49 protein-coding genes and 2 riboswitches (2 of these 51 only partly in view) are annotated in these 57,671 nt (G+C 62.5%); of the genes, 21 read left to right on the top strand and 28 right to left on the bottom strand.

The features are described 5' to 3' along the window. Positions 1 to 382, bottom strand: partial view of a CaiB/BaiF CoA transferase family protein gene (locus tag NN662_RS00975; RefSeq protein ID WP_261928449.1) — the 5' portion only. Its footprint begins 788 nt before the window's first position; 382 of the gene's 1,170 nt are visible here — the first part of the coding sequence; the start codon lies at positions 380 to 382; its stop codon lies off the left edge, out of view. Next, positions 382 to 1,590 (bottom strand): acyl-CoA dehydrogenase, encoded by a 1,209-nt coding sequence (locus tag NN662_RS00970; RefSeq protein ID WP_410010892.1) that lies wholly within the window; start codon positions 1,588 to 1,590, stop codon positions 382 to 384. The genes NN662_RS00975 and NN662_RS00970 overlap by 1 nt, the downstream gene beginning before the upstream one ends. A 273-nt stretch (positions 1,591 to 1,863) precedes the next feature. Here NN662_RS00970 and NN662_RS00965 point away from each other — a divergent pair, with 273 nt between their 5' ends. Then, positions 1,864 to 2,274, top strand: a complete 411-nt coding sequence (locus NN662_RS00965) for a DoxX family protein (RefSeq protein WP_261928447.1) — start codon at positions 1,864 to 1,866, stop codon at positions 2,272 to 2,274. Between the two features lie 69 nt (positions 2,275 to 2,343). Here the strand turns inward: NN662_RS00965 and NN662_RS00960 are convergent, their stop codons facing one another. The 5 genes from NN662_RS00960 to thiB form a co-directional block, all read right to left on the bottom strand. After that, the gene (locus tag NN662_RS00960) at positions 2,344 to 3,360 is read right to left on the bottom strand and encodes an NAD-dependent epimerase/dehydratase family protein (RefSeq protein WP_261928446.1); all 1,017 of its coding nucleotides are present in this window, start codon (positions 3,358 to 3,360) and stop codon (positions 2,344 to 2,346) included. Positions 3,361 to 3,486: 126 nt separating this feature from the next. Further along, positions 3,487 to 4,971: a M48 family metalloprotease gene (locus tag NN662_RS00955; RefSeq protein WP_261928445.1), complete on the bottom strand. Its 1,485-nt coding sequence runs from the start codon at positions 4,969 to 4,971 to the stop codon at positions 3,487 to 3,489. Between the two features lie 277 nt (positions 4,972 to 5,248). Then, on the bottom strand, positions 5,249 to 5,923 hold the full coding sequence (locus NN662_RS00950; protein WP_261928444.1) for an ATP-binding cassette domain-containing protein: 675 nt from the start codon (positions 5,921 to 5,923) through the stop codon (positions 5,249 to 5,251). Beyond that, complete coding sequence (gene thiP, locus NN662_RS00945) at positions 5,916 to 7,544, bottom strand: thiamine/thiamine pyrophosphate ABC transporter permease (protein ID WP_261928443.1); 1,629 nt, start codon at positions 7,542 to 7,544, stop codon at positions 5,916 to 5,918. Before thiP ends, NN662_RS00950 begins: the two co-directional genes overlap by 8 nt. Positions 7,545 to 7,551: 7 nt before the next feature. Continuing rightward, positions 7,552 to 8,562 carry a thiamine ABC transporter substrate binding subunit gene (gene thiB / locus NN662_RS00940; RefSeq protein ID WP_410010891.1) on the bottom strand — a complete coding sequence of 337 codons (1,011 nt, stop codon included), beginning with the start codon at positions 8,560 to 8,562 and terminating at the stop codon, positions 7,552 to 7,554. 38 nt (positions 8,563 to 8,600) lie between these two features. After that, positions 8,601 to 8,715: riboswitch (TPP riboswitch) on the bottom strand. Positions 8,716 to 8,820: 105 nt separating this feature from the next. On the opposite strand from thiB, the gene NN662_RS00935 reads away from it, so the two are divergent. From NN662_RS00935 to NN662_RS00885, 11 genes are all read left to right on the top strand, one after another. Beyond that, positions 8,821 to 9,465: a thiamine diphosphokinase gene (locus NN662_RS00935; protein ID WP_261928442.1), complete on the top strand. Its 645-nt coding sequence runs from the start codon at positions 8,821 to 8,823 to the stop codon at positions 9,463 to 9,465. Positions 9,466 to 9,468: 3 nt separating this feature from the next. Then, complete coding sequence (locus tag NN662_RS00930) at positions 9,469 to 11,292, top strand: ATP-binding cassette domain-containing protein (protein ID WP_261928441.1); 1,824 nt, start codon at positions 9,469 to 9,471, stop codon at positions 11,290 to 11,292. Beyond that, a complete protein-coding gene (locus NN662_RS00925; protein WP_261928440.1) occupies positions 11,250 to 11,879 on the top strand; it encodes a gamma-glutamylcyclotransferase family protein in 630 nt (209 codons plus the stop codon). The genes NN662_RS00930 and NN662_RS00925 overlap by 43 nt, the downstream gene beginning before the upstream one ends. A 61-nt stretch (positions 11,880 to 11,940) precedes the next feature. Beyond that, positions 11,941 to 13,158, top strand: coding sequence for a hypothetical protein (locus NN662_RS00920; RefSeq protein WP_261928439.1), 1,218 nt, complete (start codon positions 11,941 to 11,943; stop codon positions 13,156 to 13,158). A gap of 166 nt (positions 13,159 to 13,324) precedes the next feature. Then, on the top strand, positions 13,325 to 14,506 hold the full coding sequence (locus tag NN662_RS00915) for an NEW3 domain-containing protein (RefSeq protein WP_261928438.1): 1,182 nt from the start codon (positions 13,325 to 13,327) through the stop codon (positions 14,504 to 14,506). Continuing rightward, complete coding sequence (locus tag NN662_RS00910; protein ID WP_261928437.1) at positions 14,503 to 15,447, top strand: ABC transporter ATP-binding protein; 945 nt, start codon at positions 14,503 to 14,505, stop codon at positions 15,445 to 15,447. Before NN662_RS00915 ends, NN662_RS00910 begins: the two co-directional genes overlap by 4 nt. Next, positions 15,434 to 16,390, top strand: coding sequence for an ABC transporter permease (locus NN662_RS00905; protein ID WP_261928436.1), 957 nt, complete (start codon positions 15,434 to 15,436; stop codon positions 16,388 to 16,390). Before NN662_RS00910 ends, NN662_RS00905 begins: the two co-directional genes overlap by 14 nt. Positions 16,391 to 16,566: 176 nt before the next feature. Then, positions 16,567 to 17,406 carry an AAA family ATPase gene (locus tag NN662_RS00900; protein ID WP_261928435.1) on the top strand — a complete coding sequence of 280 codons (840 nt, stop codon included), beginning with the start codon at positions 16,567 to 16,569 and terminating at the stop codon, positions 17,404 to 17,406. A 250-nt stretch (positions 17,407 to 17,656) separates the two neighbouring features. Continuing rightward, positions 17,657 to 17,736: riboswitch (SAM riboswitch) on the top strand. A 79-nt stretch (positions 17,737 to 17,815) separates the two neighbouring features. Continuing rightward, positions 17,816 to 18,760, top strand: a complete 945-nt coding sequence (metA, locus tag NN662_RS00895) for a homoserine O-succinyltransferase (RefSeq protein WP_261928434.1) — start codon at positions 17,816 to 17,818, stop codon at positions 18,758 to 18,760. A 24-nt stretch (positions 18,761 to 18,784) separates the two neighbouring features. Beyond that, a complete protein-coding gene (locus NN662_RS00890; RefSeq protein ID WP_261928433.1) occupies positions 18,785 to 19,969 on the top strand; it encodes a vWA domain-containing protein in 1,185 nt (394 codons plus the stop codon). 86 nt (positions 19,970 to 20,055) lie between these two features. Further along, positions 20,056 to 21,081: an aldose epimerase family protein gene (locus NN662_RS00885; protein ID WP_261928432.1), complete on the top strand. Its 1,026-nt coding sequence runs from the start codon at positions 20,056 to 20,058 to the stop codon at positions 21,079 to 21,081. Positions 21,082 to 21,150: 69 nt separating this feature from the next. On the opposite strand, the gene NN662_RS00880 is transcribed toward NN662_RS00885, so the two are convergent. From NN662_RS00880 to NN662_RS00855, 6 genes are all read right to left on the bottom strand, one after another. Beyond that, on the bottom strand, positions 21,151 to 22,011 hold the full coding sequence (locus tag NN662_RS00880) for an RNA polymerase factor sigma-32 (protein WP_261928431.1): 861 nt from the start codon (positions 22,009 to 22,011) through the stop codon (positions 21,151 to 21,153). A 318-nt stretch (positions 22,012 to 22,329) separates the two neighbouring features. Continuing rightward, positions 22,330 to 22,905 (bottom strand): CarD family transcriptional regulator, encoded by a 576-nt coding sequence (locus NN662_RS00875; RefSeq protein WP_261928430.1) that lies wholly within the window; start codon positions 22,903 to 22,905, stop codon positions 22,330 to 22,332. A 379-nt stretch (positions 22,906 to 23,284) separates the two neighbouring features. Next, a complete protein-coding gene (gene fdxA / locus NN662_RS00870) occupies positions 23,285 to 23,623 on the bottom strand; it encodes a ferredoxin FdxA (protein WP_261928429.1) in 339 nt (112 codons plus the stop codon). 183 nt (positions 23,624 to 23,806) lie between these two features. Continuing rightward, a complete protein-coding gene (locus NN662_RS00865; RefSeq protein WP_261928428.1) occupies positions 23,807 to 24,211 on the bottom strand; it encodes an RNA-binding S4 domain-containing protein in 405 nt (134 codons plus the stop codon). A 3-nt stretch (positions 24,212 to 24,214) separates the two neighbouring features. After that, positions 24,215 to 27,229 (bottom strand): helicase-related protein, encoded by a 3,015-nt coding sequence (locus NN662_RS00860; protein WP_261928427.1) that lies wholly within the window; start codon positions 27,227 to 27,229, stop codon positions 24,215 to 24,217. A 574-nt stretch (positions 27,230 to 27,803) separates the two neighbouring features. Next, entirely contained in the window at positions 27,804 to 28,610 is an 807-nt protein-coding gene (locus NN662_RS00855; protein WP_261928426.1) for a LytTR family DNA-binding domain-containing protein, read from the bottom strand. A 101-nt stretch (positions 28,611 to 28,711) separates the two neighbouring features. Here NN662_RS00855 and NN662_RS00850 point away from each other — a divergent pair, with 101 nt between their 5' ends. Then, the gene (locus tag NN662_RS00850) at positions 28,712 to 29,212 is read left to right on the top strand and encodes a DUF6622 family protein (protein ID WP_261928425.1); all 501 of its coding nucleotides are present in this window, start codon (positions 28,712 to 28,714) and stop codon (positions 29,210 to 29,212) included. Between the two features lie 255 nt (positions 29,213 to 29,467). On the opposite strand, the gene NN662_RS00845 is transcribed toward NN662_RS00850, so the two are convergent. After that, complete coding sequence (locus tag NN662_RS00845) at positions 29,468 to 30,193, bottom strand: beta-ketoacyl-ACP reductase (protein WP_261928424.1); 726 nt, start codon at positions 30,191 to 30,193, stop codon at positions 29,468 to 29,470. A gap of 121 nt (positions 30,194 to 30,314) precedes the next feature. Beyond that, positions 30,315 to 31,496, bottom strand: a complete 1,182-nt coding sequence (locus tag NN662_RS00840) for an acetyl-CoA C-acetyltransferase (RefSeq protein ID WP_261928423.1) — start codon at positions 31,494 to 31,496, stop codon at positions 30,315 to 30,317. A 224-nt stretch (positions 31,497 to 31,720) separates the two neighbouring features. Here NN662_RS00840 and phaR point away from each other — a divergent pair, with 224 nt between their 5' ends. Then, entirely contained in the window at positions 31,721 to 32,296 is a 576-nt protein-coding gene (phaR, locus tag NN662_RS00835) for a polyhydroxyalkanoate synthesis repressor PhaR (RefSeq protein WP_261928422.1), read from the top strand. A 36-nt stretch (positions 32,297 to 32,332) separates the two neighbouring features. Here phaR and NN662_RS00830 read toward each other — a convergent pair whose 3' ends face one another. From NN662_RS00830 to mtgA, 4 genes are all read right to left on the bottom strand, one after another. Continuing rightward, complete coding sequence (locus NN662_RS00830) at positions 32,333 to 32,740, bottom strand: hypothetical protein (protein WP_261928421.1); 408 nt, start codon at positions 32,738 to 32,740, stop codon at positions 32,333 to 32,335. Between the two features lie 181 nt (positions 32,741 to 32,921). Next, positions 32,922 to 33,107: a 50S ribosomal protein L32 gene (rpmF, locus tag NN662_RS00825; protein ID WP_261928420.1), complete on the bottom strand. Its 186-nt coding sequence runs from the start codon at positions 33,105 to 33,107 to the stop codon at positions 32,922 to 32,924. A gap of 158 nt (positions 33,108 to 33,265) precedes the next feature. Further along, positions 33,266 to 33,913, bottom strand: a complete 648-nt coding sequence (locus NN662_RS00820; RefSeq protein WP_261928419.1) for a glutathione S-transferase family protein — start codon at positions 33,911 to 33,913, stop codon at positions 33,266 to 33,268. 75 nt (positions 33,914 to 33,988) lie between these two features. Beyond that, positions 33,989 to 34,675 carry a monofunctional biosynthetic peptidoglycan transglycosylase gene (gene mtgA / locus NN662_RS00815; RefSeq protein WP_261931828.1) on the bottom strand — a complete coding sequence of 229 codons (687 nt, stop codon included), beginning with the start codon at positions 34,673 to 34,675 and terminating at the stop codon, positions 33,989 to 33,991. 171 nt (positions 34,676 to 34,846) lie between these two features. Here mtgA and NN662_RS00810 point away from each other — a divergent pair, with 171 nt between their 5' ends. Then, the gene (locus tag NN662_RS00810; protein WP_261928418.1) at positions 34,847 to 35,761 is read left to right on the top strand and encodes a polyprenyl synthetase family protein; all 915 of its coding nucleotides are present in this window, start codon (positions 34,847 to 34,849) and stop codon (positions 35,759 to 35,761) included. A gap of 13 nt (positions 35,762 to 35,774) precedes the next feature. Further along, the gene (gene hisC / locus NN662_RS00805; RefSeq protein WP_261928417.1) at positions 35,775 to 36,830 is read left to right on the top strand and encodes a histidinol-phosphate transaminase; all 1,056 of its coding nucleotides are present in this window, start codon (positions 35,775 to 35,777) and stop codon (positions 36,828 to 36,830) included. Here the strand turns inward: hisC and NN662_RS00800 are convergent. After that, positions 36,827 to 37,480 carry a pyridoxamine 5'-phosphate oxidase family protein gene (locus NN662_RS00800; protein WP_261928416.1) on the bottom strand — a complete coding sequence of 218 codons (654 nt, stop codon included), beginning with the start codon at positions 37,478 to 37,480 and terminating at the stop codon, positions 36,827 to 36,829. The two genes, hisC and NN662_RS00800, sit on opposite strands and share 4 nt — an antisense overlap. 97 nt (positions 37,481 to 37,577) lie before the next feature. Between NN662_RS00800 and NN662_RS00795 the strand changes: the two genes are divergently transcribed. Next, positions 37,578 to 38,975, top strand: coding sequence for a PLP-dependent aminotransferase family protein (locus tag NN662_RS00795; protein ID WP_261928415.1), 1,398 nt, complete (start codon positions 37,578 to 37,580; stop codon positions 38,973 to 38,975). A 7-nt stretch (positions 38,976 to 38,982) separates the two neighbouring features. Here the strand turns inward: NN662_RS00795 and soxR are convergent, their stop codons facing one another. Continuing rightward, positions 38,983 to 39,438: a redox-sensitive transcriptional activator SoxR gene (gene soxR / locus NN662_RS00790; RefSeq protein ID WP_261928414.1), complete on the bottom strand. Its 456-nt coding sequence runs from the start codon at positions 39,436 to 39,438 to the stop codon at positions 38,983 to 38,985. Positions 39,439 to 39,516: 78 nt separating this feature from the next. Here soxR and NN662_RS00785 point away from each other — a divergent pair, with 78 nt between their 5' ends. The 3 genes from NN662_RS00785 to NN662_RS00775 all read left to right on the top strand — a co-directional run bounded on the left by NN662_RS00785 (position 39,517) and on the right by NN662_RS00775 (position 41,816). Further along, on the top strand, positions 39,517 to 40,095 hold the full coding sequence (locus NN662_RS00785; RefSeq protein WP_261928413.1) for an NADPH-dependent FMN reductase: 579 nt from the start codon (positions 39,517 to 39,519) through the stop codon (positions 40,093 to 40,095). A 216-nt stretch (positions 40,096 to 40,311) separates the two neighbouring features. Further along, complete coding sequence (locus NN662_RS00780) at positions 40,312 to 41,088, top strand: pyrroline-5-carboxylate reductase (RefSeq protein WP_261928412.1); 777 nt, start codon at positions 40,312 to 40,314, stop codon at positions 41,086 to 41,088. 89 nt (positions 41,089 to 41,177) lie between these two features. Beyond that, complete coding sequence (locus NN662_RS00775; RefSeq protein ID WP_261928411.1) at positions 41,178 to 41,816, top strand: LysE family translocator; 639 nt, start codon at positions 41,178 to 41,180, stop codon at positions 41,814 to 41,816. Here NN662_RS00775 and ispG read toward each other — a convergent pair whose 3' ends face one another. The 5 genes from ispG to NN662_RS00750 all read right to left on the bottom strand — a co-directional run bounded on the left by ispG (position 41,817) and on the right by NN662_RS00750 (position 49,610). After that, positions 41,817 to 43,070, bottom strand: a complete 1,254-nt coding sequence (gene ispG, locus NN662_RS00770; RefSeq protein WP_261928410.1) for a flavodoxin-dependent (E)-4-hydroxy-3-methylbut-2-enyl-diphosphate synthase — start codon at positions 43,068 to 43,070, stop codon at positions 41,817 to 41,819. Between the two features lie 73 nt (positions 43,071 to 43,143). Then, positions 43,144 to 44,319 (bottom strand): MFS transporter, encoded by a 1,176-nt coding sequence (locus NN662_RS00765; protein WP_261928409.1) that lies wholly within the window; start codon positions 44,317 to 44,319, stop codon positions 43,144 to 43,146. 3 nt (positions 44,320 to 44,322) lie between these two features. Beyond that, a complete protein-coding gene (locus tag NN662_RS00760; protein WP_261928408.1) occupies positions 44,323 to 45,117 on the bottom strand; it encodes a DeoR/GlpR family DNA-binding transcription regulator in 795 nt (264 codons plus the stop codon). A gap of 166 nt (positions 45,118 to 45,283) precedes the next feature. Then, a complete protein-coding gene (gene pyc / locus NN662_RS00755; RefSeq protein WP_261928407.1) occupies positions 45,284 to 48,745 on the bottom strand; it encodes a pyruvate carboxylase in 3,462 nt (1,153 codons plus the stop codon). Positions 48,746 to 48,869: 124 nt separating this feature from the next. Next, the gene (locus tag NN662_RS00750; protein WP_261928406.1) at positions 48,870 to 49,610 is read right to left on the bottom strand and encodes a helix-turn-helix transcriptional regulator; all 741 of its coding nucleotides are present in this window, start codon (positions 49,608 to 49,610) and stop codon (positions 48,870 to 48,872) included. Positions 49,611 to 49,906: 296 nt separating this feature from the next. On the opposite strand from NN662_RS00750, the gene NN662_RS00745 reads away from it, so the two are divergent. After that, entirely contained in the window at positions 49,907 to 51,679 is a 1,773-nt protein-coding gene (locus NN662_RS00745) for a glucan ABC transporter ATP-binding protein/ permease (RefSeq protein ID WP_261928405.1), read from the top strand. Between the two features lie 148 nt (positions 51,680 to 51,827). Here NN662_RS00745 and NN662_RS00740 read toward each other — a convergent pair whose 3' ends face one another. Together NN662_RS00740 and NN662_RS00735 are read right to left on the bottom strand one after the other, a co-directional pair. Next, complete coding sequence (locus NN662_RS00740) at positions 51,828 to 53,039, bottom strand: OpgC family protein (protein WP_261928404.1); 1,212 nt, start codon at positions 53,037 to 53,039, stop codon at positions 51,828 to 51,830. 79 nt (positions 53,040 to 53,118) lie between these two features. Further along, positions 53,119 to 57,671: the 3' portion of a GH36-type glycosyl hydrolase domain-containing protein gene (locus NN662_RS00735; RefSeq protein WP_261928403.1), read on the bottom strand. It continues 3,949 nt past the right edge of the window; only the last 4,553 of its 8,502 coding nucleotides appear in the window; the start codon falls outside the window, past its right edge — the gene reads right to left on this strand; the stop codon is at positions 53,119 to 53,121.

Here is a 57,671-nt window from a genome sequence, read left to right as displayed (position 1 = left end):
TGAGCTTCGACACGGCCTCGTAGTCCAGCCCGAACTTCTTCAAGCCGCCGACCTTGAAATTCTCAATCAGCACGTCGGCATCGGCGATCAGCGCCTTGACCCGGGCGAGATCGTCCGGATTGGCGAAATCGCAGGTGACGGAGGACTTGCCGCGATTGGCGGCATGGAAATAGGCGGCGACCTTTTCCGTGCCGCCCTTGCCGTCCGGCCGTTCGATGAAGGGCGGCCCCCAGGTGCGGGTGTCGTCGCCCTCGGGGCTTTCCACCTTAATGACCTCGGCACCGAGGTCGGCGAGCGTCTGGCCCGTCCAGGGACCGGCCAGAATGCGGGCAAGCTCGACGACCTTAAGGCCCGCAAGCGGCGCTGCACGCGTCTCCGTCATCAGAAGAATGCCTGGATGCCGGTCTGGGCGCGGCCGAGGATCAGCGCATGAACGTCGTGCGTACCCTCATAGGTGTTGACCGTCTCCAGGTTCTGCGCGTGGCGCATGACGTGGTACTCGATCTGGATGCCGTTGCCGCCATGCATGTCGCGGGCCTGGCGGGCGATATCGAGCGCCTTGCCGCAATTGTTGCGCTTGACGATCGAGATCATCTCCGGCGCGAAGCGGCCCTCGTCCATCAGCCGCCCGACCCGCAGCGATCCCTGAAGACCGAGCGCGATTTCCGTCTGCATGTCGGCGAGCTTCTTCTGGAAGAGCTGCGTGCCGGCCAGCGGCTTGCCGAACTGGTGCCGGTCGAGGCCGTACTGGCGGGCGCGCAGCCAGCAATCCTCGGCAGCGCCCATGACGCCCCAGGAAATGCCATAGCGGGCCCGGTTGAGGCAGCCGAACGGGCCACCCAGACCTTCGATATTCGGCAGCATCGCCTCCTCGCCCACCTCGACATTGTCGAGCACGATCTCGCCGGTGATCGAGGCGCGCAGCGACAGCTTGCCGCCGATCTTCGGGGCCGAAAGACCCTTCATGCCCTTTTCCAGCACGAAGCCGCGGATCTTGCCGCCATGCGCTTCCGACTTCGCCCAGACGACGAAGACGTCGGCGATCGGGGCATTGGAAATCCACATCTTCGAGCCGATCAGGCGGTAGCCGCCGTCGGTCTTGATGGCGCGGGTCTTCATGCCGCCCGGATCGGAGCCGGCGTTGGGTTCGGTCAGGCCGAAGCAGCCGATGAACTCGCCGGACGCGAGCTTCGGCAGGTACCTCTTGCGCTGTTCTTCCGAGCCGTAGGCATATATCGGATACATGACCAGCGAGGACTGCACGCTCATCATCGAGCGATAACCGCTATCGATCCGCTCGACCTCGCGCGCCACCAGGCCATAAGACACGTAGGAGGCGCCCGCCCCGCCATATTCATCCGGAACGGTGACGCCGAGCAGGCCGGCTTCGCCCATTTCGCGAAAGATCTCCGGATCTGTCGTCTCGTTGAGATAGGCGTCCTCGACACGCGGCAGAAGCCTGTCAGCGGCAAAGCCGGCGGCGGCATCGCGGATCATCCGCTCCTCGTCCGTCAGCTGGTCGTCGAGGAGAAAAGGATCCTCCCAGGCAAACGATTCACCTTTGTGAGAATGGGCGGAATGGGTGGCCATCGGCATTGTCCTTCCAATAATTGCGATCATCAGCTTAGCGGCTCGGATGATGATGTACATAGCCATCGGAGCGGCGAAGCAACAACGCTGATTTGTCGTTGGATGATGCATGCCATGCATAGGCTGGAGATCGCCGAGCCAACCGTGATCGCGAAGTTTCACATTGGCGTGAGGCGACCAAAAACACGATATTTCTGCTCATATTTTCTGCTATCGACCGCCGCAGGACACGGTTTCGTCCAACTAAGCCACAGTCACATTGATGAGGATTTCATGAGCAGTTCGAATTTTTCCGCCGCACTCACCGCAAGGTCGCCCCTCGTCCTGTCGATCCTGAGGATCGTCACGGGCCTGACCTTCATGGAGCACGGCACGCAAAAGCTTTTCAATTTCCCGGCATCGGAACGCGGCGCCGTGGAGCTTTTCTCCTTTTTCGGCTTTGCCGGCACGCTGGAACTGGTGTTCGGTGCCGCCATCATTCTCGGCCTTTTCACCCGCTTCTCCGCCTTCATCCTCTCCGGCATGATGGCGGTCGCCTATTTCATGGCCCATTTTCCAAACAGCTTCTTCCCCGCCAACAATGGCGGCGATGCGGCCATCCTGTTCTGCTTCATCTTCCTCTATTTCGTCTTTGCAGGCGGCGGTTCTCTGAGCCTCGACCGCAAGCTCTTCAATCGCAGTTGATGCAAAAGGAAACGCCGCAGCCAGGTTTTGGCTACGGCGTTCTCCGTTTTGGAAGGCTAGAACCGCTTTCTATTCCAGCGCCCGGCCCTGATCGAGATACCACTCCACGAAGGCCTTCACGCCCTCTTCGACCGTGGTCGACGGCGTGTAACCCGTCAGCGCCTGCAGAAGATCGGGCGCGGCGAACGTCCGCGGCACGTCGCCCTTCTGCATTGGCAGCATCTTGCGGATCGCCGGCTGTCCCATCGCCTTCTCGATCGTTTCCACGAATTCCATCAGCCCGACCGGCTGGCCGCCGCCGAGATTGACGACCCGGAACGGTGCCTGATGCGACAGCGTATCGCTCACGCCCGGCTTGGTAACGCGGTTCGCCTCGGCCGGCGCCACGGCGGAAAGCCGCACGATCGCCTCGACCAGATCTTCGATATAGGTGAAGTCGCGGCTCATCTTGCCTTCGCCGTAAATCTCGATCGGCTGGCCGTCGAGCATCGCCTTGGCAAACTTGAAGAGCGCCATGTCGGGCCGCCCCCAGGGGCCGTAGACCGTGAAGAAACGGAATGCCGTGATCGGGAACTTGTAGAGATGGGCGTAGCTGTGCGCCATCAGCTCCGTCGCCTTCTTGGTGGCGGCATAGAAGGTCAGGGGCTCGTCCGTCTTGTCGCTCTCGCGGAAGGGCACCTCCGGATTGGCGCCGTAGACGGAAGAGGTCGACGCCAGCATCAGATGGCCGATCTGCAGCTCCTTGGCGAGCTCCAGAATGTTCCAGGTGCCGACCAGGTTGGAATCGAGATAGGCCTTCGGATTTTCGAGGCTGTAGCGCACCCCGGCCTGGGCGGCGAGATGGATCATCACATCCGGCTTGGCCGCCATCACCGCTTCGCGCAGGAAGCCGTTGTCCTCGAGCATGCCAATCCGACCGGTGAAGGAGGGGAACTGGGCAAGCGCGGCGTTGCGCGCTTCCTTGAGCTTGAGATTGTAGTACTGCGTCATCCCGTCGATGCCGAACACCTCGTGGCCGTCCTCCAGCAGGCGCCGCGCGAGATGAAAGCCGATGAACCCGGCCGTACCGGTGATGAAATAACGCATGCCCGATTCCTCGTTCGCTCGAAAGCCCCTGTGCTGCAGGGCGTGAGCGCGGTCTAGCGCATTGCGGCACGGATGAAAACCCGCACGCACGGACGGCGGCGCGATGTCGCGCAGAAGGAGGCGGGATTATTCGGAGACGATCTTTACGCGTTCGCCCGGAGACAGGACCTTGCCGGACGGGAAGCCGTTGATCAGCTTGAAGAGTTCGAGCTTGCGCTCGGTACCCATCATGCGGGCAGCGAGACTGCCGATCGTATCGCCCGGTGCGACGGTCACGACGCGGATGCGCAGCGGCTTCAGGCTGTCGACTTCCGCAGGCGTCATGCGGCGGAAGCTCGACCGCACCGTGTCGGCAACCTGCTGCAGCCGGGTGTCGCCCTTCGGCACGGCAGTCAGGATGCGATAGATCTGCTTGCCGTCGCGGATGACGGTAACGTCGAAGTCCCACTTGTCGGCGGATGCCTTGGCGTTGGCCGCTTCCAGACCGTTGATCCTCAGCGTCGTGATGCTGGCGGGGTCGAGACCAGCGACCCAGCCGCTGGAAATGTAGTTCGACAGGCTCTGGCGGCGGTTGTCCGTCACGCCGTCGAAGCGGATTGCCACATCGCCGGGGCCGGTGGACAGCACCGCCTCGACCTTGTTGTCGATATGGAAACCTTCCGGCACGGTGAAGCGGATGCCGAGCTTTCCATGCATGAAGGTCTGGCCGCGGACATATCCCTCCTGCGGGCTGTCGCCGAACAGCAGTCCGTCGATACCGTCGAGATAATAGCCTTGGCCGACATCGCCGACGCTGCCCTCCGGGCCGAAGGCGCGGGCATGGCGGCGCGCGAGCTCGATGCGCTGCGGGGCGCTCGGATGGCTCGACAGGAAGTCGAGGCTCGGATCGGAATCCGGATCGCTCGACTGGAAGCGGGCATAGGCTTCCATCGCATTGAGGAAGCGGGCGGCGGCATAGGGATCGTATCCGGCTTCGCCGAGCGTGCGAACGCCGATGAGGTCGGCCTGCAGCTCCTGGTTTCGCGAGAAGGCGGCGAGACGCAGCTTGCCGCGGGCAAGCGCCTGCTTGCCGGCGAGATCGCTGGAGAGCACCTCGGCGACGACCTTGCTGGCGATCACCTCGGCCTCTTCGCGCTTCTGCCGCTCGATGCCGTGATTGGCGGTCACATGCGCCATTTCATGGGCGAGCACCGCGGCCACCTCCGACGCATCGTCGGCAAGCGCCAGCAGGCCGCGGGTGACATAAAGATACCCGCCAGGCAGCGCAAAGGCGTTGATCGCCGGCGAATCCAGAATGGTGATCCGGTAAGACTGCTGCGGGTTCTCGGAAACGGCGGTCAGCGATCCGGCGATGCGGGCGACCAGCCGTTCGGTCTTCTCGTCCTTGTATTCGCCGCCGTAGCTCGCGACGATGCGGGGATGTTCGCGCGCGCCCATCTGTGCACGCGGGTCATCCTTCTGGACTTCCTCGACGATCTGCGGGCTGGAAGACGGGGAGACGTTGGCTTCGTAGGTCTGGTCGAGAAGCGACTGGCAGCCCGACAGGGCAAGCGTCGCCACGAGCACGGACAACAGGCCCGCACGCTTGCTCTTCGCAAGCGCAGGTTCCATCGCCCGAGCAGCGAAGGTTTTCAACCTCGGCTGACGTTCCCTCGTAAGCAGTTCCGCAGTCTCCCTGTTCACGCCGCGCGACCACGCCTTGGCGAATATCTCAAAACCCGTCAGCCTTTACAGGTCCGATCGCCCTCCCTCTATCCGATTTCCCGGCGATTTGCCTAGGGGATCGCAATCATTCCGCTCAACCGTTGCAAAGCTGCAAGCGTCAGGGATCGGAAGGGCTTGCCATCGGGTGGCGTCCAAATTGTGGCAGCGCAGGTTTCAGCCGCAATTATACCGGTACGGCGGATTTCATGCGACCCAACCGGCCATCAACAATAGGAACGATTGCGTGTGCGATCAGTTCCACCTCCGCACGATCATGACTGATCATCAGCACGGTCTTGCCGGTTTCCGCCTGGAGGTCCTTCAGAAGGTCTGCCATGGCGCGACGCAGGTCCGGATCGAGCGCGGCAAAGGGTTCATCGAGCAGCAGATAGGGTCTGTCACGCACCAGCGCCCGGGCAAATGCCACACGCTGGCGTTCCCCGCCCGACAGCGACCCCGGCCGTCTTTTCTCGAAGCCGGAAAGCCCCACCCGCGCAAGGGCATCGCCGACCCGCGCCCTGTCGGCCGCCGTCAGCCGCATCGACGGGCTGATGCCGAGACCGACATTGGTGAAGAGATCGAGGTGGGCGAACAGGTTGTTGTCCTGGAAGATCAGCGAGACCGGTCGCTCGGCCGGCGCCAGATCGGTGACATCGCGACCACCGAGCCAGATGCGGCCCGCCTGCGGTGTCTCGAAACCGGAGATCAGGTTGAACAGGGTCGATTTGCCGGCACCCGAGGCGCCGGTGACCGCCGTGATCCTGCCGGCGGGAAACACGCCGTCGAACAGGAAGTCACGCTCTCCAAGCCTGAGCCGCACGTCCTCGAGGCGGATATCGTTGCCGTCCGGCCTATCCATCCCGTCTCTCCTTTTCACCACCCTGGCCGACAGTTCCGGCAATCGTCAATGCCAGGCAGACGACGCCGAGCAGCAGCGCCAGCCCATCGGCATCCGCAGTACGATAGCTGCCAAGCCGGCTGAACAGGAGCCAGGGCAGCGTCATGAAGCCATCCGAGCCGAACAGCGCCACCGCGCCGAGATCGCCGAGCGACAGCGCCATCGCGAAGGAAAGCGCCATCAGAAGCGCCCGGCGCAGGAGCGGCCAGTCGACGAGCCAGATTTTCGACAGGCCGGACATGCCGAGGCTGGTGCTGAGCCGCAGGGTGCGCTGGCGGTGAACCTCGACGGCCGGATGGAGAATGCGCACCACGAACGGCAAGGCCATCACCGTGTTGATGAGGAGCACGAGATAGGGCGCCGCCGACGTGGTGACGCCCACCGACCGCAGCACGAGGAACCAGCCGGTGCCGAGAACGACCGGCGGCACGAGGAGGACCAGCGACGAGGAAGATCCGATAGCCGTGGAGAATGCCCTGGCGGCAAGCGGTCCGCCGCCACCGGTCTCCAGCTGCGCGCGCACAAATGCCAGACCGAGGAGCACTGCGATGAGTCCGGAAAAGAAGGCGATCGTCAGGCTGGTCGCCGTTGCCTGCCAAAAGACGGGTTCGCTCAGGAGCCGTAAGAGATCGGCACGAATGCCGGCAGCGGCGACCATGGCCAGCGGCGACAATACGAAAGCGGTCGCGACAGCGATGATCGCACCGTCGACAGCTTTTGCAGCAAGCGGCCGGGCATCCGGCCGGCGGGCGGTTCGACCGGTCGTCGTTCCGTGATCCTCCGGCACCGGCAGGAACGCGATCAACGACAGGAGAATGGCGGTAATGACGATCTGGATGACGGCCAATGAGACGGCGCGGCCGGGATCGAAATCGAAACGCAGCGCCTGATAGATCGCCACCTCCACCGTTGTCGATGCGGGACCGCCGCCGAGCACAAGGACCAGCGTGAAGGAGGTGGCGCAGAGCATGAAGATCAGACCCGCGACACCGGGCAGGTGCCGGCGCATGACCGGCCATTCGACGAAGCGGAAAATATTGGTGGAGCGCATACCGAGCTGCGCCGACAGGAGCCAGTATTCGTTCGGCACGCGATCGAGACCGGCCACCAGATAGCGCACCGCAAGCGGCATGTTGAAGAAGACATGGGCGAGCAGGATACCGGACAGTCCGTAGATGTTCACGGGACTGTCGAGGCCAAGGCCGAGGAGAGCCTTGTTCAGCATCCCCTGCCGGCCCCAGAGACCGAGCAGTCCCAGCGCCCCGATCAGCACGGGCAGCCCCATCGGCACGGCCATCAGCCGCAGCACCCAGACCCGGCCGGGAAAGCGCCGCTGGCGGGCAAGCGCGCGCGCCACGGGAATGGCGAACAGGATGGAGAGAGCCGTCGAGAGGCCGGCCTGCCACAGCGTGAAGACCAGCACGCGCCGGATATACGGATCGCCGAGCGGCGAGATCGACAGGCCCGATCCGCCATAGCTCAGGAGCGATCCGATCGCCACGCCGACGAACAGGCAGAGGCAGGCGAGGCCAATGGCCCCGCCGACAATCGCGCCTCGTCTGTCCCGGCCGGCAATCTGCATCGAAGCGTCAGTTGACGGACATCGCCGTCAGCCACTCGTCGATCCAGGCCTTGCGGTTCTTCTCGACAGTGTCGGGGTCCATCAGGAAGGTTTTGTCCGGATGAACGAGTGTATCGAACGCAGCCGGAAGCGGCGTGGAGGTCGGGGCGGCCGGCATCATCCAGTTGGTTTCCGGAATGATATCCTGGAAGGCCGGGCTGACCATGAAGGTCAGGAACTGGCGGGCGAGGTCCTTGTCGGCTGCGGTCTTGGTCACACCCGCCACCTCGATCTGGATGTAATGGCCTTCGGAGAAGCTTGCCGCCTGGTAGCGGTTCTCGTTTTCGGCGATCATGTGATAGGCGGGAGAGGTCGTGTAGGATAGCACCATCGGCGCCTCGCCCTTGGTGAACAGGCTATAGGCCTCCGACCAGCCCGGCGTCACCGTCAGCACGCGGTCCTTGAGCTTGGCCCATGCCTCCGGCGCCTTGTCGCCATAGATCGACTTCACCCACAGCAAAAGGCCGAGACCCGGCGTCGACGTGCGCGGATCCTCGATGACGATCTTCTGCGACGGATCGCCCTCGACCAGCTCCTTCATGCTCTTCGGCGGCTCGGCCATCGACTTGGTGTCGTAGACGACGGCGAAATGCCCATAGTCATAGGGCACGAAGACGTCGTCGGAGAAGCCGCCCGGGACGGAAACCTTGGAGGTGTCGACCTCGGCGGGCACGAATAGCCCGGTCGATTTCGCCTCGGCGATCAGGTTCGTGTCGAGTCCCAGCACGACGTCGGCCTTGGTGCCCTCGCCCTCCAGCTTCAGACGCGTCAGCAGCGCCACACCGTCCTCGACACCGACGAAGTTGACCGTGCAGCCACAGGTTTTCTCGAAGGCTTCCTTCACCTTCGGTCCCGGTCCCCAGTCGGCGATGAAGCTTTCATAGGTGTAAACGGTCAGCACCTTGTCCGCGGCTGATGCCGGCAGAACAAATGACAGGGCCGCAACGGCCATGGTGAGTGAAAGTGTCAGTCTGCGCATCCCGCGCCTCCTCTGTTTAGCTGGTTGGGATAGCGCGCTGATGAGATGCGTCTAATCCCTCCGCCGGTGTTAGCCGGATCAGGTTCTGCGGGTTGGCTTCAGGCCTCTCAGCGTCGTCCCGCGATTGCGGAAGGTGCACCCCGTTAGATCTGCCGCGAGATTTACTTCGCCCTCGGCTATATGACAAGGACATTCGGCAATTGCCGCCTCTGGTTTCCCTTTCCCTCGCCCCCGGTTTTGCGCTATTGCGCTTGTCCCATGACGCTCTTCACAATTCTTCTCGGCGGCGACCTCGCCGTAACCCCGCGGCTTGAGGCGGCAACGGCCGGCGCGCGCTATATCGCTGCCGACGGCGGGATGCGGCATGCCCAGGCACTGGGCGTCACACCGGAGCTCTGGGTCGGTGACTTCGATTCGTCCACCGACAGCCTGAAAAACGATTGGCCGGACGTCGAACGTCTCGACTTTCCGCCGGCAAAGGCGGCAACCGATGGCGAACTCGCCGTCCAGGTGGCGCTTGAACGCGGTGCGACCTCGCTGATCCTCGCCGGAGCCCTGGGCGGCGAGCGGTCGGATCATGCGCTGATGCATCTTCTGCACGCCTGCCACCTGGCCGAGACCGGTCTCGACGTGCGGCTGACCTCCGGGACCGAGGAAGCCTATCCGCTGTTGCCCGGAGAACGCGATCTCGATCTGCCAGGCGGTAGCCTCTTCTCCGTGCTCGGCCTGTCGGCGCTCACCGGGCTGACGCTGGCCAATGTCCGCTACCCCTTGCAAACTTTCGACCTTGCGTTCGGTTCCACGCGAACCATATCCAACGTCGCGGAAGGCCCGATTCGCCTTTCGCTGCAATCGGGCCGCGGCATTCTCCTTGCCCGCCCCTATGACATGACAGGAGCCTGACCTTTGGCGCCCCCCATTCTCAAACTCGACGACATTCACTTGAGCTTCGGCGGCGCGCCGCTTCTCGACGGCGCCGGCCTGCAGGTCGAGCCCGGCGAGCGCATCTGCCTCGTCGGCCGCAACGGCTCGGGCAAGTCTACGCTCTTGAAGATCGCCGCCGGCCTTGCCGAGGCGCAGTCGGGCGAGGTCTTCCGCCACCCGTCCGCCACCATCCGCTATCTGGAGCAGTCGCCCGATTTCGGCGAGTTTTCCACCGTGCAGGCCTATGCCGAGGCCGGCCTCGGACCGGGCGACGATCCCTACCGGGTGACCTACCTGCTGTCGCATCTCGGATTGACCGGCGAGGAGCATCCCTCGACGCTATCGGGTGGCGAGGCCCGCCGTGCGGCGCTTGCCCGCGTCATGGCCCCGGAACCCGACATCCTGCTCCTGGACGAACCGACCAACCATCTCGACCTTACCACCATCGAATGGCTGGAAGGCGAGCTGAACGGCAGCCGCAGCGCGCTCGTCGTCATTTCCCACGACCGGCGCTTCCTGGAAAAGGTCTCCAACGCAACGGTCTGGCTCGACCGCGGCACCTCGCGCCGCCTCGACCGCGGCTTCGCCTTCTTCGAGGAATGGCGCGACAAGGTGCTGGAAGAAGAAGAGATCGAACAGCACAAGCTCGGCCGCGCCATCGAGCGCGAGGAACACTGGCTGCGCTATGGCGTGACCGCAAGGCGCAAGCGCAACGTCCGCCGCCTGGGCGAACTGCACGCCATGCGCGCCGAATATCGCTCGCATAAAGGCCCTCAGGGCACGGTGCAGGCCACGGCAGTCGACGCGCGCGAATCCGGCAAGCTGGTGGTCGAAGCCGAAAAGATCACCAAGAGCTTTGGCGAGCGGACCGTCGTCCAGCCGTTTTCGACCCGCATCCATCGCGGCGACCGCATCGGCCTCGTCGGTCCGAACGGCGCCGGCAAGACGACATTGCTGAAGATGCTGACCGGACAGCTCGCGCCCGACAGCGGCACCATCAAGCTCGGCACCAATCTGCAAATCGCCACCCTCGACCAGAAGCGCGAGGATCTGAACCTCGAGGATACGCTGGCGCATTATCTCACCGACGGCCGCGGCGAAAACCTGCTCGTCAACGGCGAGCAGAAGCACGTGACCGGCTACATGAAGGATTTCCTGTTCCAGCCGGAACAGGCGAGAACACCGATCCGCAACCTGTCGGGCGGCGAGCGCGCGCGACTGATGCTCGCCCGCATCCTGGCGCGGCCGTCCAACCTGCTGATCCTCGATGAGCCGACCAACGATCTCGACATCGAGACGCTCGATCTGTTGCAGGAGATCGTTTCCGGTTTTGCCGGCACCGTCATCCTCGTCAGCCACGACCGCGACTTCCTCGACCGGACCGTGACCTCGACCATCGTTCCCGCCAATATCGAGGCGCCGGACGGACGCTGGATCGAATATGCCGGCGGCTATTCCGACATGCTGGCGCAGCGCCGCGGCGCCGAACAGGAGCGGAAGAAGGCGGAAAAGGCAGCCGAAAAGCCGAAGAGCGAGCAACAGGCAAAGCCCGCCGCCGACAAGAGCAAGGGCAAGCTCTCCTACAAGCAGAAGTTCGCGCTGGAAAACCTGCCGAAACAGATGGAGGAGGCCGAAGCCAAGGCCGCCAAGATCGAGGAAAAGATGGCCGATCCCAATCTCTTCACGAAGGATCCCGCCGGCTTCAACAAGCTCGCCGCCGAACTCGAAGCGCTTCGGGGGAAGATCACGGCCATGGAGGAAGAGTGGCTGGAACTGGAAATGCTGCGCGAGGAGATGGAAGGCTGAGCACGAGCTTCCGCCTTTATCTCGCCTACGGGTCGAACATGCTGGCGGCGCGGCTTTCGGCGCGCTGCCCCAGCGCCCGGGTCGTCGGCATCGGCTCGATAGCCGGCTATGCGCTGGATTATTCCAAGCGTGGCCGGGACGGATCGGGCAAGGCGACGATCGTTCCAGCCAGCCCGGAGAAGCGCGTGCATGGCGTGCTGTACCGGCTTCTGGCCGACGAGATTGCGCTGCTGGACGAGTTCGAAGGATACCGCCGCGGCTATGACCGGCTGGACGATGTCCCGGTCGAGCAGGCCGGCGCCGACAGCACGTCTAAGGCCTGTACTTATATCGCCGAGGATGATGCCCGCGACGGCGAGTTGCAGCCCTTCGACTGGTACCGCGCACTCGTCGTCGCCGGCGCGATCGAAAACGGCCTGCCCTTTCCGTATGTCGAAGGCACACTGGCCGTCACAGCCGTCGCGGACCTCAACGAACGGAGACAGACACAGATCGAAGCGCTCCGCCTGTTGAAGGACGGCGGCCATTCCCGCTTTCTGGAACCGCTCTCGGCAACGCACTTCGCCGCAGCGCACCTGCGCGGTTAGATCGTCCCCGACCAAATTTGGCGGCTATCCATCGCCGGCCCGAGGGGCTAAGCATCGGATCATGTCGACCAATATCATCATGATCCTCACCGCGACGATCGCCGCGCTTGTCCTCTTCCGACCGGCACTGCTTGCCTCGCCCACATGGCGGGCCACGGTCACGCCGCTGGCGTCGATCATCGGATCGGGCTTCCTCGTGGCGGGCCCCGTTCTCGCCCATGTGGCCGGCAACTGGGCCTGGGCGGCCATGCTGTTCCTCTGCGTCGCCGCCTACATGTTCGGCGCGGCGATCCGCTACAACATCGCGCATGTGGAAGAGATGATCGAGCAGGGCGAAAAGGGGCCGCTCCTGTTCCTCGAGCGCGCCTCCGACCTCGCGCTCGCCTTCGCCTATTTCATTTCGGTCTGCTACTACATCAACCTCTTCGCGTCCTTCGCCCTGAAGGCCGACGGCATCGTCGATCAATGGACGGGCCGGATCATCGCGACCGTCGTCATCGCCGCACTCGGGCTGATCGGCACGCTGCGCGGTCTGCGGGCGCTCGAACATGTCGAGGTCGCCGCCGTCGCCACCAAGCTGGCGCTGATCGCCGGCCTGATCACCGCGCTTGCCTACGCTGCATTCCTTGCCTTCAACGGTGGCACGTTTCATCTGGCGGAGATCAACCACGACACCGGCGGCGAAGAGCTGAGCGTCCTTCTCGGCCTGATCATCCTCGTCCAAGGCTTCGAGACCTCCCGCTATCTCGGCAACACCTATGACCGCCGGACGCGCATCCGTACGATGATCTACGCCCAGGCGATCGCCACGGCGATCTATCTCGCCTTCATCCTGCTCGTCACGCCGCTCTTTCCACGGGACCTGCCGGCCGTCGGCGGCGAGACGCAGATCATCGACATGATTGCGTCGCTCGGCAGCGCGGCAGCGCCGCTGGTGATCCTGACGGCGCTCGCCTCGCAACTTTCAGCCGCCATGGCCGATTTGAACGGCGCCGCCGGGCTTGTCAGCGGTGCGACACGCGGACGCATTCCTGTCCGCGGCGGCTATTTCGCGACCGCGCTGGTGGCCATTGCCGTCACATGGTCGGCCGACATTTTCGAGATCATTGCCTATGCTTCGAAGGCCTTCGTCCTCTACTACGGAATCCAGTGCGTTCAGGCACTTTTGGCAACATTCGAAGTAAAGAAGCGCGATATATTGCCGCAGAGAATTGTGTTCATCGCGGGAATAGCACTTGCCGTCCTTGTGCTTGTTTTCGGCACGCCTGCCGCTGCTTAAGGCTTTTCTGACATTACAGGGTTGTAATTTTCCTGCCCGACTTTGGTCACATTTCGGGCAAAGCGTTTCCTTGTTCGCGCCACGGTCCGACCGGCCGGGGAGCGGACACGCCACCACAACGAAGTCAAAAACAAGCCTCTAAGAAATCAGATTCGGGAGTGACGCGATGAATCGCTTACGCCGCATTTCATCGGTGACCATGGTTACCGGTGCCGCCTTGCTGTGCTCAATTCCGGCCATGGCCCAGCAGGCCGACATGAAACCCTCGGGCCTCTGGCTCACCACCGATTATCCGGCCATTACGGAACGCATCGGGGAGGATGCGACCCTTTCCCTCAGTCTTGCCAATTCCAACGAACCGCCCGCCCGCGTCGAGTTCAACGTCAACGGCCTGCCGGACGGTTGGAAATGGGAGCTTGACGGCGGGGGCAAACCGGTCAAGGCCGCCATGGTCACCCCCGACGAGAACCGCAGCCTGCAGCTGAAGGTCAGCGCACCGAAGGACGTCAAGGCCGGCACCTACGACTTCACCGTCATCGGCCAGACCGCCGACGGCCAGTCGCTGAAACTGCCGATCACCATGACGCTCGCCGCCGCCGACCCGGACAAGGTGACGATCGAGCCGAAGCTTCCGGCGCTCCGCGGCACGCCGCGCTCCAATTTCGACTTCGACCTGACGATCAAGAACGACAGCGCCGAAGACCAGACCTTCAACCTGCTCGCCGACGCCCCGGCCGGCTTCCAGACCACCTTCAAGGAACAGTATGGCAGCCAGGAGCTGACCAGCCTGCCCTTCAAGCCCGGCGAGACGAAGACCGTGAAGCTTTCGGTCACCCCGCCGCGTGATATTTCCGCCGGTCAGTATCCCGTCGCCGCCGGCGCTTCCAACGACAAGGTCAAGGCCGCGACCACGCTGATGCTGGACATCACCGGCCAGCCGAAGGTCGCACTCGCCGCCCCCGAAGGCCGCCTGTCCGGACGCGCGGAGGCCGGCAAGGAAGAAACCTTCGACTTCACCGTCTCCAACTCCGGTTCCGCACCGGCCGCCAACGTCGCTTTGAATGCCAGCGCGCCGCAGGGCTGGAAGATGGAAGTCGACCCGAAGACCGTTCCCGAACTGGCACCCGGCAGCGACCAGAAGTTCGCCGTCCACATGACGCCCTCCGACAAGGCGATTGCCGGCGACTACATGGTCACCGTATCGGCCCGCGGCGACGGCGTGTCGGATAGCTCCGACTTCCGCGTCACCGTCACCACCTCCACCATGTGGGGCCTCGCCGGCCTCGGCGTCATCGGCTCCGCCGTGATCGTCCTCGCCTTCGCGGTTGCCCGGTATGGCCGCAGATGAGCACGCCGGTCATAGAGGCGAAAGGCCTCCGGAAAGCCTATGGCCACCACGTTGCGGTGGATGGCCTTGATCTGACAGTCGAGCGGGGCGAGGTCTTCGGCCTGCTCGGACCGAACGGAGCGGGCAAGACGACGACCATCCTGCTCCTGCTCGGCCTCACCGAACCCTCCGGCGGCGAGGTCCGCGTCCTCGGACACGACCCCTACCGCGATCCACTCGCCGTCAAGCGGCGGGTGGGCTACCTGCCCGATGCCGTCGGTTTCTACGATTCCATGACGGCGCGGGAAAATCTGGCCTACACCGCGCGGCTCGCCGGCATTCCCGGCGACGAGGCGGCAAGGCGCATTGTCGCCGCGATGGACCGGGTGCGTCTCGGCCATGTCATCGACCGCCGCGTCGCCACCTTCTCGCGCGGCATGCGCCAGAGGCTCGGCATCGCCGACCTGCTCGTAAAGGCCTGCGAAGTAGCGATCCTCGACGAGCCGACCTCGGGTCTCGATCCGCAGTCAACCCAGGAACTGCTCGACCTGATCGTCAAGCTCGCCGGCGAAGGCATGACCATCGTGCTCTCCTCGCACCTTCTCTCCATGGTGCAGTCGATCTGCTCGCGGGTCGCGCTGTTCAGGAAGGGCAAGGTCGGCCTGATCGGCAAGGTCAGCGATCTCGCAAGCCAGGTGCTCGGCGGCGCCTATGTCATCGAGATCGAGGCCGAGGACTGCGATGTCGCTACCGTCGGCGGCGCCATCGACGGCGTCAGCAACGTCACCACCATCGGCACCGGCCGCCACCGCATCGATGCGGCCCGCGATGTCCGCGACGAGCTGGCTGCGAAGATCGTGCAGTCCGGCGGCAGGCTGAAGAGCATGTCGATGGACCGTTCGAGCCTCGACGAGGTCTATGTCCGCTATTTCGAGGAGGGCGACCGCGATGAAGCAGCGTGAAGGATCACCTTTCAAGGGTCTCGCCACCGTCGCCATGAAGGAGGCGGCAGACCACATGGGCAGCCCGCGCATGCACCTCGTCATGCTGCTGGTCATCCTGACGGCGATCGGCTCCATCTACGGCGCCATCGGCCAGATCAAGAATACGGTCGGGGAGGATCCCTTCCTGTTCCTGCGCATCTTCACCACAGCGCAGGAGCCCTTGCCGTCGTTCATCGCCTTCCTCGGCTTCCTCCTGCCGCTGGTCGGCATCTCGCTCGGCTTCGATGCCATCAACGGCGAATATAACCGCCGCACCATGAGCCGCATCCTGTCGCAGCCCATCTACCGAGACGCCCTGCTTGCCGGCAAATTCCTCGGCGGGCTGATGGTGATCGGCATCTGCCTCATCACCCTCTGGCTGCTGGTCACCGGCATGGGCATCATCATGCTCGGCCTGCCGCCCTCCGGCGAGGAAATCTTGAGGGGCCTGACATTCCTCCTGATCTCGCTTGCCTATTCCGGCGTCTGGCTGGCGATCTCGCTCCTGTTCTCCACGCTCTTCCGCTCGCCCGCGACCTCGGCGCTGGCCGGCCTGACGCTGTGGCTGATCTTCACGATCTTCTGGGGCATGATCGCGCCGCTGATCGCCAGCGCCATCGCGCCGGCCGATCCCTTCAACCCGGTCACCATCGTCCACCAGGCGGAAATCGGCCAGGCGCTGTCGCGCATCTCGCCGAACACGCTCTTCGGTGAGGCGACGATGGCCATCCTCAATCCCGCTACCCGCTCGCTCGGCCTCGTCTTCATGAGCCAGCTGCAGGGAGCACTCATGGGCATGCCGCTGCCCTTCGATCAAAGCGCACTTCTGATCTGGCCCCAGCTTTCCGGCCTGATCGCAGCCATGGTCGTGGTCTACACGATCGCATATGTCTCCTTCCAGCGTCAGGAGATCAGAGCGTAGGGCGTGCCGCCCGAAAGGCGGAGGCTGGTTTTGGAGTAGCGGTGTTCTCCTTAGGCAGGCCGGTCTCCGCTTTCGCTCTGCAGAACCCGGCGGAACTCGTTTCCGCCGGGTTTTCTGTTGCCCGTGTCCCGCTCAGGCAATAGGTCTAGGGCATCAAACAGCAGGAATGATGGACGATGCGCTTTGAAGGAACCGAAGAATACGTCGCCGGCAAGGACCTGATGACCGCGGTCAATGCGGCGATCCGGCTGGAGCGGCCGCTGCTGGTCAAGGGCGAGCCCGGCACCGGCAAGACGGAGCTTGCCCGCCAGGTGGCGAGCGCACTCGGCCTCGATCTCCTCGAATGGAACGTCAAGTCGACCACCAAGGCGCAGCAGGGCCTCTACGAATACGATGCAGTCTCGCGCCTGCGCGACAGCCAGCTCGGCGACGAACGCGTCCACGACGTGAAGAATTACATCCGCAAGGGCAGGCTCTGGCAGGCCTTCGAGGCCGACCGCAAGGTCGTGCTGCTGATCGACGAGGTCGACAAGGCCGACATCGAATTCCCGAACGACCTGCTGCAGGAACTCGACCGCATGGAGTTCCACGTCTACGAGACGGGCGAGACCATAACGGCCGTCCATCGACCGATCGTCATCATCACCTCCAACAATGAGAAGGAGCTGCCGGACGCCTTCCTGCGTCGCTGCTTCTTCCACTATATCCGCTTCCCGGATGCCGAGACGCTGGAGCGGATCGTCGAGGTCCACTATCCCGGCATCAAGCAGTCGCTGGTGCGCGCAGCGCTCACGCAGTTCTACGAGATCCGCGAGACACCGGGGCTGAAGAAGCGTCCGTCCACCTCCGAGGCGCTCGACTGGATCCGGCTCCTCGTCGCCGACGACGTCGATCCGGCAAGCCTGCGCGGCGAGGCGAAGAACGCCCTTCCGAAGCTGCACGGTGCGCTGCTGAAGAACGAGCAGGACGTCCACCTGTTCGAACGCCTGGCTTTCATGGCGCGGCGAGACGGCTGAAGTTTTCGCTCAATAGCAGGAAGTCCCCTCCCCAACCCCTCCCCACAAGGGGGAGGGGCTATCACTGGCAATGCCCCTAATTCACCTCACGTCGCCTCATCGTGGCCAACTTATGGAAAGTAGAAGCTGCGGGTTCGGCGGCAATGCCCCTCCCCCTTGTGGGGAGGGGTTGGGGGGAGGGGCGTGGGGCATGCCCACATTCCCCTGAGTGCGCTTTTTCTTGATTCTCATTCAACTTGGCGCTATTTCATAGGCGTTCCGTGGTGATTTGGCCGGCCGGCTTGCAGCCACGTTAAAGAAGTCGCTAAAAAGGGCCGCGGACAAACGAATGTTCCAAGGACCGGTTGCGATTTCGCCGCCGGTTTTTTTGTCTTCGGGCTTGCGCCCGACCGCATGAAGGATGACTACGATGCCGATCAGAATTCCAGACGAACTCCCCGCCCGCGACATTCTCGTGCGTGAAGGCGTTAAGGTCATGGATGAGAAGACGGCGCTCCGGCAGGACATTCGCCCGCTGCAGATCGGTCTCCTCAACCTCATGCCCAACAAGATCAAGACGGAGACGCAGATTGCCCGCCTCGTCGGCGCCTCGCCGTTGCAGGTGGAGCTGACGCTGGTGCGCATCGGTGGCCACAAGGCCAAGAACACGCCCGAGGACCATCTGATCTCCTTCTACAACACCTGGGACGAGGTGAAGGATCGCAAGTTCGACGGCTTCATCATCACCGGCGCGCCGATCGAAACGCTGCCCTTCGAGGACGTCACCTATTGGGATGAATTGAAGCAGATCCTCGACTGGACCGAGACCAACGTCCATTCGAGCTTCTTCATCTGCTGGGGCGCGATGGCGGCGATCTGGCACTTCCACAAGGTTCCGAAATACACCCTGCCGGCAAAGGCCTTCGGCGTGTACCGGCACCAGAACCTGAAGCCCGCCTCGCCGTATCTCACCGGCTTCTCCGACGATTTCCAGATTTCCGTCTCCCGCTGGACCGAGGTGCGCAAGGAAGATCTGCGCGCCGGTTCGGGGCTGGAACTGCTGATGGAATCGAAGGACACCGGCGTCTGCCTGATCTCCGAGGAAAAGTGCAACCGGCTCTACATCTTCAACCACGTCGAATATGACTCGACGACGCTTGCGGAAGAGTATTTCCGCGATGTCGAGGCCGGCGCGCCGATCAAGCCGCCGCACAATTATTTCCCGGACGACGATCCGAAGAAGCAGCCGCTCAATCGCTGGCGCAGCCACGCCTTCCTCTTGTTCGGCAACTGGATCAACGAGGTTTACCAGACGACGCCCTACGATCTTGCCGAGATCGGCCTCGACCGGATGGATCAGCGGCTGACAGGCTGACCGCGCCGGCCTATAGTCGTTGGCATGTTCATCCCGTTCTTCCTGAGCCTGAAGCAAGCCGGCGTCCCCGTGACGCTGAAGGAGTTTCTGACGCTTCTTTCCGGCATGGAGGACGGACTGGCAGACTATGATGTCGAGGCCTTCTACTACCTCGCCCGCACCGCACTGGTGAAGGACGAGCGCTTCATCGACCGTTTCGACCGGACCTTTTCCGAATATTTCCGCGGCGTCGAAGCCATTTCGGGAGCGGAAGCCGACCCGGCGGAGGCCACCATACCCAAGGAATGGCTTCGCCGGCTCGCCGAAAGGCATCTGACCGAGGAAGAAAAGAAGCTTGTCGAAAGCCTCGGCGGCTTCGAGAAGCTGATGGAAACGCTGAAAGAGCGGCTCGCCGAGCAGAAGGAACGCCATCAGGGCGGCAGCAAGTGGATCGGCACCGCCGGCACCTCCCCCTTCGGCGCCTATGGCTACAACCCGGAAGGCGTGCGTATCGGCCAAGAGACTTCGCGCCACCGCCGGGCGGTTAAGGTCTGGGACCGGCGTGACTTCGCCAATCTCGACGACACGGTCGAGCTCGGCACCCGCAATATCAAGGTCGCGCTGAAGCGGCTGCGGCAATGGGTGCGCCAGGGCGCCCCGGACGAGCTGGACCTCAACGGCACCATCCGCGCTACCGCAGAACATGGCTATCTCGACGTCCGGACGCGGCCCGAACGGCGCAACGCGGTCAAGCTGCTGATGTTCTTCGATATCGGCGGCTCAATGGACGATCATGTTCGCGCCGTCGAGGAGCTGTTCTCCGCGGCCAAGGCGGAATTCCGCCAGATGGAGTACTTCTACTTCCACAACTGCATCTATGAGGACGTCTGGAAGGACAACAATCGCCGCTATGGCGAGCGGACGGCGACGATGGACCTCCTCCACACCTACGGACCCGACTATAAGGTTGTCTTCGTCGGCGACGCCTCCATGGCGCCCTATGAGATCACCCATCCCGGCGGTTCCGTCGAACACTGGAATGCCGAGGCCGGCGCGGTCTGGCTGAGACGGATCACCGACCATTTCCGGAAATCAGTCTGGCTCAATCCGGTGAAGGAATCCTATTGGCACTACACCAGATCCATCGGCCTGCTGAGCGGCCTTATGGACGGCCGCATGTTTCCGCTGACGCTTGGCGGACTGGAAAAGGCGACGCGGGAATTGTCTTGAAGTCTGCACCGCACCATGTAACGAATTGCCTGCCTCTGGCAGGCGGCACGGAATACAATCAACCGAAATGACGAGAGGAATGGGAGATGACGGTCAAACCGTTGGAGCGTGAAATTTTCGGCCACACGGACGCCGGCGAACCGGTCTATCGCGTGACGATCCGCGGCGGCGGCCTGACAGCCAACGTCATCACCTGGGGCTCCGTCATTCAGGATCTGCGTCTCGAAGGCCACCAGCCGCCGCTCGTGCTCGGCTTTGAAGATTTCGACAGCTACCCGAAATACTCCTCCAACTTCGGCGCCACGCCGGGACGCTGCGCCAATCGCATCGCCGGAGGCAAGTTCACGCTCGACGGCAAGGCCTACCAGCTGGATCTCAACGAGAGGGGCGTCAACCACCTGCATGGCGGCGCCACCAATATCGGCAAGCAGAACTGGGTGATCGCTGACCTGACGGAAAACAGCGTTCGCCTCGAGATCGTCGATCCGGACGGCCGCTGCGGCTATGCCGGCAACTGCTCGATTTCGGCGACCTATACCGTGCATGACGATGGCGTTCTCTCGGTCGCCTACGAGGCAACGACGGATCAGCCGACGCTCGCCAACCTTTGCCAGCACAGCTACTTCAATCTGGACGGCAAGGCCGATATCCTCGACCACGACATGCTGATAGCCGCCGATTACTATCTGCCGACGGACGCGAACCTGATCCCGACCGGCGAACTTCGGCCGGTCGGTGGCACCCCGTTCGACTTCCGCCAAATGCGGCCGATCCGCATGATGGAAGACGGCAAGCAGGTGGGCTACGACCACAATTTCTGCCTGTCAACGGAGCGTGGCGCCAAGCGCGCCGTGGCACTGGTCAAGAGCAGCAGTTCGGGCGTCTCCATGGAGGTGCGCACCACGGAGCCGGGCGTGCAGTTCTATGCCGCCGTCAAGCTCGCGACACCGGTTCCGGGCCTCGAAGGCCGCAACTATGGTGCATTTTCAGGACTTTGCATGGAAACGCAGGTCTGGCCGGACGCGATCAACCACGAGAATTTTCCAAGCCCCGTCCTACGTCCGGGCGAGGTTCTGCGCCAGGAAACCGACTACCTCTTCACCAAGGGTTGAACCCATACCCGAAACTGAAAACGGCCCCGAACGGGGCCGTTTTCACAGAATAGCTAAAAGGATCAGACCCTAAAGCATCGCAAGCATCGGGTCAGCCGACATAAGCGCTGCCTTCAGCTTTTCCAACGCCCGATTTTCGATCTGGCGGACACGCTCCTTGGAAATTCCGAGCTCCGAACCCAGCTCCTCGAGCGTAACGCCGTCTTCCGCCAGCCTGCGGGACCTGATGATCTTCATTTCCCGGTCGTTCAGGGAATCCAGCGCGTGGGTCAGCCATTTGCGACGGCGTTCGCTGTCGATCATGTCAGACACCTGCTCGTCCGGCAGCGGCTCATCGCTCGCCATCATGTCGAGCCGTTCGCTGCTGTCGTTGTCGCCGGCAATCGCCGGTGCCTGCAGGGAGGCATCCGGTCCGGAAAGGCGGGCATCCATGGTCTGCACGTCGGACAGGCTGACGCCGAGGGCCGAGGCAATTTCCTGATGGATCGCCTGTGCCGTAAGCTGGCTGTCGCCTTGGGCGAGCTTGGCGCGCAGGCGCCTGAGGTTGAAGAAGAGGGCCTTTTGCGCCGAACTGGTGCCGCCGCGGACGATCGACCAGTTGCGCAGGATGTAGTCCTGCATCGACGCACGGATCCACCAGCTTGCATAGGTGGAGAAACGCACCTCGCGTTCGGGATCGAACCGGGCGGCCGCCTCCAGGAGGCCCACATGGCCCTCCTGAATGAGGTCGCTTAACGGCAATCCGAAATTGCGGAACTTGTTGGCCATGGAGATGACAAGTCGCATGTGCGACATGGCGATGCGGTTGCGGGCTCCCTGGTCCTGACTTTCCTTCCAGCGCACGGCAAGATCGTGCTCCTCCTCGCGGGCGAGATATGGAGCGCTTCTGGCTACCCTGCTCAGCTGACGGTCAATGGCAATGCTATTCATCAGACTTCTCCTGGGGCAAATAAAGTCTTAAATCTATGAAAGGCGCCGGAACCCAAGGGATTCAGGTCGCTTCATCTGTATGCGTCCGCGCAACCTACGTTGGTACAACGATCCAACGGCGAAATTGTTCACTACCCGCCAGCGAGAAAACAATTAATAAGTCAGGCGAACGATTATTATGTGAACCCAGTTTCGCGGCAATGCAATGGCAGAGGAAAAAAATCACACGAATGTGAGAGTTTGGGTCGTCTCTTCAAAAAAAATGAAACCCGGCTCTGAGGCCGGGTTTCGAAAAGTCGCAATGAATGAAACCAGCACTTACGCGGCTTCTTCCTCTTCCTGGGCCGCATCGTCTTCGACAGACTTGCCACGCTTCGGACCCTTGGCGAGATTGACCTCGATCAGGCGTACGGCCTCGGTCTCGGACATCTTGTTGACGGCGGCGATTTCGCGCGCCATGCGGTCAAGGGCAGCTTCATAGAGCTGACGCTCCGAATAGGACTGCTCAGGCTGGTTCTCGGCGCGATAGAGGTCGCGGACGACTTCGGAAATCGAGATCAGATCGCCGGAATTGATCTTGGCATCATATTCCTGCGCACGGCGCGACCACATGGTGCGCTTGATGCGGGCCTTGCCCTGGACGACCTTGAGGGCGCGATCGACGAAGTCGGTCTCGGACAGCTTGCGCATGCCGATGCTCACGGCCTTCGCGACCGGAACCTTGAGGCGCATCTTGTCCTTTTCGAAATCAATCACGAAAAGTTCGAGCGTCATGCCCGCCACTTCCTGCTCTTCGATAGCGGAGATCATGCCGACGCCATGAGCCGGATACACAATGGATTCACCGGTCTTGAAGCCGTGGCGCGTGGAAGATTTTTTCTGCTGGGTCGTCATTCGATTCAAAAACTCCCTGTTACACTGCCGGCCCAACAAGGCCGGAGTCGGGTCAGTGAGGCCCGGATAAATGAAATGCACGGACGGGTACATTTCCTCTGCTCTGGTCGAATGCATGCAGAGAACAAAACGCTCCGAAGATCGAAATCAGTAGATGACATCAACGACGATGCCGATTTCGCGCGCGAATTGTTTTGTAGCTTTCGTGATTATTGAGGCACATAGCTGCCGCGTGGTGGACCAGATGGAGAATGTCTACCACAAAAATATGATAAAATCAATCAATACATGCCCACCGGGCATGCCCGACGGTTCACCGCCGGCATGCAACGGAATCCTTCAAACGAAACCTTCCGTAACGGAAGGATATGCACTCCGATCAATCGCCCGAACCGGGCTTTTCGGAGAAGAACTTTTCAAACTTGCCTTCGACGCCATCCATCTCGGTCGCTTCGGGAAGCGGATCACGTTTGGTCGTGATGTTTGGCCAGATTGAGGCATATTCCGTATTGATTTTCAGCCACTTGTCGAGGCCCGGCTCGGTATCCGGCTTGATCGCCTCGGCAGGACATTCCGGCTCGCAAACGCCGCAATCGATGCATTCGTCGGGATGGATGACCAGGAAATTCTCGCCTTCGTAGAAGCAATCCACGGGGCAGACTTCGACGCAGTCTGTGTATTTGCAGCGAATGCAGTTATCCGTCACGACATAAGTCACGAGACACTCCAGCTATGCTAATTTGGACGATCAGCCCTGACGTCCTGATATACCGGGCAGCGCGGCTTTCCGGGGTTCGTCCGGAGAATCCAATACGCTCATTTCATTTGTGAGGTAACGGCTTTGATCCCTGATGGCAAGGGCATTCCGTTTCCGATTTCGGCCGGCTTGAGGCAGAGTTTTCTAATCGTCTTCCGACTTCAGCCGATCGACCGCCCGACGCTCTTTCTTGGTTGGACGCCCTGTTCCCGGTGTGCGCACGGCCTGCTCGAGGGGGCTGAGGCGTTTTGTCTCACCCGGCAGCGGAGAGAAGTCATCATAGAGCCGTCGGGCCTCTTCGGCCGGCCCGCGACGCATGCCGCCATCCCGCATGACCACGACGATGTCGCGGCTGGAAAGCGTGCCCTCGATGCGGTCACCGATCTTGATCTGCACGCTTGAGGCGTTGACCCGCTCGCCGTTGACCCGGATCTGGCCCGAGCGGATGTAATCCTGCGCCAGCGTGCGCGATTTGACGAGGCGGGTGAAGAACAGCCACTTGTCGAGGCGCTGTCGCGCCGCTGCAACCGGATGCTCTTCCTCCGCCATCGCTTACTTCTTCATCTGTTCCTTCAGCGCAGCAAGCTTTGCGAAAGGTGAATCCGGATCGATCGGCTTTTCCTTGCGCACCGGCTTGGCCTGCTGGTGACGATCGTTGCGCTGCCCCTTCTCGGGCCGCGGACCGTCGTGCCGCTGATTGCGGCTGGGCTTGCCGCCCTTGCCGCGATTGTCGCGGTTCTCGCGATTTTCGCGCGGCTGATCCCTGCGGCCGTCCTCGCCGCGATTGGAGCGGGCCTGCTTCTGCTGGCCGTGCGGGCGGCGTTGCTGGTTGTCGCTGCGGCCACCCATGCGCCAGAGCAGAACCGGCTTCGGTTCTTCGGCCACGGCAGCGTCGGCCGCGGCGGCGTCCGTCTCGGCCTTTTCAGCGGCCGGCGCATCGGCCGTCTCGGTTGCGGCGGCGCTCACCTCTTGGGTTGCGGCGGTGCTTTCAGCCGGAGTCGTGCTTTCCTCAACGTCGGCATCGTCAGCGGCGTCATCCTGCTCGGTGCTTTCCGCCGCGGCATCGGCCTTGGCGGCGTCACCTTCAGCGGCAGGCGCCTCGCCGCCCTGGCTCGCCAGGAATGCTGCGGCTTCTTCCGCGGAAACCTGGTCGGCACGGTAGCCGAGACCCTTGAGGATTTCCTCGATGTCGTCCGGCGTCGCCCCCAGGATAGACAGCATGCCCGTCGTCGCCGTGAAGCGGCGGCCGTCATAGGCGCCGTCCGGACGTGCGCCGGAACCTGGCTTCCACTGCAGGAGCGGACGGATCAGGTCGGCCAGGCGCTCGAGAATGTCGATGCGCACCGCGCGCTTGCCGAGGAAGCGGAAGCCGGCGAGCTTGTAGAAGGCGCGTTCGAACGTGTTGTCGGTCACGATCGACGTGCGGCCGGCGGCCAGAACCGGGATCAGGTCGCCGTAGCCGGGCTTGTCCAGGCCGTCATTGGCCAGCGCCCAGAGAAGCGTGATCAGTTCCGCCGGAGCCGGCTTCAGGAGAAGCGGCATGAAGACGTGGTATGCGCCGAAACGTACGCCGTACTTGCGCATCGAGCTGCGCGCATCCTGATCGAGCGACTTCACGTCGTCGGCGACGTCGCGGCGGAACAGGACGCCGAGATTTTCGACCAGCTGGAAGGCCAGGCCCTTGGCGAGACCCTGCAGGTCTTCGGCGCGCGACAGATCGTCAAGCGGCTTCAGGACGGTCGCGATGTGATGATTGACGAAGCGCTCGACGCGCGCGGTCGCATGCTCGCGCGCATTGCTGCTCAGCGGGTCGTCGGCGAGCAGGATCACGCGCGGATGAAGAATGTGATCGCCGGACGAAAGCCGCGCGACGGGTTCGCCCCGCCAACGCACATACCCGTCCGAACCGATGACGAGATCGCTGTTGCCGGACGCGTAAAGCCGCGCGGCGCGCGCTTCGTATTCCAGCGACAACGCCTTCTGGGCCGCAGCCTCGACCGCCTTCTGGTCAGGTCCGCTGCCCCCGGAGACCGGCGAAAACCGGAAACCGGCCAACTGACCGACGTGATGTCCTTCCACGAAGACATCGCCATTCACACTGATTTCTGCTTCCAGCATCGCATTCTCTCTAAGCCGCTTCATGAGCACAGAAGTCCTGCGATCAACAAAGCGTTTCGTCAACCTCTCATGTAACGCGTCGGACAGCCGGTCCTCGATTTCACGCGTCTTTTCTTGCCAGTGTGTCGGATCGGTTAGCCACCCTGGGCGATTGGACACATAAGTCCAAGTTCGAATTTGCGCAATGCGCGCCGACAAAGTATCGATTTCCCCGTCCGTCCGGTCCGACCGCCTGACCTGTTCGGCCATGAAAGTCTCGTTGACGACGCCATGGCGAACGAGATCCGAATAGAGGGTCGAAATCAGGTCGGCGTGTTGTGCGTGGGTGATGCGGCGATAATCGGGCAGCGCACAGGCTTCCCAGAGCTTCTCGACGCGCTCGGGCGTGGTGGCGAGATCGATGATCTCCGGATAGCGAGCGAGCAGTTCCAAAGCCTCGTGATCGATCGCCGGCAGCGCCTTGGTCAGGCCCGGCACCTGCGGCGGTGTTTCGAGACTCCGGCGCAAGGCGTTCAGCGAGGAGAAATCGAGCGCCTTTGTGCGCCACTGCAGCACCTTCACCGGATCGAATTCATGATTTTGCAGACGCTCGACCAGTTCCTCGTCGAACGGCTCCGCCCGTCCGGTGACCCCGAACGTGCCATCGCGGACATGGCGTCCGGCGCGGCCGGCGATCTGGCCGAGTTCGCCCGGATTGAGATTGCGGTACTGGAACCCGTCGAACTTGCGGTCCTGCGCGAAGGCGACGTGATCGACATCGAGGTTCAGGCCCATGCCGATCGCATCGGTCGCGACCAGATATTCGACGTCGCCGGCCTGATAGAGGCCGACCTGGGCGTTGCGGGTCCGGGGCGACAGCGCGCCGAGCACGACCGCCGCGCCGCCGCGCTGGCGGCGGATGAGTTCGGCGATCGCATAGACCTCTTCGGCCGAGAAGGCGACGATCGCGCTTCGCTGCGGCAGTCGCGTGATCTTCTTCTGGCCCGCGTAGAAGAGCTGCGACATGCGCGGCCGCTCGACAAGGGTAATGCCGGGAAGCATCTGCCTCAGGATCGGCCGCATCGTGTCGGCGCCGAGCAGCAGCGTTTCCTCGCGGCCTCTCAGATGCAGGATGCGGTCGGTGAAGATGTGCCCGCGTTCCAGGTCGCCGGCAAGCTGCACCTCGTCGATCGCCACGAAAGCGGCGCTGGTTTCCCTCGGCATGGCCTCGACGGTGCAGACGGAATAGCGCGCTCTTGGCGGCGAGATCTTTTCCTCTCCCGTCACCAGCGCGACATTGGCGACGCCTGCCCGCTCCACCAGCCTGTTGTAGACCTCGCGCGCAAGCAGGCGCAGCGGCAGGCCGATGACGCCCGTCCCGTAGGCCAGCATCCGCTCGATGGCATAGTGGGTCTTGCCGGTATTGGTCGGACCGAGCATCGCGGTCACGCCGCGGCCGCTCAGGATCATGGGTTGGATCGTCACTATCACACCACGCAAAAACGAGAGGGTGACCGCCCCCGGCGAAGAAGGCTGGACCACCGCCAGACACATGGCGACTAAGGGCAGACAAGGCAAGCCCCAACTTCGGTGGTGGCCGAAATTCGAGAGTCAAACCAAACGGTTAAGATTCGGAACAGCAAAGGAACGAATCGGCGACGAATCGCTGACTCGCGCAGATTCAGGCTTTGTTCACCGCTACATCTTCCACCCGAATATCGCCGTCACACCAGATAGTGAATCAGGAAATCCTCATCGACGCAAGTTCGACTGTCCGGCGTTAAGACTTCCTGCCGAATTCCTGATATCAGGGCCCAACAGCGACCTGCCGCGAAGACGACCTTTGCACCGCCAAAACAACGCCTCGATTAACCTTCGGTCCAAAGCTGGAACGAATCGGCGACGAATCACTGACTTCCGTCATTTCCCGGTTTGTTCACCGCTAAATATTGTGGATTTACAATATTTTAACCATAAATTTGCGACCTATGGGCCGTTTCCGGACAGCAGTTTGGCGATCGTTGTTAACCTTTGCGAGGCCGGATCAGGCGTTCAGGCCCGCTGCCCGCGCATCGGCGAGATAGGACCGGCTGACCGGAAAGTGATCGCCGGCCACCGTCTCCACCATCACCTTGCCGCCGCTGCGATAGACGCCTTTCACACCCGCAAGAGCCACCCAGTGTGAGCGGTGAATCTGCAGACCCTTTTCCGGAGGACACTCCGCCACCGCATCGCGCAGGCGCATCAACAGCATTTCCCGCCCTTTCAGCGTCGTGACTTCGACGTAATGATCGCTGACGGAGATCGACACGAGCCGCCCGCGTTTCGGAAACGGCAGGCGGCGCAGGATGGCCGGCAGATCATCTTCCGCACCCGCATCAACGGCGACCGGCGCCTCGGCCGCCGACCTGCTGTAGAGCGCGAACAGTCCGGCAACCAAAACGCTGATGAAGATGCTGTAAGCGGCAAGCTCAACGATCTCTGCCAGCGCAAGCATCTGCCATCCGAAGGCGGTACCATTGATGGCTGTGACCGCTATGGCGGCCGGAACGCCGGCGCTGACCCCGACCGTCATGAATCGCCAGGGCTGTCGCCATTCGCGGGCGCGTATGGCGTAATTGCACCATGTACCTGCGAAATTGCCGGCGACGAATGTGGTGACGACCAGCGCGCACCAATACAGGCTGCGCTGTGGCAGCGACAGCGTGGTCATGGTCTGGAAAGGGCCGGAAACGATTAGCAGCGCGATGACGACGGCGAGTGCGACCCAGGTTCGCCAGCTAGAAAATTCCGCCTGCATTTCGCGTAGCGCCAAATGCAAGGACGAGCCGTCCACGTAGCCCTCACGCATTATACGAACCCGTCATTGCCCTCGTTCTCCGCTGGCGACATGCCAAGCGTCCCTTCGCCACATCTTTCATCCTGAGTACTGGAGCATAGGACATCATGCAAATGCCGATCGACATTCTCGCCCACACACCCGCCTGGGTATGGCTCATCCTGGCGCTGCTCATCTATCGCGGGCTGAAACGGACCCGGACACGTGAGGTCTCTCCGAACTCGCTCATCCTGCTGCCCTCGATCCTGACCCTGCTCGCTCTCCGCAGGCTGCTCATGGCTGGCCTGGATGCCGACGTTCTCGCCTCGACTTCCGCGGGCATCATCGCAGCCTTCTCCGCCCTTCTGACACTGAAGCCGGCCAGACAGACCCGACGTCTGGCAAACGGCAAGCTGCTCCTGCAGGGCGAATGGCTTTCCCTTGGACTGCTCATGGTCATCTTCACGGTCAACTACGTCGATGGCGTCCTGACGGTGATCAATCCCGCCGCCGCTGCAAGCGGGCCGATGCAGGCCACCTGGAGCTTCGTCAACGGCCTGTCGATCTGCTTCATGGTGGGACGCTCGATCATGCATCTCCGGGCTGGAAAAAACAGCCCGGCGATGTCCGCCTGAGCAGCGAGTATCCGGCCGCAAGACGCACCGCCATTAACCTTCAGGTCAAAGCCGGAACGAATCGGCGACGAATCGCTGACATGGAAGATTTCCCGGTTTGTTCATCACTAAATATTGTTGATTTACAATATTTTAACCATATTTTCAGTTGCCGATCGCGCAACTTGGGGCGCTTTTGATCCGGATTTTAACCTTTGCCGGAAACAGAAACGGCGCCCGCAGGCGCCATTTCGAAGAGCGTGAAATCCGATCTCATCAGACGAAGAACTGTCCGCCGTTGGCCGAAATCGTCGACCCGGTGATGAAGCCGGAATCGTCGGAGGCAAGGAACAGCACGCAGCGCGCGATCTCTTCCGGTTCGCCGAGGCGTCCGACCGGGATCAGCGGCAGGATGCGCTCATTGAGCACCTTTTCCGGAATGGCGCGCACCATCTCCGTGCCGATATAGCCAGGGCAGATCGCATTGACGGTGATCCCCTTCATCGCGCCTTCCTGGGCAAGCGCCTTGGTGAAGCCGAGATCGCCGGCCTTTGCCGCGGAATAATTGGCCTGTCCGGCCTGGCCCTTCTGGCCGTTGATCGAGGAAATGTTGATGACCCGGCCGAAGCCGCGGTCACGCATGCCGCTCCACACCGGATGGGTCATGTTGAACAGGCCCGTCAGGTTGGTGTTGATGACGGCGTTCCACTGGTCCGGCGTCATCTTGTGGAACATCGCGTCGCGCGTGATGCCGGCATTGTTGACCAGAATGTCGACCGGCCCGAGCTCGGCTTCCACCTTGGCGACACCCTCGACGCAGCTATCGTAGGACGAGACGTCCCACTTGAACACCGGAATGCCGGTTTCGTCCTTGAACTTCGCTGCCGCCTCGTCATTGCCGGCATAGTTTGCGGCAACCTTGTAGCCTGCATCCCTCAATGCGATCGAGATCGCCGCGCCGATACCACGCGACCCACCCGTAACGATGGCCACCCTGCTCATGATATAGTCCTCCCGAGATGCTTGTGACTGGAACTCTAAGCCGGCCTTCAGTCTGGTTTTGTGAGGCCCGCCGCCCGGCATGTCACGGCAGGCCAGTTCCCCTAATGAATGTCAGTCGTGATCACATCGCCTCGACGCACATGGCAACGCCCATGCCGCCGCCGATGCAAAGCGTCGCAAGACCCTTCTTGGCGCCGCGGCGCTTCATTTCGAAGAGCAGCGTGTTGAGAACGCGCGCACCGGATGCGCCGACCGGATGGCCGATGGCGATCGCGCCGCCATTGACGTTGACGATCGACGGATCCCAGCCGAGGTCCTTGTTGACGGCGCAGGCCTGCGCGGCGAATGCCTCGTTGGCTTCCACGAGATCGAGGTCGCCGATGCTCCAGCCGGCCTTCTGCAGAGCCTTGCGCGATGCCGGGATGGGACCGGTGCCCATGATGCTCGGATCGACGCCGGCGGTTGCCCAGGAGACGATGCGGGCCATCGGCTGAATGCCGCGCTTGGCGGCTTCGGCTTCGCTCATCAGCAGCGTTGCAGCCGCGCCGTCATTGATGCCCGACGCGTTGGCCGCGGTCACCGTGCCGTCCTTCTCGAACACCGGCTTCAGCTTGGCCATGCTCTCCAGCGTCGCGCCATAACGGATGTACTCGTCGGCATCGACGACGACATCGCCCTTGCGGGTCGAAATCACATGCGCGACGATCTCGTCCTTGAACTTGCCGGCCTTCTGGGCGGCTTCGGCCTTGTTCTGCGAGGCGACGGCGAATTCATCCTGCATTTCGCGCGACAGCTGCCACTGCTTGGCGACGTTTTCAGCCGTATTGCCCATGTGGTAACCATTGAAGGCGTCGGTGAGGCCGTCCTTGATCATCGTGTCGATCATCTTGTAGTCCCCCATCTTCACGCCGGCGCGCAGATGCTGGCAGTGCGGCGCCATCGACATGGATTCCATGCCGCCGGCGATCACGATGGAGGCATCTCCGGTTGCAATCTGCTGGGCGCCCAGCGCGACGGCACGAAGGCCCGAGCCGCAGAGCTGGTTGAGGCCGAAGGCGGTCGCTTCGATCGGGATGCCGGCATTGATCGCTGCCTGCCGGGCCGGGTTCTGGCCCTGGCCGGCCGTCAGGATCTGCCCGAGGATGACTTCGTTGACGTCGCTGGCGTCCACGCCGGCCCGCTCCAGCACGGCCTTGATGACCGTCACGCCGAGATCGTGCGCCGGAACATTGGCGAAGGCGCCGTTGAACGAGCCGACCGCTGTACGGGCCGCGCTGGCGATGACGATGCTTGGTTCACTCATGGGTGCCTCCTCATTGGCGCTATTGTCCATTTCCTCGAAACTGACAAAGCTTGGATGCGAAGTCAAATGACTTCAATGAGATGAAGGAGGACATTGCGGCGGTATCCCGCGCTGCCGGATCTTGAATTCCTGCAATGCACAAATCGATTGTAACGACCGGCAATTTGCGCTTACAGTTCCTATCTAAGAGGAAACGCTGGACGTTTTGGGAGCAGGAGTTAGCAATGGCCAAGAATGGCGACCAGATCATCATAAAAAAATATGCCAATCGTCGTCTCTATAATACCGGCACCAGCACCTATGTGACCCTCGAGGACTTGGCCGAGATGGTCAAGAAGGGGGAAGAGTTCACCGTCCAGGACGCCAAGTCGGGCGAAGACCTGACCCACTCCGTGCTCACCCAGATCATCTTCGAGCAGGAATCCAAGACCGGGAATACCCTCCTGCCGATTTCCTTCCTGCGCCAGCTGATCACCTATTACGGTGACCAGATGCAGATGGTCGTCCCGAGCTTTCTCGAGCATTCGATGAAGGCCTTTGGCCAGCAGCAGACGGAAATGCGCGAGCAGATCGGCAAGGCCTTTGGTGACGCCCCGCTCGCCAAGAACCTGCAGATGCCGATGCAACTGATGGAAGAGCAGGTCAAGCGGAACACCGAGATGTTCCACCAGGCCATGCAGATGTTCTCGCCCTTCATGACCCCGCCATCGGCGGCCGAGGAAAAGAAGACCGAGAGCAAGGACATTGACGAGCTCAAGGCCCAGCTGAAGGCTCTTCAGACCAAGCTCGACAGTCTCTGAAACACCGCAACGCGAAGGATGCCGGTCGTGGCTCGCTCAGAGCCCGATCGACACGTCGCGCCCGGCCGAGCGGATGGAGATGGTGAACCCTGCCACCACATCGATCAGCGACATCGCCATCAGGATGAAGAAGATCTGTGTTGCCGCGTCGCGCACGAGCAGGAACTCGACCAGAAACGCGATGAAGACCAGCATCGACAGCATGTGATTGAGCAGCGAGGCGGAATTGTGCAGCGTCGCCTTGAGGATCTCGAAGAACAGCGCCACCAGCGACACGACGATCAGGATGTCACCGAGGCTGAGCGTCCAGTCGGCGCCCGAGAGCATCTGCACCGAGGTGATGACGTTGCCAAGTGCATTGACGCCATCTGCACCGACAAGCCCCATCATCACGGCATTGTAGAGCAGGAACGGCACGATCATCAGTGGCAGTGCTGCAAGCATTGCGGAAACCTCATCCGGAGTGTCATGTCAGGCGGATCGGATGGAAAGGCTTTGCACATGCAGCCATTCGCGAATCTCGCCGCAACGCACAATACTTTATGCGGATGGCGAGACAAATACAAAAAGGCCGGCGCGAACGGCCAGCCTTTTCAAAATCGCAGTGAAGCGAAGGCGCTTTAAGTTATGCGCTTTCCTTCGGCGTCAGAACCTGGCGGCCGCGATACATACCGGTCTTCAGATCGATATGGTGCGGGCGGCGCAGTTCGCCGGAGTTCTTGTCTTCAACATATGCCGATGCCTTGATGGCGTCGGCCGAACGGCGCATGCCGCGCTTGGACGGGGTCGTTTTTCTTTTCGGTACAGCCATTTGACTTACTCCACTGGACTGACGGCATATGCCTTCAGCCGCCTTGTTGGCCGAAATGGACATGCCCCTATTTCGGAAATTGGGCCGGCTTATACATGCGCAAGCGACGTTTGGCCATACCCCACAGGGATTTTTTTAGCGTCGGGGGAGACTCTCGTTCAGACTTCGTCCTCCGGCACCACCCAGGTCTCCTTCGCCGCGTCGGCAGCCCACGCCTGGAAGGCGGCATGCCCGGCCACGGCGCTCATATACGCGGCCGAGACATCGTCGACCGGCAGCATGTAGCTCATGAACCGGCTGACGACCGGCGCATACATGGCATCGGCGGCCGAAAAGGCGCCGAACAGGAAGGGTCCGCCGGAATCCGCGAGGCATTCCTTCCAGATCGTCGTGATCCGGGCGAGGTTGGCCAGGACGTCGCTTCCGACCTCCAGCTGCTGCGGCGTATGGCGCAGGTTCATCGGGCAGGCATTGCGCAGCGCTTGGAAGCCGGTGGCCATCTCCATCGATACCGAGCGCGCCCGGGCACGCGCCTTGCGGTCGCCGGGCCAGATGCCGGCATCGGGATAAAGCTCCGCGGCGTATTCGATGATCGCCAGGGATTCCCAGACCTTGAAACCCCCGTGGACGAGAAGCGGCACCTTGCCGGTTTCGGAGACAGCCTTGATGGCCGTGTTTCCACCCGGAAAATCGAACGGGATGACTTCATCTCGGAAGGGAATGTCCGCTGCCTTCAGCGCTAACCAGGGTCGCATGGACCATGAGGAATAGTTCTTGTTGCCGACATAAAGAAGAAGTTCGCTCACGCCTGTCTCCAAAGATTACCATCGGGCTGACGTTAGCCTTGTCAGCGACTTGCAGACAAATGAATAGGTTTGCGATCAATCATAAATGCATTTGATGTATTCGCCTGAGGCCCGCGCCCGCCGCTCGACGATCGAGGCCAGACGCCTCATGCCGGAACTCGGCTTTGCGGCATTGCGCTCGATGGGATTTGGCAGCGAAACGGCCAGGTAGGCGGCCTCGCGGCGCGACAGCTTGGAGGCCGGTATGTTGAAGTAATGCTGGCTCGCCGCCTCGATGCCGTAAATTCCGGGGCCCCACTCGGCGATGTTGAGGTAAAGCTCCATGATCCGCCGCTTCGACCAGACGGCGTCCGCGGCGAGTGCCAGCGGCAGTTCCAACGCCTTGCGCAGGAAGGAGCGACCGTTCCAGAGAAACAGGTTCTTCACCGTCTGCATGGGGATGGTGCTGGCGCCGCGGGTGGCCTCGCCGTCCAGCGCATCATCGACGACGCCGCGCATCTGCTCCCAGTCGACACCGTCGTGAAAACAGAACTGGCCGTCTTCCGACATCATCACGGACTGAACCAGCACCGGCGCGACGTCATCGAGCTTCACCCATTGGCGGGAATAGCCCTGGAAGGTGGCGAGATCAGCGATCATCAGCGTCGAAACGGGATGCACCGGCAACAGGTATGCGAAGATCAGGATATAGGGCAGGATCAGAAGGAAGACGACGACACGTACAATCCGCCGAAGTGTGGAACGCGTGCGGGTCCCCGACAAAAAACGCCATCTGGCCGCCACTGATCTTTCCCCCTGCCGGTTTCTTGTGGTGGTCCCGGTCAACTTGCCTTGCGGACGTCACTTAAAACATGGCCCGTAGCCGATGACCAGCCCTGCCGGCGATGTTTGAAATCCATTGCCAGTTCGCCGCCGCCATGCCAAAGAGCGAGCATGACGACGAACGCCACCAACCTCGCAGACCGCCTTGCCGACAACGCCCGCAGTGTGGAGATGTTCCTTGCGGACCTGCTTGGCGATGGCCTTCTGGATGACGAGATTTCGCGGCCTGCGACCCTGCTCGCCGCCATGCGCCACGCCGTTCTGAACGGCGGCAAACGCCTGCGTCCGTTTCTGGTTCTCGAAGGTGCCCGCCTCTTCGGCGGCAATCCGCAGGCGGCGCTTAGGGTCGGGGCGGCGCTGGAGCTTGTTCACTGCTATTCCCTCGTCCATGACGATCTGCCGGCCATGGACGACGACGACCTGCGCCGCGGCAAGCCGACGGTTCATATCGCCTTTGACGAAGCGACCGCCATTCTCGCCGGCGACAGCCTGCTGACCTATGCCTTCGATGTCGTCGCCGCGGAAGAAACGCCGCTTTCCGCCTCTGCCCGGGTGGAGCTCCTGCGCATGCTGGCGCGCTCTTCCGGCATCGGCGGCATGGCCGGCGGCCAGGCCCTGGATCTCGCAGCCGAGAGAGAGGCGCCCGACGAAGATGGCATCGTCATGCTGCAGGCGATGAAGACCGGCGCGCTGATCCGCTTTGCCTGCGAGGCGGGGGCGGTCATTGCCGGTGCCTCATCCGAGGACCGGCAGCGCATGCGCCGATACGGCGAAACGCTCGGCCTCGCCTTCCAGCTTGCAGATGACCTTCTGGATCTGACATCGGATGCCGCAACGATGGGCAAGGCGACAGGTAAGGATGCAGCACGCGGCAAGGGCACGCTGGTGTCCCTGCACGGCGCCGACTGGGCGGAAGCACGGCTTTCCCATCTCGTCGCCCAAGCCGAAGACCTGATGGCACCTTATGGCGCTGCGGCCCGCATTCTCATCGAGACGGCGCATTTCGTCGCCAACCGCAAGAGCTAGAAAGGCAAGTATTGTGAGCAAGTTCTGGTCGCGGGTCGTCCATGATCTCCAGCCCTATGTGCCGGGCGAACAGCCGCGCATAGCCGATCTCGTCAAGCTCAACACCAACGAGAACCCCTTTGGTCCGTCGCCGAAGGTGCTGGCCGCCATTCGCGCCGCGGCCGAAGACGGATTACGCCTGTATCCGGACCCCTCGGCTCTGGACCTGCGCCAGACGATCGCCCGCCATTATGGCGTCTCGGCAGAGGAAGTTTTTGTCGGCAACGGGTCCGACGAGGTGCTGGCGCACACCTTTCAGGCCCTGCTGAAGCATGACCTGCCGCTCCTCTATCCGGATATCAGCTACAGTTTCTACCCGACCTATAGCCGACTATACGGGATCACCGCCGAGACCGTTCCGCTGGATGCGGACTACAGCATCTCCATAGCCGACTATGATCGTCCTTGCGGCGCGATCATCCTGCCCAATCCGAATGCGCCCACCGGCATGGCTTTGCCCTTGTCCGCCATCGAGACGCTGCTGCGCAATCACCCGGGCCAGCCGGTGGTCATCGACGAGGCCTATGTCGATTTCGGTGCCGAGAGCGCCGTTCCGCTGACGAAGACCTACCCCAATCTGCTCGTCGTACAGACCTTCTCCAAGTCCCGCTCGCTTGCCGGCCTGCGCGTCGGCTTCGCCATCGGCCAGCGTCCGCTGATCGATGCGCTGGAGCGCGTCAAGGACAGCTTCAATTCCTATCCGCTGGACCGTCTGGCCCAGCTCGGCGCCATTGCGGCGATCGAGGACGAGGACTGGTTCGAGACCTGCCGGACGCAGATCATCACCAACCGGCAAATGGTGACACAGGCGCTTGGCGAACGCGGCTTCGACGTGCTGCCATCGGCAGCCAACTTCGTCTTTGCCCGTCACGCCGCGAAATCCGGCGCCGAGATCGCCGCCGGCCTTCGCGAAAAGGCGGTGCTCGTCCGCCATTTCAACAAGCCGCGGATTTCCGACCACCTGCGCATCACCATCGGCACCGCAGAGGAATGCGAGCGCCTCATCGCGGCGCTCGATGCCATCCTCTAGCCGATCCTGAAATTCGTCGCATGGTCGGGTGTTTCGACACCCGGCAGGTTGAGCGGATCGGAAATCGGCGCGCCGACGGAAAACGAGATCGGAACGACGCCTGCCCAGATCGGCAGGGCATAATCCTCCTCGTCGTCCTTGGGACCGCCGGTGCGGACCTTTGCGGACGCTTCCTCGATTGGCAGCGACAACACCATGGTGGCCTTCGTCTCCTGCGCCGAAACCGGACGCAACAGGTCCCAGCGGCCCGGGAAATAAGCCTCGATCATGTTGCGGAACTTGGTGAGCTTGATCTCCGGATCGTCGATCTTGGTCGCCTTGCCGTAAATCATCACCGAACGAAAGTTGACCGAGTGATGCATAGCCGAGCGCGCCATCACCATGCCATCAAGCATCGAGACCGTCAGGCAGACATCCATCCCCGCCGAAAGCCGGCCCGCACGGCTGGCGCTCGAGGAATGCCAATAGACATGATTGCCCTCGCGCCACTGCAGCGTCGGCGTCACTGCCGGCCGGCCATCCAGTATGTAGCCGACGTGGCAGAGCGGCATCGCATCGAGGATCCCGTTGACCGTTTCCCGGTCGAAATGTCCCCGCTCATGCATCCGCCGCAGCCGCGTGCGTTCCGTCTTGTCCATCACATCGCTCATAAGCCAACTCCTTTGCCGGCCCGGAGATAGGACAATTTTGGTTTGTCAAAAATATCCAATAGTGTACCTTTTGATCATACCAATTTCGGAAATCCCGTTGCTCTCCCTCAGCCTCGACCGCCACGCGGCCCAGCCTCTCTTTCAGCAGATCTACGCCCAGCTGCGCGACCGCATCGCCGCCGGCGACCTGAAAGCCGAAGACCGGCTGCCGCCGAGCCGGGCTCTGGCGATCGAGCTTGGCGTCTCGCGCTCGACCACCGTCGCGGCCTACGAACAGTTGTCGGCCGAAGGCTACATCACCGGCCGGCAGGGCTCCGGCTACTATCCGAGCCGACTTGCAGAAGCCGACCTCCCGAAACGGCCGGCACCGGGAACAGTGCCGCGCCATCCCGGCAGGCCCGGCCGCGCCCTCCCCCTTTATCCCGGCCTGCCCGACATGCGGCTCTTCCCGTTCCGGCAATGGAACCGGGCGATCGCCCGCGTGGCCCGAACCGAGCCGGAGGCCATGGTGATCGGCGACGGTCTGTTTGGGGACCGACGCCTGAGACGGGCGATCGCCGCCCATATCCATGACTGGCGCGGCGTGTCGGCGACCGAGGAGCAGATCGTCGTGACCGCGGGCTCGGCCGACGCGCTTGAAATCTGCGTGAGAGCGTTCATGCGCAATGAGGATTGCATCGCCCTTGAAGATCCGGGCTTTGAGCGCCTGCGCCATTTCACCGACAGCCTGGGTCTGGAAACCGTCTGGCTGGACGTTGACGCTGACGGTGCCCGGCTTCCGAGCCCATCGCCAGCGCAGCCGCGTCTCGCCGTGCTGACGCCCTCTCACCAGTTCCCGATGGGAGGCGTCATGTCGGCCAACCGCCGCGTTGAATACCTTAACTGGGCGACCCGCAATGACAGCTACGTCATAGAGGACGATTACGACAGCGAGTTCCGTTATGCCGGACGGCCGATCCCGGCGCTGGCAAGCGTCGATACCTCAGGCCATGTCCTCTACGTCGGCAGTTTCTCCAAGGTGTTCACGGCGGGAGTGCGGCTTGGCTATCTCGTCGTGCCCGAAAACCTGATCGAAACCTTCGCAAGATGCGTCACCCATTTCGGCGCCCGCGCCTCCATCTCTGCCCAGCGACCGCTGGCGCATTTCATCGAGGACGGCGAGTTCCTGCGCCATATACGGCGCATGCGGCGCATCTACGCCGAGCGTCATCAGGTGTTGATCGAGGCACTGACGATGCAGCTGCCGCCATCCTGTTGTTTCGACAATCACCATGCCGGCATGCAGGTGACCGTGCTGTTGCCGGCGGATACGGACGACCGCGCGATCTGCGAACAGGCGCGCCGGCAGGGCCTGTCGCTCCTGCCGCTGTCGCCGCATTATGCCGGCAGCCGCCCCAAGTCGGGCCTCGTGCTCGGATTTGCCGCCTATTCGCCCGAGGAAATCACCACCGCCGTACACCATCTTGCCGGCTGCCTGCGCGACTTCCGCCTCTGACCAGCCTTCAGTCCTGCTCCAGAAGGCGCGGACCGGATCCGTTCCGGCCGAGCGCATCCCGGGGGTTATGAAGCGGGCAGCGATCGACGGAAAGGCAGCCGCAGCCGATGCAGCCGGACAACCGGTCGCGCAGTCGCGTCAAACGCGCGATGCGATCCTCGAGGTCCGCATGCCAGGCAGCGGACAGGCGCTCCCAGTCCTGCCGGTTCGGAGTTCTGCCTTCCGGCAGGGTCGAAAACGCGCCGGCAATCTCCTTCAGCGTGATTCCGGCGCGCTGCGCCACCTTGATGATCGCGATCCGGCGCAGCACATCGCGACTATAGCGCCGGTGATTTCCGGCATTCCGCCAGCTTCGGATCAGGCCTTCCGCCTCGTAGAAATGAACCGCGGAGACCGCCACGCCGCTGCGCGCCGCCACCTCTCCGACAGTCAATTCGCGGCGGATGTCGGTTGTTTCGCCCATGCGCAATTTTTCCTGTTGACCTCAAGTAATGTTGAGGTTGTAGCGTGCCGCAATGATCACAGCAATGGGAAAGAAAGCATGCAAGAGAAGAGACTGAGGATCGCGGTCATTTACGGCAGCACCCGCGAGGGGCGGCTCTGCGACCGCATCGTCCGCTGGGCCGTGGGCGAGATCGAACGCCAGGACCGCTATGCGATCGACATCATCGATCCGCTGGACCTGGCGCTTCCCGCACGCCACGGCGGCCATAGCGAGGGCCTGTTCGATCTCTGGCGCCGGCTCGACGCGGCCGACGCCTTCCTCATCGTCACGCCGGAATACAACCACTCCTTCACCGCGCCGCTGAAACAACTGATCGACAGCGGAAAGGATCAATGGCGCGCAAAGCCGGTCGCCTTTGTTTCCTATGGCGGTATTTCCGGAGGCCTGCGCGCGGTCGAACAGCTCCGCCTCGTCTTCGCCGAACTGCATGCGGTGACGATCCGCGACGTCGTCAGCTTTGCAAACCCCTCGGGGCGCTTCAACCCGACCGGACATCTGTCGGACGGTGCCGGCGAAGCGGCCAAGATGGCCCACCTTCTCGCGCATCTCGACTGGTGGGGATCGGTGCTGCGCGACGCCCGCGCCAGGGCGCCCTACGACGAGATCGCCGCCTGAGGCCGGTCTGACAGCCAGTTGCAGATTGCCGCCTGCCACCCGTGACCTTCTGGCGAGGTGCAGACCCGAGGCGGCAACACCGCTCCCGCCTTTCTCCCCTTGAGAGGCGGGAGCAATTTATTCGTCCGAGCGCTCAGGATCAGGGCAGAGGTGGCGTTTGCCCGTCATGTTTCCTATGGTCTTCAGGCACATGAATAGCAAACGGGCAGGCAGAATATGACCATTGGAGTTATCGGAACGGGCGCCATTGCGGCGGCCATCGTGGAAGGGCTGAGCACGGACGACAAAAGCGCGCCCGACATCCTCCTCTCCCCCCGCAATGCGGAGATCGCCGCCTCGCTTGCCGCCCGCTTTGCCAATGTCTCCGTTGCGGCCTCCAACCAGGCCGTGCTCGACGGTTCCGGGATGGTGCTGATTGCCGTCCGCCCTCAGGTCGCGGCAGATGTGCTCAAGGACCTGGCATTCCGAGCCGACCATCACGTCGTCAGCCTCATGGCGATCATCGGGCTCGATGAGGTGAAGGCCATGGCCTCGCCCGCAGAAAGGGTGACGCGCGTCATCCCCCTGCCATCGACGGCGCAGCGCATGGGACCGACGCCCGTCTTCCCGCCGGACAAGGAGGCCGCGGCCCTGTTCAACCGCCTCGGTGTGGCAATCGAGGTGGAGACCGCCGCCGAATTCGATGCGCTGTCGGCCGCGACCGCCAGCATGGCATCCGTCTTCACCTTCGCGGAGACGATCGCGCATTGGCTGGCCGGCCAGGGCATCGCCTACCCCGACGCCCGGCGCTTCGTCGCCACCATGATGCGCGGCCTGACCAACACGGCCATGCTGAATGCGGAGGCGAGTTTCGCAGAGCTGGCCGACGAACACACGACGGCGGGCGGCATCAACGAGCAGGTTGTCAAACACCTGCAGGACAAGGGCGCCTTCCATCAGCTATCGGAGGGACTGGACGCGGTGCTCAAACGCTTCAAGGATGCAGCCGGCTGATCGACCCAAATTGCAGCCGTGACAAGTGCGGGCTTGCCTGCGCGGCAAGGTCGCATCAACAATCGGCTATCCCTGCCGATGAGGACCCCATGGACCTGCCGACTATCCTGCCGCATCTCGCGGTCGCCTGGAGCGTTTACTTCCTTGCCGTCATCAGCCCCGGCCCGGCGACGCTAGCCATCGCCGGAACAGCCATGGCCAATGGCCGCAGCCGCGGCATGGCGCTGGCAACGGGCGTCATCACCGGTTCTTTCATCTGGGCGATACTGGCGGCACTCGGCCTGTCGGCCCTGCTCACCCAGTTCGCCTACGCGCTGACAGGATTGAAGATTGCCGGGGGATGCTACCTGTTGTGGCTCGGCTGGAAGAACCTTCGCTCGGCCGTCAAGGCGAACTACGGGTCCGTTGAAAGGATGAGCCATGAAGACCTGCCCCTGAAGGTCTTCTATCTGCGCGGCCTCGGTATCCACCTGACCAATCCGAAGGCGATCTTTGTCTGGATTTCCCTGGTATCGCTCGGCCTGCCGGCGCACGCGCCGCCTGAAGTCCTCTACATCTTCATCGGCGGCGCGATGATCATCGGCGTCACTTCCTTCAACATGCTCGCGGTGCTCTTTTCCACCGAACCCATGGTCCGGGGTTATGCGAAGGCGCGCCGCGTCATCGAAGGGGCCATGGGGCTGTTCTTCGGCCTGGCCGGATTGAAGCTGCTGACCAGCCGGATCTGACTATTCGGCCGCCTGCGACCCGGAACCGAAGCGCTTCTCGATATAGTCGATCACCATCGCCTCGAAGTCTTCGGCGATCTTCGGGCCGCGCAGCGTCATCGCCTTCTTGCCGTCGATGAACACCGGCGCTGCCGGGCTTTCACCCGTACCGGGAAGCGATATGCCGATGTCGGCGTGCTTGGATTCGCCCGGTCCGTTGACGATGCAGCCCATGACGGCAACGTTCAGCGCCTCGACGCCCGGATACTTCTCGCGCCAGACCGGCATGTTCTTGCGGATGTCGCTCTGGATGCGCTGCGCCAGTTCCTGGAAGACGGTCGAGGTCGTACGGCCGCAGCCGGGACAAGCCGCGACAACGGGCACGAACTGGCGAAAACCCATGACCTGCAGGATTTCCTGCGCCACCTGCACCTCGCGAGTGCGATCGCCGTTCGGCTCCGGCGTCAGCGACACGCGGATCGTATCGCCGATGCCCTGCTGCAGGACGTAACCCATGGCCGCCGACGAGGCGACGATGCCCTTCGATCCCATGCCGGCTTCGGTGAGACCGAGATGCAGGGCATGGTCGGAGCGCTCGGCGAGCATGGAATAGACGGCGATCAGGTCCTGAACCTGCGACACCTTGGCGGACAGAATGATGCGGTTGCGCGGCAGGCCGATCTCTTCGGCGAGTTCCGCCGACAGCAGCGCCGACTGGACGATGGATTCACGTGTGACATCGCGCGCCGACAACGGCGAACCGTTCTTCTGGTTCTCGTCCATCAGCCGGGTCAGGAGTTCCTGGTCGAGCGAACCCCAGTTGACGCCGATGCGCACCGGCTTGTCGTAGCGGATCGCCATCTCGACGATATCGGCGAACTGCTTGTCCTTCTTGTCCTTGAATCCGACATTGCCGGGATTGATGCGGTATTTCGCCAGCGCTTCGGCGCAGGCCGGGTGATCGGCGAGCAGCTTGTGGCCGATATAGTGGAAGTCGCCGACAAGCGGCACGTCGAGCCCCAGCCGCTCCAGCCGCTCGCGGATCTTTGGCACGGCAGCCGCACTTTCGTCGCGGTCGACGGTGATGCGGACGATTTCCGAGCCGGCCTTGAACAGCGCCGCGACCTGCGCAACGGTGCCATCCACGTCGGCGGTGTCGGTGTTCGTCATCGACTGAACGACCACCGGCGCTCCGCCGCCGACGATCACACCGCCGACATCGACGGCAACCGAGGCGCGGCGCGGTTTCGGATCAAAGTCGCGGATCGAGGACATGGTTCGGGCTTCCCGGAAAGCTGGAGACTATGCCATTCAGGTGGATCATGCCCCTGTCATTGTCAACACCCGTTCACGCGGCGTCAGCATGCCGCGCCAGCCTGGAGAGCCCCAGAACCACCATGATCAGGATGCTCAGCCCCGCATAGACCGGCGCGAAGCCGGTATGCTCGGCGATGAAACCGATAATCGACGGCGCGAACAACAGGCCGGAATAGCCGAGGAAGGTGGCGACCGAGATGCCGACGCCCGGCGGCAGGCCCGGCAGGTTGCCGGCCGCCGAAAAGGCGATCGGCACCATGTTGGATATGCCGATGCCGCAGATGGTGAATCCGAGGATCGCGACGGTCGCGTTCGGCGCAAATCCGGCAATCAACAGACCCGTCATCGCGGCGAGCGCGCAGATGCGCAAGGTCATCACAGCGCCGAAGCGGTCGCGCACGAGATCGCCGGCGAAACGCATGACCGCCATCGTCAACGAAAAGCCGGCAAAAGCGAAGCCGGAATGGGTGAGCGTCGTTCCAAGTTCGTTGCGCAGATAGAGCGCGCCCCAGTCGAGCACCGAACCTTCCGGGATCATCGAGAACAGCGCCATCATGCCGATCAGCCACGGAAGCGGCGTCAGCGGCAGGCTGACCTTCTGCTTTTCGTCTTCGGGATGCGGCGCATCGGTTTCGATTTCCGCCCACGCAACAAGGAGCAGGATTGCGGCCAGAGCGGTCAAGACGAGCGCATGTCCCACGACCCCGAGGTGAACGATGAGATAGCCGCCGGTCGCCGCGCCGATCAGGCCGCCAAGGCTCCAGAAGCCATGGCAGGAGGACATGATCGCCCGCCCCATGCTTTTCTCGACGACGACAGCATTGGCGTTCATCGCCACGTCCATCGCGCCAATCATGCCACCGAAATAGAAGAGCGCCGTCGCGGCGAGCCACCAGTTCGGGGCAAAGGTCAGCATCAGCATGCCAGGCAGCAGCAGAAGCGCCGTGACCCGCGAAACCACGCGCGAGCCGCGATGGGCGATCGCAGCGCCGGCAAATGGCATCAGCACGAGCGAACCGATGCCGAATGCCATGATCATCAGGCCCATCTCGCCGCTGGTCAGGCCCAGGCGATCGATGAATTCCGGGATCTTTGGCGCCCAGTTGCCCGTCATGTAACCGTTGATGAGAAACAGCAGGCTGACGGCGATACGCTGCTTGGGCATGAAGGGCGCGCGGACCGGCACGCCGGGGGACATCTGGTTCATGGGTCAGACCTTTTCAGGCAGAGAGGCGCGGGAGGGCTGCAGCACCTTGAGGCCTAGCCCGCGGCAATGTTTCAGGAAGTCCGGATCGGCATCGCTTTCGAAAGCCGCTAGGCCACATGCGGCGAGCGGAGCGACGGCAAAGGGCGCCGCCGTGCCAAGCTTCTCGGAGGTGACGGCGGCCATGACGGAGCGGCTTTGCTCGACGGCATGGCGCTTGAAGATCGAGTCCTCGTAACCGAAGCTCGTGACGCCTGCATCCCGGTCGATGCCGCAAGCACCGAGTATGCAGAGGTCCGGCCGCAGCCGCCGAAGCTCGCTGACAGCCTCCGCACCCACGGCAGCGCCGGTTTCACGGTCGATGGCGCCGCCGATCGCAATGAGATTGACGCCCTCATGCTCCATCAGAGCCGCGGCAATGATCGGTGCGTTGGTGGCGGCGGTGATCTTCAGCCCCGGTGGCAAGGCTTTGGCGATGGCGAGATTGGTGCTGCCGACATCGAAGAAGACGAACATGCCGTCCCGGATTTCGCGAACCGCGACCGCCGCGAGCGCCGCCTTCCGCTCCGGATCGAGCCGGGTGCGCACCGAAAGACCGCCGGGAAATGGCGCGGGCGGCAGCGCGCCGCCATAGACCCGCTCGCAAAGTCCGGCTGCCGCCATGTCCCTGAGATCGCGGCGGATAGTGTCTTCCGAAACGCCGAACTCTTCGGCAAGATCGGCGGCGATCACCTTGCCGGAAGCGGCGAGCCGCTCCTGGATCAGCGCGTGGCGTTGCTTGAGAAAGAGATCGGGTTTCATGAGCTTTCGACGGAAACGGGTATAAACAGGAAGAAACGTGCATAATCCAAGTCGGCATCGGTAGCAAGATGCGATTTCCGCAATCGACCTAGTCGAAGGAACTCCCTGGAACGAAACAGGGCGACCCCTGGGCCGCCCTGTTTCTCACTGTTGATGTCGCGCAGCCTCAGCTCGCATAGACGATCAGCAGATCCTTCGCATCGATCTGGTCGCCCGCCTTGACGAGCACTTCGGCAACGACGCCGTCCTTTTCCGCATGCAGCGCGGTTTCCATCTTCATCGCCTCGATGGAGAGAAGAACGTCGCCCTGCTTGACTTCCTGACCGGTCGCGACGGCAACCGTGGAAATCACGCCCGGCATCGGCGCGCCGACATGAGCGGCATTGCCGGCATCGACCTTCCGCCGCACGGCGCCACCCGCGGCACCATGGGCCCGGTCCGGAACCTTAATGCGTCGCGGCTGACCGTTCAGCTCGAAGAAGACGGTGACCATTCCCTTCTCGTCGGTATGGCCGATCGCCTGGTTGAGCACGACCAGCGTCTTGCCCTTTTCGATGTCGATCAGGACCTCGTCGCCGACCGGCAGGCCGTAGAAGTAATTCGGCGTCGGCAGCGTCGAGACAGGACCATAGGTCTCGTGTGCCATCGCATAATCGGTGAAGACCTTCGGGTACATGAGATAGGAGGCGAATTCGAAGTCGTTGACCTCGCGTTCGATCTTTTCCTCGATCGCCTTGCGCTCGGCGGCAAGGTCGGCGTCCGGCAACAGTGAGCCCGGCCGCACGACGTAGGGCTCATCGCCCTTCAGCACCTTCTTCTGTAGGGCTTCCGGCCAGCCGCCTGGCGGCTGACCGAGGTCGCCCTTGAGCATGGAGACCACCGATTCCGGGAAGGAAACGTCCTTCGCCGGATTCTCTACGTCGGCTACCGCCAGATCCTGGCTGACCATCATCAGCGCCATGTCGCCGACGACCTTGGAGGACGGCGTTACCTTGACGATGTCGCCGAACATGCGGTTGGCATCGGCATAGGCCTGCGCGACCTCGTGCCAGCGGGTCTCGAGACCGAGCGAGCGGGCCTGTTCCTTGAGGTTGGTGAACTGGCCGCCGGGCATCTCGTGCAGATAGACTTCCGATGCCGGTCCCTTGAGGTCGCTTTCGAAGGCCGCATACTGGTTGCGCACGGCTTCCCAATAGAAGGAGATGCGGCGGATCCATTCCGGATTGAGGCCCGGATCGCGCTCCGTGCCCTTCAGCGCTTCGACCACGGAACCGAGGCACGGCTGCGAGGTATTGCCGGAGAAGGCGTCCATGGCGCTGTCGACCGCGTCCACACCCGCATCGACGGCGGCGAGCACGGTCGCGGCAGAAATGCCGGACGTGTCATGCGTGTGGAAATGGATCGGCAGGCTCGTCGCTTCCCTCAGCGCCTTGAACAGGATCGTCGCGGCGGCAGGCTTCAGCAGGCCGGCCATGTCCTTGACCGCAATGATGTGCGCGCCGGCCTTTTCCAGTTCGGCGGCAAGCGCGGTGTAATATTTCAGGTCATACTTCGGGCGGGCCGAGTTCAGGAGATCGCCGGTGTAGCAGATCGCCGCCTCGCAGAGCTTGTTTTCCTCTGCGACCGCGTCCATCGACACGCGCATGTTCTCGACCCAGTTGAGGCAGTCGAAGACGCGGAAAAGGTCGATGCCGCCCTTCGCCGCCTGGCGGACGAAATATTTGACGACATTGTCGGGATAGTTCTTGTAGCCGACGCCGTTGGCGCCGCGCAGCAGCATTTGCAGGAGCAGGTTCGGCGCCGCTTCGCGGACCATGGAGAGCCGTTCCCACGGGTCTTCGGTCAGGAAGCGCATGGATACGTCGAACGTCGCGCCGCCCCAGCACTCCAGCGACAGAAGCTGCGGCAGGGCGCGGGCATAGGTGCCGGCAATCGTCGCGATGTCATGGGTGCGCATGCGGGTGGCGAGCAGCGACTGATGCCCGTCGCGCATCGTCGTATCCGTCATCAGAACGCGCTTTTCATTGCGCATCCAGTCCGCAAATCCCTTCGGCCCCAGCGTGTCGAGCAGCTGCTTGGTACCGTCCGGAATGGCGCCGTTGATATAGGGAACGACGGGCTTTGCGGCGTCCGGGTTCGGCTCGGCGCGGCCCTTCGTTTCCGGGTGACCGTTGACGGTCACGTCGGCAAGATATGTCAGGATCTTGGTGGCGCGGTCCTGACGCTTGACCTGCTGGAAGAGCTCCGGCGTCGTATCGATGAAGCGCGTCGTATACTTGTTGGCGCGGAAATCCGGATGGCTGATGATCGCTTCGAGGAAGGTCAGGTTCGTCGCCACACCGCGGATACGGAACTCGCGGAGCGCACGGTCCATGCGCTGGGTGGCTTCCAGCGGCGTCGGCGCCCATGCGGTCACCTTTTCCAGAAGCGGATCGTAGAAGCGGGTGATCACCGCACCCGAATAGGCCGTGCCGCCATCGAGACGGATGCCGAAGCCGGTCGCGCCGCGATAGGCGGTGATGCGGCCATAGTCCGGAATGAAGTTCTGCTCCGGATCTTCCGTGGTGATGCGGCACTGCAGGGCGTGACCGTTCAGCCAGATGTTTTCCTGCGCCGGCACGCCCGATTCCGGCGTGCCGATTTCCGCGCCGTCGAGAATGTGGATCTGCGCCTTGACGATGTCGATGCCGGTGACGACTTCGGTGACCGTGTGCTCGACCTGGATGCGCGGATTGACTTCGATGAAATAGAACTTGCCGGTATCGGCATCCATCAGGAACTCGACGGTGCCGGCGCCGATATAGTTCGTCGCCTCGCCGATGCGGATCGCATAGCTGGCCAGTTCCTGGCGCTGCTCTTCATTCAGATACGGCGCGGGCGCCCGCTCCACGACCTTCTGGTTGCGCCGCTGGATGGAGCAGTCGCGCTCGAACAGATGGACGACATTGCCGTGGGTGTCACCGAGGATCTGGCTTTCGACGTGACGCGCGCGCTCGACGAGCTTTTCAAGGTAGACTTCGTCCTTGCCGAATGCGGCCTTTGCCTCGCGCTTGGCTTCCATCACCTCGCGGGCGAGATCCTCTTTCTTGCGAATGGCGCGCATGCCGCGCCCGCCGCCGCCCCAGGAGGCTTTCAACATGACGGGGTAGCCGATTTCCTCGGCCATTCTCTCCACTTCGGCCATGTCGTCCGGCAGCGGATCGGTTGCCGGCACGACCGGAACACCGACGCTGATCGCCAGATTGCGCGCAGCCACCTTGTTACCGAGCTGGCGCATGGTCTCGGCCTTCGGGCCGATGAAGGTGATGCCGGCAGCATCGCAGGCGTCCACGAATTCGGGGCTTTCCGAGAGAAGGCCGTAGCCGGGATGGATGGCATCGGCGCCCGACAGTTTGGCGACGCGGATGACTTCTTCGATCGACAGATAGCTCTCGATCGGTCCGAGATCACGCTCGAGGTGCGGGCCGCGGCCAACCTGATAGCTTTCGTCGGCCTTGAAGCGGTGCAGGGCGAGCTTGTCCTCTTCCGCCCAGATGGCGACCGTTTTTATGTCCAGCTCATTGGCCGCGCGGAACACGCGAATGGCGATTTCTGATCGGTTGGCTACAAGAATCTTCTTAATGGACAAGTCGGTCTCCTCACTTCACCGCGTGCATTTATGCTGCACTGCGAAGAAGAGTCTTAGCGGCTTGTTGCAATAAGTTCAATTTCCTTGGGGGCGGTGAAAGAAAATTTCGCAGCGAGGGCTGGAATCAACCGATCAACCCCATGCGCAGCGCCGTGGCGACGACATGCTGGCGGTTCTTCGCCTTCAGCTTGTCCTGGATTCCGTTCATGTACCAGTCGACCGTATGGCTGGAAATCTCGAGGATCTGGCCCATTTCATTGGAAGTCAGGCCATCGGCGAGGTAGTTGAGGACCTCGAGCTCCCGCTTCGTCAGCTGCGTATCGACATTGGCCAGAAGCTCGAGTTCCCCGGACTTGTTGGTGATGTCCATCAGTCGCCAGAATGCCCGATCGGCGAACGCGGAAAAGAGCGACAGTTCCATCGGCCGCAGCTCGATCAGCAAGCCGCTGACCGACATGTTGCCAAGCAGCCCGGTCCGGCCATGGACGGGAAAGACGTAACCATCCTCAAGCTTGAACTTCTTGGCTTCCGCCATCATCCGCTCCATCCGCTTGCGATGCGGATCGGTGCGGAAAAGGGAAAGAGCATGGCGCCAGCGGAACGGCCGGTGCGCCACCTGCAGATAGCGGATGGTCGGATCGCTGAGGATGAATTTCTTGGCGGCATAGACCTCCGGCCAGCCCTCCGGCCAGCGCCCGCAAAGGACAAGGCTGCTCAGGTCCTCGACCGGCTTGGGTTGCCGCAGGACACCGTAATATTCGAATCCGAACAACGTGATGACGCGTTCCAGCTGCTGGACGACACGCTCATAGCTCTCATAGTCGTCAGCACGCTCGAGAAACTCAAGTAAGGCGTCAATCTTCACGTCGCCCCCAAGCAAAAGAGATCGTGTCGCGCTTGTACAGGGAAGGGGCAAAGATCATACGGAATCGGCATGATACGTTCGCTCGAGTGTGAAAAGTGATGTGCGGGCACTCCGCAGGCGTTATGACGGAACATTTATATGGTTTCTTGCTTTTTATCCGGATATTTCACGTCAGAACAAAAATTGCCTCTTTTCGGATGCAAACGGCCAACCGTTGTCTCATCATACCTCCATGGCCTTCGGCAAGGACTACGAATCCGTGAAGATGTGAACAAATTTAAACAAGAGATTGTATCGTGTCACTAGCCCACGTTTATTTTCAGGCGCTCCGCTACCTCGCCACATACCGCTGGCGTGTATGGATCATCGTCGTCGCCAACATCGTCCTGGCCGTCATCACCATCGCCGAACCCATCCTTTTCGGCAAGATCATCGATGCAATCTCGGACAAGACGGATGTAACTCCGATCCTGATCGCCTGGGCGGGCTTTGGCATTTTCAACACGATTGCCTACGTTCTCGTGGCGCGCGAGGCGGACAGGCTGGCGCACGAGCGCCGGGCACACCTGCTGACGGAAGCCTTCGAGCGCATCATTTCCATGCCGCTGTCCTGGCATCACCAGCGCGGCACCTCCAATGCCCTGCATACGCTGCTGCGCGCCTGCGAAACATTGTTCGGCCTCTGGCTGGAATTCATGCGCACGCATCTCGCCACGGCCGTTTCCCTCGCCTTGCTCGTGCCGACGGCGCTGGCGATGGACGTGCGCATGACGGCGGTCCTCATCGTGCTGAGTGTCCTGTATCTGCTGATCGGCAGTTCCGTCATGGCGCGCACGAAGGAAGGCCAGCAAGCGGTCGAAGGGCACTATCATTCCGTATTCGCGCATGTCAGCGACACCATTTCCAACGTTTCCGTCCTGCACTCCTACAACCGCATCGAGGCCGAGACGCGGGCGCTGAAGACCTTCACCCGCAATCTCCTCGATGCGCAGATTCCTGTGCTCGACTGGTGGGCGATCGCCAGCGCCCTCAACCGCATGGCCTCCACCATCTCGATGATGATCATCCTGATAATCGGCACTATCCTGGTCCAGCGCGGCGAACTGAAGGTCGGCGAGATCATTGCCTTCACCGGTTTCGCCAACCTGCTGATCGGCAAGCTCGACCAGATGCGTGGCTATGCCAACCAGATCTTCGAATCCCGCGCCAAGCTGGAGGACTTCTTCGAGCTGGAGAAGGAAGCCGCCATCCGCCAGAGCGATCCGCCGGATGCGATCGACCTCGGCAAGGTCAAGGGCAATGTCGAGTTCCGCAACGTCTCGTTTGATTTCGCCAACACGACACAGGGCGTGCGCAACATGTCTTTCGCCGTCAACGCCGGGCAGACGGTCGCCATTGTCGGCCCGACCGGCGCCGGCAAGACGACGCTGATGAACCTCCTGCAGCGGGTCTACGATCCGCAGGAAGGCAAGATCCTCATCGACGGCATGGACATCTCCACCGCCACCCGCAAGTCGCTGCGCGCCAACATCGCCGCCGTCTTCCAGGATGCCGGCCTGCTCAATCGCTCAATCCGCGACAACATCCAGATCGGGAAGGAAACCGCCACGCCGGAAGAGATTGCCGAGGCTGCGGAAGCGGCAGCGGCCGTCGAGTTCATCGAAGGTCGGCAGGATGGCTACGAGACCCATGCCGGCGAGCGCGGCAACCGCCTGTCCGGCGGCGAGCGGCAGCGCATCGCCATTGCCCGCGCCATCCTGAAGAATGCGCCGATCCTCGTGCTCGACGAGGCGACCAGCGCGCTCGACGTCGAGACGGAAGGTCGCGTCAAGGCAGCGATCGACCGGCTGAGGAAGGATCGCACCACCTTCATCATCGCTCACCGGCTGTCGACCGTCCGCGAGGCGGACCTCGTCCTCTTCATCGATCATGGTGAAATCGTCGAAATGGGTGGCTATCAGGAACTGGCCGAGAAGAGCGGTCGTTTCGCCGCCCTGCTGAAGGCGAGCGGCATCAAGGAACTGCCTGCGTCTGAAACGCGCGGCCCCGACGACAACGAGGCGGCCTGAGCCGCCTGAGCGACCCGGTCCGCTTCGGGGCTGCGCCAGACGCTCCGAGACATGAAAGAGGGGCTCATGCCGTCTGGCATGAGCCCCTCGATCTGTCTGGCCGACCGCATCCGCCGTCAATGAGAGGCGCATGCGTTTCCTTCGACGCCTATTCGGCTGCCTGTATCGGCGTTGCCGGCAGCATGGGCTTGGCACGCTGCGGCTTTGCCGTCACCTGCTTCCGCTTCTTCTGGTCACGGTCGTCGAGCCAGTAGGCAATGCCGAACTGGATGACGATGCCGAGCAGGATGAGCGAGATGCCCATGGCGGCGCTTTCGCCCATTCCCATCATCAGCACCTGAGCGATCATCGCCAGGATGGTGCCCGAAACGAAGATGCCGAGAGAGTGGCGACCGAGAACCGAAAGCGGGTTGTTGACCGGCCGGCGGGCGGCGGCCGACAGGAACGGAATTTTGACGACCAGATAGGCGAGCGCCAGGACGTGCAGAAGGCGCGGCAGCGACAGGTAGGTTTTCTCGAAGCCGGCCAGCACCTTCGGCAGCAGGCCAAAGGAGATGTCGATGTTCCACCACGACAGCGTCACCCAGAAGGCCGACAGGATCACGTAGCCCGCAGCGGCAACAAACAGGAACGGGTTCCAGTAGATCGTACCGCCGCGCTGCACGTGGCGCATGGAAACGATGCCGATGACGAAGAGCAGCTGCCAGGAGAGCGGATTGAAGAACCAGACCCCGTCCATGAGCATGTTGCCGGGCGCAATCTGATAAAGACCAACTAAGAACCACAGGGCGATGGACAGCATGACGAGCAGGCGCGGGCTCTGCGATTCCAGCCACAGGATACCCGGCACCATCAGCAGCAGGGCTGCGTAAAGCGGCAGGATGTTGTTGTAGCCGAACTGATGGCCAAGCGTGAGGATTGCCATGACGCCCTTCACCGGCTCGGCAAGCGCCGGGCCGATGGCGATCTTTTCCAGCATGTCCGGCTGATGAAACCACCAGGCGCCGAGCGCAAACACCGCGAGCGTCGTGAATGTGCAGGCGATATGGGCACCGTAGAGAACAAAGGCCCGCCGCACCGCCTTCATCGACATCGAGAGACGATTGCCGACCGTATACTTGCGGCCATAGGCGAGGCCGATGGCGATCCCTGAAATCAGCACGAATGCCTCGGATGCGTCGGAGAAGCCGAAATTCTTCGACGTCCAGTGCTCGAACATCTGTCCGGGGACGTGGTTGATGAAGATCGTGATCAGCGCCAGCGCCCTGATCACATCGAGCCGGGTATCGCGTTGGGCGGGCTTCGCCGCCGAGGCGCCTGCCCCGCCGGGCAGCCCTCGCGTGTTAGCGTATGACAGCATCAATACACCCTGCGGAGAGGCTTGGGGCCGCTCCGTTCCAATTGTTTTCGTTTCTATGACCTGACGGTCGGCAAGACGCTCAGGATGCCTTGCCGACCAAAATCGCATTCTGGGAAGACTGAATCGGCTTCCCGTTCACGCGTACACTATAACCTTCGTCGTCGGGCCCTTTTTGGACCTCAATACGGCAACTCTCGGACCCGCTGGAAAGTTCCGCCTCAAAACCGTCCCAGTGGGCCGGAAGCATCGGCGCCACCTGCACCTCACCGCCGCGGCGACTGATTCCGAGGACGGATTCCATGATCGCCCGGTGCAGCCAGCCGGCCGACCCGGTGTACCAGCTCCAGCCGCCACGACCGCTCTTTTCGCGCTCGCCATAGATGTCGGCTGCGACCACATAGGGCTCGCAGCGGTACGTTTCGGCATCCTCGGGCGTCAGCGAATGATTGACGGGATTGAGGATCGAAAGGCAGCGCCACACGTCCTGCGGACGTCCGAGCCTTGCAAGCGCCATGAGCACCCAGATGGCAGCATGGGTATACTGGCCGCCATTCTCGCGTACCCCGGGCGGATAGGCCTTGATATAGCCCGGATCAACCTTCGACGTTGCGAATGGCGGATCGAACAGACGGATCAGTCCGGCGTCTTCGTTGACGAGCTTGTCGACCACCGAATCCATGGCCATCCCCGCCCGCTTCGGATCCGCGAGGCCCGACAGCACGCTCCAGGACTGCGAAATGGAATCGATGCGGCATTCCTCGCTCTGAGCGGAGCCGAGAGGCCGGCCGTCATCGTAGAAGCCGCGACGGTAATATTCTCCGTCCCATCCGGCGCTTTCCAAAGCCTTCAGCAGGTCGTCGAGGCGGTTCTGCCAGCCGGCTGCCCGCGACTCGTCGCCCCGCCTTTCCGCATGCGGAATGAAGGCCTTGAGTGCATTGGCAAGGAACCAGCCGAGCCAGACGCTTTCGCCCTTGCCCTTCTCGCCGACACGGTTCATCGCGTCGTTCCAGTCGCCGCCAAGCATCAACGGCAGGCCCTGCGGTCCGGTGCGCGACAAAGCCAGGTCCAGGCCGATCGCCACATGTTCGTAGAGCGACGCCGTTTCCGCGGCCACATCCGGCTTGAAGAAGGCATCGTGCTGTCCGGGGAACAGCACCGGACCGTGAATGAAGGGCACCTCCTCGTCGAGCAGGGTCAGGTCGCCGGTCACGTCGCTGTAATGGGCGGCGGCATAGGCGAGCCAGACGACGTCGTCGGCGATATGGGTGCGCACACCGGCGCCGCTTTCCGGCAACCACCAATGCTGCACGTCGCCCTCCTGGAACTGCCGCGAGGCGGCGCGCAGGATCTGGTTGCGGGCAAGGGACGGATCATAGGCAAGCATCGCCAGACTGTCCTGCAGCTGATCGCGGAAGCCGAAGGCCCCGCTCGCCTGATAGAAGCCGGCCCGCGCGGTGATACGGCAGGACAAGGCCTGATAGGGCAGCCAGTAGTTGACCAGGTTGTTGATCGACGTATCGGGCGTCTTGATGCGCACCTTGCCGGTCAGTTCGGCCCAGTAATCCTGATTCTCCTTCAAGAGGGTTGCGAAGGAAATCTTGCGCATGCGGCGGATGATGTCGCGGGCGGCCTGTTCGCTATCGCCGTCGCCGATCAGGAAGCAGACCTCCCGAGTCTCGTAAGGCGCAATGGTGATCGTCGTGCAGAGCGCCGCGCACGGATCGCCGATCGTGCCGACATTGCCCGACAGATCCGCCATCGCCTCAACCGCTTCCGGCAGCAGCACGGAGCCGTGCCGCCCGAAGAACTCGGCCGAGGAAGCGGTAACGCTCGCGTCCTTTTCGCTCATGAGGAAGAAGGCCGTGCGCTGGGAATAATCGACGCTGTAGGGATTGCGCGCGAACAGCGCTCCCGTCTTTTCGTCCTGCGCCGTCAGGATATACGGAACCGTCTTTTCCCGACGGTTGCCGAGCACCCATTCCGCATAGCCATAGACCTTGACGTGGCGCGTCTCCATCCCGGTATTGCGGATGCGCACCCGCGTCACCTTCGCCGGCATGTCGCGGCTGAGCGTCTGCGTCATCTCGATGTCGAGACCGTCCTGCTGCGATTTGAACTGCGAGGAGCCGAGCCCGTGCCGCGCCTCGAAATGCACGTCAGGACGCAGCGACAGGGCGGGCACAGGCGCCAGCACCTGCCCGCTGTCGACGTCGGCGATGTAGAAGGCTTCGCCGCTGCGGTTGATCACCGGGTCGTTCGACCATGACGTCAGCTGATAGTCACGCGAATTGCAGCTCCAGGTGAAGCCGTTGCCCTCGGCGCTGACGTGAAAGCCGAAGCTTTCGTTGGCGATCACATTGATCCACGGATGCGGCGTCGACTGGCCGCTCGACAGCCGGACGACATATTCCTTTCCGTCCTTCGAGAAACCGCCGAAGCCGTTCCAGAAGTCGAGATCCGCCCCGCCGGCCGGATGCTCCGACGACGGCGCCGGCAGCGCCAGCGGCTTGGCCGGCAGCTTTGCGGCCGTGCCGGCATTGGCCGACTGGTGCAGGCTGATCGCGCGGACGATCTGATCGGTAAGCTTGCCGTTGCGGGCATGGAAGACGGCGCGCGCGGCAGACAGCAGCGCCCGCCAGGTTTCCTCGCTCATCAGGTCGCGGCGAACAGAGAACACGTGCGGACGGCCGCCTTCGGACTGGGTCCGGCGGCGCAGGTTCTCGCAGAGAATGTCGATTTCCTGCTGCATGTCCTGCGCATAGGAGGTGGCGCGCTCGTTGACGATGACGAGATCGGCAATGACGCCGCGCAGCCTCAGATAGCTCTGCGCGGTCAGCGCCTCGCGGACGATGTCGAGGTCGAGATCGTCATTGATACGCACCGCGTAGATCGGGAAATCGCCCGAGATCGACAGCGGCCAGAGGGCAGACTGCGCCTGCAGTCCGCTGCGCACCGTTCCGGCATCGGCCCGAAGGTCGGTGTCGGGATAGACGAGGCAACGGCCGAGCTGGCTGAAGGCCGAGGCCTGCGCCGAGGTGACCCCGATATGGCGCATCTGCACCTGCGCACGGGTCCAGGCATGCGCCATTTCATGGGCAAAGGATTCCGGATGACGGTAGCGTTCGATCGCCTTGTCGGCTTCTTCGCGAACGGGTGCCGCGATGGTCCAGAAGATGACCGCCACCTTCTTGCCTGCCGGTACGCGAACGACGCGCCTCAGCGACAGGATCGGATCGAGGGTGAAGCCGTCGGTGCTGGAAAGCGTCGCTCCTGGCAGGAACGCGGCGGCATCGGCCAGATTGCGGCCACGGCCGATGAAGCGGCGGCGGTCGGTTTCGAATTCGGTCGGCCGGGCAGAACCGGCATCGTCGCTGACGAGATGGGCGACGAACATGTCCGGCTCGTTCTCGTTTCGCTTGTTGCGCCAGGCACGAATGACGTCGCCCCTGCGGCCGATTTCCGTCTGCACGAACATCTTGGAAAACAGCGGATGCGCGGCATCGGAATCATCAGACGAAATCACCGGCTCCAGGTAGGAGGTGACTTCGATGAAGCGGTCCTGCATACCGTTGTTGGTGATGCTGACGCGCCGGCCCTCGGCATCATGTTCCGTCGCGACGATGCACTCGACCGAGGTGTAGATGCCGTTTGCGGTCTTCTGGAATTCCGCCTTGTCGTCGCCGAAAATGGCGACGGCCTTTTCGCCCTCCGCTGCACGCGGTGCCGGCGTGGCCGACCAGCACTGGCCGCTTTCCGCATCGCGCAGGAAGATGTAGGTGCCCCAGGGCTGATCGGTCTCGTCGGCCTTCCAGCGCGAGACGGACTGGCCGTTCCAGCGCGAATAGCCATGGCCGTCAGCCGTCAGCATGACGCAGTAGTGACCGTTGGACAGGAAGGCGGCATCGCGACGGCGGTTGGCCGGATCCTCGATGATGCGCATTTCCGGATGCGGCAGTTCGGCCTTCACCGTTCCGACGGATTCCGCCTTCTGGCCGCCGTTAACCTGCTGGATTTCGCGCGGCGCCTTTTCCTGCAACAGCAGTTCCGCCGCTTCGACGACCGGATCGGAATGGAAGAGCGAACGCAGACGGCCGTTGAAAGCGACGTTGGCCACGGCCGCAATCGACATGCCGTGATGGTGGGCCATGTAGTTGCGCACCACGGCGCTGGTCGCCCCTTCCGGCAGCCGGGTCGGCGTGAAGTCGACGGCATCGTGGAAACCGTAAATGCCCAGCGCACCGAGGCTGCGCAGACGGTTGAGGTTTTCCAGCGCCTCTTCGGGATCATACTGGCTGGCAAGCAGCGAGGCATAGGGCGCAATGACCGCATTCTGCCCAAGTCCGCGTTTCAGGCCGAGCGTCGGCACGCCGAAATTGGAATACTGGTAGGTCAGTTCATGGTCGCGGGCGTTGAACGCCGCTTCCGAGATACCCCAGCAGGGAATGCCGAGACGCTTGGCGTAGGCGATCTGTTCCTTGACCACCAGATTGTTGGTCTGGTTGAGGATGCCACCCTGACGCTCCTGCATGACCAGCGGCGGCATCAGATATTCGAACATCGAGCCCGACCAGGAAACCAGCGCGCCGCGCGCGCCGACCGGCACGACTGTTCGGCCGAGACGGAACCAGTGCT

The organism is Rhizobium sp. NRK18, from assembly GCF_024385575.1.
Taxonomy (GTDB): domain Bacteria; phylum Pseudomonadota; class Alphaproteobacteria; order Rhizobiales; family Rhizobiaceae; genus JANFMV01.
This window is presented reverse-complemented; position numbering and strand designations above follow the sequence as displayed.

What these genes read in the sequence shown, in the direction of transcription:
- NN662_RS00880 (WP_261928431.1), bottom strand. Translation starts at nt 22,011, where the DNA reads ATGAATAGCATTGCCATTGACCGTCAGCTGAGCAGGGTAGCCAGAAGC.
- thiP (WP_261928443.1), bottom strand. Translation starts at nt 7,544, where the DNA reads ATGCAGATTGCCGGCCGGGACAGACGAGGCGCGATTGTCGGCGGGGCC.
- NN662_RS00775 (WP_261928411.1), top strand. Translation starts at nt 41,178, where the DNA reads ATGGACCTGCCGACTATCCTGCCGCATCTCGCGGTCGCCTGGAGCGTT.
- NN662_RS00935 (WP_261928442.1), top strand. Translation starts at nt 8,821, where the DNA reads ATGACGCTCTTCACAATTCTTCTCGGCGGCGACCTCGCCGTAACCCCG.
- NN662_RS00860 (WP_261928427.1), bottom strand. Translation starts at nt 27,229, where the DNA reads ATGATCCTGAGCGGCCGCGGCGTGACCGCGATGCTCGGTCCGACCAAT.
- rpmF (WP_261928420.1), bottom strand. Translation starts at nt 33,107, where the DNA reads ATGGCTGTACCGAAAAGAAAAACGACCCCGTCCAAGCGCGGCATGCGC.
- NN662_RS00800 (WP_261928416.1), bottom strand. Translation starts at nt 37,480, where the DNA reads ATGAGCGATGTGATGGACAAGACGGAACGCACGCGGCTGCGGCGGATG.
- NN662_RS00955 (WP_261928445.1), bottom strand. Translation starts at nt 4,971, where the DNA reads ATGGAACCTGCGCTTGCGAAGAGCAAGCGTGCGGGCCTGTTGTCCGTG.
- NN662_RS00890 (WP_261928433.1), top strand. Translation starts at nt 18,785, where the DNA reads ATGTTCATCCCGTTCTTCCTGAGCCTGAAGCAAGCCGGCGTCCCCGTG.
- NN662_RS00785 (WP_261928413.1), top strand. Translation starts at nt 39,517, where the DNA reads ATGCAAGAGAAGAGACTGAGGATCGCGGTCATTTACGGCAGCACCCGC.
- NN662_RS00810 (WP_261928418.1), top strand. Translation starts at nt 34,847, where the DNA reads ATGACGACGAACGCCACCAACCTCGCAGACCGCCTTGCCGACAACGCC.
- NN662_RS00865 (WP_261928428.1), bottom strand. Translation starts at nt 24,211, where the DNA reads ATGGCGGAGGAAGAGCATCCGGTTGCAGCGGCGCGACAGCGCCTCGAC.
- NN662_RS00900 (WP_261928435.1), top strand. Translation starts at nt 16,567, where the DNA reads ATGCGCTTTGAAGGAACCGAAGAATACGTCGCCGGCAAGGACCTGATG.
- NN662_RS00885 (WP_261928432.1), top strand. Translation starts at nt 20,056, where the DNA reads ATGACGGTCAAACCGTTGGAGCGTGAAATTTTCGGCCACACGGACGCC.
- metA (WP_261928434.1), top strand. Translation starts at nt 17,816, where the DNA reads ATGCCGATCAGAATTCCAGACGAACTCCCCGCCCGCGACATTCTCGTG.
- NN662_RS00855 (WP_261928426.1), bottom strand. Translation starts at nt 28,610, where the DNA reads ATGCGTGAGGGCTACGTGGACGGCTCGTCCTTGCATTTGGCGCTACGC.
- NN662_RS00740 (WP_261928404.1), bottom strand. Translation starts at nt 53,039, where the DNA reads ATGCTGTCATACGCTAACACGCGAGGGCTGCCCGGCGGGGCAGGCGCC.
- NN662_RS00850 (WP_261928425.1), top strand. Translation starts at nt 28,712, where the DNA reads ATGCCGATCGACATTCTCGCCCACACACCCGCCTGGGTATGGCTCATC.
- NN662_RS00875 (WP_261928430.1), bottom strand. Translation starts at nt 22,905, where the DNA reads ATGACGACCCAGCAGAAAAAATCTTCCACGCGCCACGGCTTCAAGACC.
- NN662_RS00845 (WP_261928424.1), bottom strand. Translation starts at nt 30,193, where the DNA reads ATGAGCAGGGTGGCCATCGTTACGGGTGGGTCGCGTGGTATCGGCGCG.
- NN662_RS00970 (WP_410010892.1), bottom strand. Translation starts at nt 1,590, where the DNA reads ATGGCCACCCATTCCGCCCATTCTCACAAAGGTGAATCGTTTGCCTGG.
- NN662_RS00830 (WP_261928421.1), bottom strand. Translation starts at nt 32,740, where the DNA reads ATGCTTGCAGCACTGCCACTGATGATCGTGCCGTTCCTGCTCTACAAT.
- NN662_RS00840 (WP_261928423.1), bottom strand. Translation starts at nt 31,496, where the DNA reads ATGAGTGAACCAAGCATCGTCATCGCCAGCGCGGCCCGTACAGCGGTC.
- NN662_RS00965 (WP_261928447.1), top strand. Translation starts at nt 1,864, where the DNA reads ATGAGCAGTTCGAATTTTTCCGCCGCACTCACCGCAAGGTCGCCCCTC.
- thiB (WP_410010891.1), bottom strand. Translation starts at nt 8,562, where the DNA reads ATGCGCAGACTGACACTTTCACTCACCATGGCCGTTGCGGCCCTGTCA.
- NN662_RS00910 (WP_261928437.1), top strand. Translation starts at nt 14,503, where the DNA reads ATGAGCACGCCGGTCATAGAGGCGAAAGGCCTCCGGAAAGCCTATGGC.
- NN662_RS00950 (WP_261928444.1), bottom strand. Translation starts at nt 5,923, where the DNA reads ATGGATAGGCCGGACGGCAACGATATCCGCCTCGAGGACGTGCGGCTC.
- phaR (WP_261928422.1), top strand. Translation starts at nt 31,721, where the DNA reads ATGGCCAAGAATGGCGACCAGATCATCATAAAAAAATATGCCAATCGT.
- NN662_RS00765 (WP_261928409.1), bottom strand. Translation starts at nt 44,319, where the DNA reads ATGAACCAGATGTCCCCCGGCGTGCCGGTCCGCGCGCCCTTCATGCCC.
- ispG (WP_261928410.1), bottom strand. Translation starts at nt 43,070, where the DNA reads ATGTCCTCGATCCGCGACTTTGATCCGAAACCGCGCCGCGCCTCGGTT.
- NN662_RS00960 (WP_261928446.1), bottom strand. Translation starts at nt 3,360, where the DNA reads ATGCGTTATTTCATCACCGGTACGGCCGGGTTCATCGGCTTTCATCTC.
- NN662_RS00915 (WP_261928438.1), top strand. Translation starts at nt 13,325, where the DNA reads ATGAATCGCTTACGCCGCATTTCATCGGTGACCATGGTTACCGGTGCC.
- NN662_RS00760 (WP_261928408.1), bottom strand. Translation starts at nt 45,117, where the DNA reads ATGAAACCCGATCTCTTTCTCAAGCAACGCCACGCGCTGATCCAGGAG.
- NN662_RS00920 (WP_261928439.1), top strand. Translation starts at nt 11,941, where the DNA reads ATGTCGACCAATATCATCATGATCCTCACCGCGACGATCGCCGCGCTT.
- soxR (WP_261928414.1), bottom strand. Translation starts at nt 39,438, where the DNA reads ATGGGCGAAACAACCGACATCCGCCGCGAATTGACTGTCGGAGAGGTG.
- NN662_RS00780 (WP_261928412.1), top strand. Translation starts at nt 40,312, where the DNA reads ATGACCATTGGAGTTATCGGAACGGGCGCCATTGCGGCGGCCATCGTG.
- NN662_RS00905 (WP_261928436.1), top strand. Translation starts at nt 15,434, where the DNA reads ATGAAGCAGCGTGAAGGATCACCTTTCAAGGGTCTCGCCACCGTCGCC.